50 protein-coding genes and 1 pseudogene (1 of these 51 only partly in view) are annotated in these 57,222 nt (G+C 71.3%); 21 read left to right on the plus strand and 30 right to left on the minus strand.

Annotated elements, in window-relative coordinates; genetic code table 11:
* Positions 1-114: 114 nt before the first annotated feature.
* The 3 genes from pyk to ACFYQA_RS15275 all read right to left on the minus strand — a co-directional run bounded on the left by pyk (position 115) and on the right by ACFYQA_RS15275 (position 4,840).
* Positions 115-1,551, minus strand: coding sequence for a pyruvate kinase (gene pyk, locus ACFYQA_RS15265; RefSeq protein ID WP_388916868.1), 1,437 nt, complete (start codon positions 1,549-1,551; stop codon positions 115-117).
* 215 nt (positions 1,552-1,766) lie between these two features.
* The gene (gene pepN, locus ACFYQA_RS15270; RefSeq protein ID WP_388916871.1) at positions 1,767-4,295 is read right to left on the minus strand and encodes an aminopeptidase N; all 2,529 of its coding nucleotides are present in this window, start codon (positions 4,293-4,295) and stop codon (positions 1,767-1,769) included.
* A 182-nt stretch (positions 4,296-4,477) separates the two neighbouring features.
* Positions 4,478-4,840, minus strand: coding sequence for a chorismate mutase (locus ACFYQA_RS15275; protein ID WP_388916874.1), 363 nt, complete (start codon positions 4,838-4,840; stop codon positions 4,478-4,480).
* Positions 4,841-4,952: 112 nt separating this feature from the next.
* Here ACFYQA_RS15275 and ACFYQA_RS15280 point away from each other — a divergent pair, with 112 nt between their 5' ends.
* From ACFYQA_RS15280 to ACFYQA_RS15290, 3 genes are all read left to right on the plus strand, one after another.
* Positions 4,953-5,867 (plus strand): hypothetical protein, encoded by a 915-nt coding sequence (locus ACFYQA_RS15280; RefSeq protein WP_388916877.1) that lies wholly within the window; start codon positions 4,953-4,955, stop codon positions 5,865-5,867.
* A 110-nt stretch (positions 5,868-5,977) separates the two neighbouring features.
* On the plus strand, positions 5,978-6,907 hold the full coding sequence (locus ACFYQA_RS15285; RefSeq protein WP_388916880.1) for a rhomboid family intramembrane serine protease: 930 nt from the start codon (positions 5,978-5,980) through the stop codon (positions 6,905-6,907).
* On the plus strand, positions 6,904-7,809 hold the full coding sequence (locus ACFYQA_RS15290; protein WP_388916883.1) for a chitosanase: 906 nt from the start codon (positions 6,904-6,906) through the stop codon (positions 7,807-7,809). Before ACFYQA_RS15285 ends, ACFYQA_RS15290 begins: the two co-directional genes overlap by 4 nt.
* A 164-nt stretch (positions 7,810-7,973) precedes the next feature.
* On the opposite strand, the gene ACFYQA_RS15295 is transcribed toward ACFYQA_RS15290, so the two are convergent.
* From ACFYQA_RS15295 to ACFYQA_RS15305, 3 genes are all read right to left on the minus strand, one after another.
* Complete coding sequence (locus ACFYQA_RS15295) at positions 7,974-9,437, minus strand: glutamate synthase subunit beta (protein WP_388916886.1); 1,464 nt, start codon at positions 9,435-9,437, stop codon at positions 7,974-7,976.
* Positions 9,430-14,127, minus strand: a complete 4,698-nt coding sequence (gltB, locus tag ACFYQA_RS15300; RefSeq protein ID WP_388916889.1) for a glutamate synthase large subunit — start codon at positions 14,125-14,127, stop codon at positions 9,430-9,432. Before gltB ends, ACFYQA_RS15295 begins: the two co-directional genes overlap by 8 nt.
* A gap of 469 nt (positions 14,128-14,596) precedes the next feature.
* The gene (locus ACFYQA_RS15305; RefSeq protein WP_386405630.1) at positions 14,597-15,328 is read right to left on the minus strand and encodes a VIT1/CCC1 transporter family protein; all 732 of its coding nucleotides are present in this window, start codon (positions 15,326-15,328) and stop codon (positions 14,597-14,599) included.
* A 308-nt stretch (positions 15,329-15,636) separates the two neighbouring features.
* Between ACFYQA_RS15305 and ACFYQA_RS15310 the strand changes: the two genes are divergently transcribed.
* The 6 genes and pseudogenes from ACFYQA_RS15310 to ACFYQA_RS15335 all read left to right on the plus strand — a co-directional run bounded on the left by ACFYQA_RS15310 (position 15,637) and on the right by ACFYQA_RS15335 (position 22,966).
* Complete coding sequence (locus ACFYQA_RS15310) at positions 15,637-16,662, plus strand: ADP-ribosylglycohydrolase family protein (protein ID WP_388916892.1); 1,026 nt, start codon at positions 15,637-15,639, stop codon at positions 16,660-16,662.
* A 168-nt stretch (positions 16,663-16,830) separates the two neighbouring features.
* Positions 16,831-18,249: pseudogene (locus ACFYQA_RS15315) on the plus strand (ADP-ribosylglycohydrolase family protein); the annotation flags it as partial.
* 7 nt (positions 18,250-18,256) lie between these two features.
* Complete coding sequence (locus ACFYQA_RS15320; protein WP_388916895.1) at positions 18,257-19,438, plus strand: ADP-ribosylglycohydrolase family protein; 1,182 nt, start codon at positions 18,257-18,259, stop codon at positions 19,436-19,438.
* A complete protein-coding gene (locus ACFYQA_RS15325) occupies positions 19,426-20,889 on the plus strand; it encodes an ADP-ribosylglycohydrolase family protein (RefSeq protein WP_388916897.1) in 1,464 nt (487 codons plus the stop codon). Before ACFYQA_RS15320 ends, ACFYQA_RS15325 begins: the two co-directional genes overlap by 13 nt.
* Positions 20,886-22,127, plus strand: coding sequence for a CaiB/BaiF CoA transferase family protein (locus ACFYQA_RS15330; RefSeq protein ID WP_388916900.1), 1,242 nt, complete (start codon positions 20,886-20,888; stop codon positions 22,125-22,127). The genes ACFYQA_RS15325 and ACFYQA_RS15330 overlap by 4 nt, the downstream gene beginning before the upstream one ends.
* Positions 22,124-22,966: an HpcH/HpaI aldolase/citrate lyase family protein gene (locus ACFYQA_RS15335; RefSeq protein WP_388916903.1), complete on the plus strand. Its 843-nt coding sequence runs from the start codon at positions 22,124-22,126 to the stop codon at positions 22,964-22,966. Before ACFYQA_RS15330 ends, ACFYQA_RS15335 begins: the two co-directional genes overlap by 4 nt.
* 100 nt (positions 22,967-23,066) lie before the next feature.
* Here ACFYQA_RS15335 and lgt read toward each other — a convergent pair whose 3' ends face one another.
* From lgt to hisI, 11 genes are all read right to left on the minus strand, one after another.
* Positions 23,067-24,296, minus strand: coding sequence for a prolipoprotein diacylglyceryl transferase (lgt, locus tag ACFYQA_RS15340; RefSeq protein WP_388916906.1), 1,230 nt, complete (start codon positions 24,294-24,296; stop codon positions 23,067-23,069).
* An 81-nt stretch (positions 24,297-24,377) separates the two neighbouring features.
* The gene (locus tag ACFYQA_RS15345; RefSeq protein WP_388916909.1) at positions 24,378-25,157 is read right to left on the minus strand and encodes a DsbA family protein; all 780 of its coding nucleotides are present in this window, start codon (positions 25,155-25,157) and stop codon (positions 24,378-24,380) included.
* Positions 25,158-25,335: 178 nt separating this feature from the next.
* The gene (gene trpA / locus ACFYQA_RS15350; RefSeq protein WP_388916912.1) at positions 25,336-26,154 is read right to left on the minus strand and encodes a tryptophan synthase subunit alpha; all 819 of its coding nucleotides are present in this window, start codon (positions 26,152-26,154) and stop codon (positions 25,336-25,338) included.
* Entirely contained in the window at positions 26,151-27,437 is a 1,287-nt protein-coding gene (gene trpB, locus ACFYQA_RS15355) for a tryptophan synthase subunit beta (protein WP_388916915.1), read from the minus strand. Before trpB ends, trpA begins: the two co-directional genes overlap by 4 nt.
* Positions 27,438-27,570: 133 nt before the next feature.
* A complete protein-coding gene (gene trpM / locus ACFYQA_RS15360; RefSeq protein ID WP_388916918.1) occupies positions 27,571-27,741 on the minus strand; it encodes a tryptophan biosynthesis modulator TrpM in 171 nt (56 codons plus the stop codon).
* 6 nt (positions 27,742-27,747) lie between these two features.
* Complete coding sequence (trpC, locus tag ACFYQA_RS15365; protein ID WP_386405660.1) at positions 27,748-28,557, minus strand: indole-3-glycerol phosphate synthase TrpC; 810 nt, start codon at positions 28,555-28,557, stop codon at positions 27,748-27,750.
* Positions 28,558-28,737: 180 nt separating this feature from the next.
* The gene (locus tag ACFYQA_RS15370) at positions 28,738-29,163 is read right to left on the minus strand and encodes a DUF2752 domain-containing protein (protein WP_388916921.1); all 426 of its coding nucleotides are present in this window, start codon (positions 29,161-29,163) and stop codon (positions 28,738-28,740) included.
* 85 nt (positions 29,164-29,248) lie between these two features.
* Positions 29,249-29,500: an HGxxPAAW family protein gene (locus ACFYQA_RS15375; protein ID WP_388916924.1), complete on the minus strand. Its 252-nt coding sequence runs from the start codon at positions 29,498-29,500 to the stop codon at positions 29,249-29,251.
* A 170-nt stretch (positions 29,501-29,670) separates the two neighbouring features.
* Positions 29,671-30,312 (minus strand): TIGR02234 family membrane protein, encoded by a 642-nt coding sequence (locus ACFYQA_RS15380; RefSeq protein ID WP_388917240.1) that lies wholly within the window; start codon positions 30,310-30,312, stop codon positions 29,671-29,673.
* A gap of 108 nt (positions 30,313-30,420) precedes the next feature.
* A complete protein-coding gene (locus ACFYQA_RS15385; RefSeq protein WP_388916927.1) occupies positions 30,421-31,914 on the minus strand; it encodes an anthranilate synthase component I in 1,494 nt (497 codons plus the stop codon).
* A gap of 11 nt (positions 31,915-31,925) precedes the next feature.
* Positions 31,926-32,336 (minus strand): phosphoribosyl-AMP cyclohydrolase, encoded by a 411-nt coding sequence (gene hisI / locus ACFYQA_RS15390; RefSeq protein ID WP_388916930.1) that lies wholly within the window; start codon positions 32,334-32,336, stop codon positions 31,926-31,928.
* Between the two features lie 553 nt (positions 32,337-32,889).
* Here hisI and ACFYQA_RS15395 point away from each other — a divergent pair.
* Complete coding sequence (locus ACFYQA_RS15395) at positions 32,890-33,525, plus strand: TIGR03085 family metal-binding protein (protein ID WP_388916933.1); 636 nt, start codon at positions 32,890-32,892, stop codon at positions 33,523-33,525.
* 95 nt (positions 33,526-33,620) lie between these two features.
* Entirely contained in the window at positions 33,621-34,019 is a 399-nt protein-coding gene (locus tag ACFYQA_RS15400; protein ID WP_388916936.1) for a VOC family protein, read from the plus strand.
* Positions 34,020-34,081: 62 nt separating this feature from the next.
* On the opposite strand, the gene hisF is transcribed toward ACFYQA_RS15400, so the two are convergent.
* From hisF to hisD, 8 genes are all read right to left on the minus strand, one after another.
* Positions 34,082-34,840 carry an imidazole glycerol phosphate synthase subunit HisF gene (gene hisF, locus ACFYQA_RS15405; RefSeq protein ID WP_388916939.1) on the minus strand — a complete coding sequence of 253 codons (759 nt, stop codon included), beginning with the start codon at positions 34,838-34,840 and terminating at the stop codon, positions 34,082-34,084.
* Between the two features lie 96 nt (positions 34,841-34,936).
* Complete coding sequence (locus ACFYQA_RS15410) at positions 34,937-35,350, minus strand: Rid family hydrolase (RefSeq protein WP_388916942.1); 414 nt, start codon at positions 35,348-35,350, stop codon at positions 34,937-34,939.
* A gap of 16 nt (positions 35,351-35,366) precedes the next feature.
* Positions 35,367-36,089: a bifunctional 1-(5-phosphoribosyl)-5-((5-phosphoribosylamino)methylideneamino)imidazole-4-carboxamide isomerase/phosphoribosylanthranilate isomerase PriA gene (priA, locus tag ACFYQA_RS15415; protein WP_388916945.1), complete on the minus strand. Its 723-nt coding sequence runs from the start codon at positions 36,087-36,089 to the stop codon at positions 35,367-35,369.
* A 4-nt stretch (positions 36,090-36,093) separates the two neighbouring features.
* Positions 36,094-36,735: an imidazole glycerol phosphate synthase subunit HisH gene (gene hisH / locus ACFYQA_RS15420; protein ID WP_388916947.1), complete on the minus strand. Its 642-nt coding sequence runs from the start codon at positions 36,733-36,735 to the stop codon at positions 36,094-36,096.
* Between the two features lie 2 nt (positions 36,736-36,737).
* Complete coding sequence (locus tag ACFYQA_RS15425; protein WP_388916950.1) at positions 36,738-36,896, minus strand: hypothetical protein; 159 nt, start codon at positions 36,894-36,896, stop codon at positions 36,738-36,740.
* A 2-nt stretch (positions 36,897-36,898) separates the two neighbouring features.
* Positions 36,899-37,492: an imidazoleglycerol-phosphate dehydratase HisB gene (gene hisB, locus ACFYQA_RS15430; protein WP_055571490.1), complete on the minus strand. Its 594-nt coding sequence runs from the start codon at positions 37,490-37,492 to the stop codon at positions 36,899-36,901.
* Positions 37,489-38,628, minus strand: a complete 1,140-nt coding sequence (locus ACFYQA_RS15435) for a histidinol-phosphate transaminase (RefSeq protein WP_388917243.1) — start codon at positions 38,626-38,628, stop codon at positions 37,489-37,491. Before ACFYQA_RS15435 ends, hisB begins: the two co-directional genes overlap by 4 nt.
* A gap of 23 nt (positions 38,629-38,651) precedes the next feature.
* Entirely contained in the window at positions 38,652-39,974 is a 1,323-nt protein-coding gene (gene hisD, locus ACFYQA_RS15440; protein WP_388917246.1) for a histidinol dehydrogenase, read from the minus strand.
* A gap of 226 nt (positions 39,975-40,200) precedes the next feature.
* On the opposite strand from hisD, the gene ACFYQA_RS15445 reads away from it, so the two are divergent.
* The 4 genes from ACFYQA_RS15445 to ybaK all read left to right on the plus strand — a co-directional run bounded on the left by ACFYQA_RS15445 (position 40,201) and on the right by ybaK (position 44,326).
* Positions 40,201-41,778, plus strand: coding sequence for an oxidoreductase (locus ACFYQA_RS15445; protein ID WP_388916953.1), 1,578 nt, complete (start codon positions 40,201-40,203; stop codon positions 41,776-41,778).
* A 173-nt stretch (positions 41,779-41,951) separates the two neighbouring features.
* The gene (locus tag ACFYQA_RS15450; RefSeq protein ID WP_388916956.1) at positions 41,952-43,004 is read left to right on the plus strand and encodes a hypothetical protein; all 1,053 of its coding nucleotides are present in this window, start codon (positions 41,952-41,954) and stop codon (positions 43,002-43,004) included.
* Positions 43,005-43,015: 11 nt separating this feature from the next.
* A complete protein-coding gene (locus tag ACFYQA_RS15455) occupies positions 43,016-43,756 on the plus strand; it encodes an LON peptidase substrate-binding domain-containing protein (RefSeq protein WP_388916959.1) in 741 nt (246 codons plus the stop codon).
* Between the two features lie 69 nt (positions 43,757-43,825).
* Positions 43,826-44,326, plus strand: a complete 501-nt coding sequence (gene ybaK, locus ACFYQA_RS15460; protein WP_388916962.1) for a Cys-tRNA(Pro) deacylase — start codon at positions 43,826-43,828, stop codon at positions 44,324-44,326.
* Between the two features lie 565 nt (positions 44,327-44,891).
* On the opposite strand, the gene ACFYQA_RS15465 is transcribed toward ybaK, so the two are convergent.
* From ACFYQA_RS15465 to ACFYQA_RS15480, 4 genes are all read right to left on the minus strand, one after another.
* Entirely contained in the window at positions 44,892-45,659 is a 768-nt protein-coding gene (locus tag ACFYQA_RS15465; protein ID WP_388916965.1) for an AAA family ATPase, read from the minus strand.
* Positions 45,660-45,739: 80 nt separating this feature from the next.
* The gene (locus ACFYQA_RS15470) at positions 45,740-46,561 is read right to left on the minus strand and encodes an ABC transporter permease (protein ID WP_388916968.1); all 822 of its coding nucleotides are present in this window, start codon (positions 46,559-46,561) and stop codon (positions 45,740-45,742) included.
* Positions 46,562-46,662: 101 nt separating this feature from the next.
* Positions 46,663-47,637, minus strand: coding sequence for an ABC transporter ATP-binding protein (locus ACFYQA_RS15475; RefSeq protein ID WP_388917249.1), 975 nt, complete (start codon positions 47,635-47,637; stop codon positions 46,663-46,665).
* Between the two features lie 207 nt (positions 47,638-47,844).
* Positions 47,845-49,056: an NYN domain-containing protein gene (locus ACFYQA_RS15480; protein ID WP_388916971.1), complete on the minus strand. Its 1,212-nt coding sequence runs from the start codon at positions 49,054-49,056 to the stop codon at positions 47,845-47,847.
* Between the two features lie 283 nt (positions 49,057-49,339).
* Between ACFYQA_RS15480 and ACFYQA_RS15485 the strand changes: the two genes are divergently transcribed.
* A complete protein-coding gene (locus ACFYQA_RS15485) occupies positions 49,340-49,504 on the plus strand; it encodes a hypothetical protein (protein WP_386405706.1) in 165 nt (54 codons plus the stop codon).
* 156 nt (positions 49,505-49,660) lie between these two features.
* Here ACFYQA_RS15485 and dnaE read toward each other — a convergent pair whose 3' ends face one another.
* Positions 49,661-53,200 (minus strand): DNA polymerase III subunit alpha, encoded by a 3,540-nt coding sequence (gene dnaE, locus ACFYQA_RS15490; protein WP_388916974.1) that lies wholly within the window; start codon positions 53,198-53,200, stop codon positions 49,661-49,663.
* Between the two features lie 260 nt (positions 53,201-53,460).
* Between dnaE and ACFYQA_RS15495 the strand changes: the two genes are divergently transcribed.
* From ACFYQA_RS15495 to ACFYQA_RS15515, 5 genes are all read left to right on the plus strand, one after another.
* Positions 53,461-54,786 (plus strand): DUF2252 domain-containing protein, encoded by a 1,326-nt coding sequence (locus ACFYQA_RS15495; protein ID WP_388916977.1) that lies wholly within the window; start codon positions 53,461-53,463, stop codon positions 54,784-54,786.
* Between the two features lie 101 nt (positions 54,787-54,887).
* On the plus strand, positions 54,888-55,589 hold the full coding sequence (locus ACFYQA_RS15500; protein WP_388916980.1) for a hypothetical protein: 702 nt from the start codon (positions 54,888-54,890) through the stop codon (positions 55,587-55,589).
* 109 nt (positions 55,590-55,698) lie between these two features.
* Positions 55,699-56,523, plus strand: a complete 825-nt coding sequence (locus ACFYQA_RS15505; RefSeq protein ID WP_388916983.1) for a thioredoxin domain-containing protein — start codon at positions 55,699-55,701, stop codon at positions 56,521-56,523.
* Positions 56,524-56,653: 130 nt separating this feature from the next.
* The gene (locus tag ACFYQA_RS15510; protein ID WP_388916986.1) at positions 56,654-57,046 is read left to right on the plus strand and encodes a hypothetical protein; all 393 of its coding nucleotides are present in this window, start codon (positions 56,654-56,656) and stop codon (positions 57,044-57,046) included.
* Between the two features lie 100 nt (positions 57,047-57,146).
* Positions 57,147-57,222: the 5' end (the start) of an alkaline phosphatase D family protein gene (locus ACFYQA_RS15515; protein ID WP_388916989.1), read on the plus strand. It continues 1,610 nt past the right edge of the window; 76 of the gene's 1,686 nt are visible here — the first part of the coding sequence; the start codon lies at positions 57,147-57,149; the stop codon falls past the right edge of the window.

Consider the following 57,222-nt stretch of genomic DNA (forward strand, 5'->3'; position numbering starts at 1 on the left):
CCCTCAACGCATTCCAGATCACCTTCGAGGGCCGGCTCACCCCGGCCAGCAACTGAACCTCAACAACCAAGATCAGCCGTTAACTTGACACACCCAACCGGGGCCCTGGAGGGGCTACTTGGGGCTGTCGTCCTCGCCGACGTGGTGGACGCGGACGAGGTTGGTCGAGCCGGAGACGCCGGGCGGGGAGCCGGCGGTGATGACGACGATGTCGCCCTTCTTGCAGCGGCCGTAGGCGAGGAGGAGTTCGTCGACCTGGTCGACCATGGCGTCGGTGGAGCCGACGTGGGGACCGAGGAAGGTTTCGACGCCCCAGGTGAGGCTGAGCTGGGAGCGGGTGGCGGGGTCGGGGGTGAAGGCGAGGAGGGGGATGGGTGAGCGGTAGCGGGAGAGGCGGCGGGCGGTGTCGCCGGACTGGGTGAAGGCGATGAGGTGGGTGGCGTTGAGGAAGTCGCCGATTTCGGCGGCGGCTCGGGCGACGGCGCCGCCCTGGGTGCGGGGTTTGTTGGTTTCGGTGAGGGGTGGGAGGCCTTTGGTGAGGATGTCTTCTTCTGCTGCTTCGACGATGCGGGCCATGGTGCGAACGGTGTGGACGGCGTGTTTGCCGACGCTGGTTTCACCGGAGAGCATGACGGCGTCGGTGCCGTCGATGATGGCGTTGGCGACGTCGGAGGCTTCGGCGCGGGTGGGGCGGGCGTTGTCGATCATCGAGTCGAGCATTTGGGTGGCGACGATGACCGGTTTGGCGTTGCGTTTGGCGAGTTTGATGGCGCGCTTTTGAACGATGGGGACTTGTTCGAGTGGCATTTCGACGCCGAGGTCTCCGCGGGCGACCATGATGCCGTCGAAGGCGGCGACGATGTCGTCGATGTTCTGGACGGCTTGGGGTTTTTCGATTTTGGCGATGACGGGGAGGCGGCGGCCTTCTTCCTCCATGATGCGGTGGACGTCTTTGCTGTCGTGTCCGCTGCGTACGAAGGAGAGGGCGATGGTGTCGAAGCCGGTGCGCAGGGCCCAGCGGAGGTCGTCTTCGTCCTTTTTGGAGAGGGCGGGGACGGAGACGGCGATGCCGGGGATGTTGAGGCCTTTGTGGTCGGAGACCATGCCGCCTTCGATGACGGTGGTGTGGACGCGGGGGCCGTCGACGGCGGTGACGTGGAGGGTGACTTTGCCGTCGTCGATGAGGATGCGTTCGCCGGGGGTGACGTCGTCGGCGAGGCCTGCGTGGGTGGTGCCGCAGGTGTGGCGGTCGCCTTGGGTGCCGTCTTCCACGGAGATGGTGAAGGTGTCGCCGCGTTCGAGGAGTACGGGGCCTTCGGTGAAGTGGCCGAGTCTGATTTTCGGACCTTGTAGGTCGGCGAGGAGGCCGACGCTGCGTCCGGTTTCGTCGGCGGCTTTGCGGACCCGGTGGTAGCGCTCCTCGTGTTCGGCGTGGCTGCCGTGGCTGAGGTTGAATCGGGCGATGTCCATTCCGGCGTCGACCAGGTCTTTGATCTGGTCGTATGTGTCGGTGGCGGGCCCCAGCGTGCAGACGATTTTTGCTCGGCGCATGGTGTGAGCCTAGGGCTTACCGACGGGTAGGCATTAGGTCACATGTGACCATTCGGTGGACTGGGTATGAATGCTTATTAACAAGTGTTGAATTGTGCGGCGGGGCGCTCCGATGAGCACACCGGATCGCCGGCTACGGCTTATGTACCGGGGCGCCGCGTGGTGGTGCGGCGCCCCTGGTTGTGTGGTGTGTCCGCCGGTTCGTTCCTGCCGGTTTATGCCTGCTGCTGTATGCGTAGTGCGCGGGCCAGGTCGTCGAGCTGGTCGACGAGTTTGCGGCGCAGGGCGGGGGTGGGGTCGGCCTTGCGGAGGCATTTCTGGCCGAGGCGGAGGGTTTCGGGGTCGATGGCGTGGGCGGGGAAGGCCCAGTGGCCGGCGGCTTCGGCGATGGCGGGGCCGCGGCGGGCGGCGAGGGTGATGGCGTCCTTGTAGTAGCGGGCGACGTAGGGGTGTACGAGGTCGGCCTGTTCGGGTTGCCAGAAGCCTTGGGCCGTGGCGGTGAACAGGTAGTTCGACAGGTCGTCGGTGTGGAACATGGCGTCCCAGGCGCGGGCCTTGGCGTCTTTGTGGGGCAGGGCGGCGCGGCAGCGGGCGGCGCCTTCCTGGCCGGTGGCGCTGGGGTCGTCGGCGAGTTCGGCGGCGATGGTGGTTTCGTCGATGGCGTCGAGGACGGCGAGGCGGGTGAGGATGCGCCAGCGCAGTTCGGGGTCGAGTTCGGGGCCGCCGGGGACGGTGTCTTCGGTGAGCCAGGCGGCGATGGTGTCGGGGTGGGCGGCGGTGTCGATGCGGTGGCGTACGGCGATGAGGCGCAGGCCGGGGTTGTCGCCGTCCTCGGTGCGGCGGATGAGGTCGCGGCACAGGTCGGTGAGGGTGGCGAGGGCGGCGGGCCGCTCGTCGGGGGTGACGTAGCGGTTGGTGACGTGGGTGGTGGCGAAGGCGAGGACGCCCCCGGCGAGGGCGAGGTCGGTTTCGTGGGGGAGGTGGGTGCGGGCGATGTCGAGGTAGGTGGTGGGGGGGAGTTCGCCGTCGCGGACGGCGTCGCGCAGGGCGTTCCAGACGACGGCGCGGGTGAGGGGGTCGGGGAGTCCGGAGAGGCGGGTGCGGAGGGTGTGGGCGGACTCGTCGTCGAAGCGGATTTTGGCGTAGGTGAGGTCGCCGTCGTTGAGGACGAGGAGGGCGGGGCGGGGGCCGGGGGTGCTGAGGGTGGTGGTGCCGGTGGTGGAGAGGTCGGCTTCGAGGGGTGTGCGGGGGGTGAGGCCGTGGGGGGTGTGGAGGTCGTGGTCGTAGAGGCCGAGGGTGATGCGGTGGGGGCGGCCGGTGGTGTCGCTGGTGGGGGGTGGGTTGTGGATGGTGAGGTGCCAGTGGCCGTTGTCGGTGTGGAGTTCGGGGGTGAGGGTGTCGACGCCGGTGGTGCGCAGCCAGGCGTTGGCCCAGGCGTGGACGTCGCGGTCGGTGGCGGAGGCGAGGGAGTCGATGAAGTCGGTGAGGGTGGCGTTGGCGAATTTGTGCCGGTCGATGTGGGTGTTGATGCCGGCGAGGAAGTCGTCTTCGCCGAGCCAGGCGACGAGCTGGCGCAGGGCGGAGGCGCCCTTGGCGTAGGAGATGCCGTCGAAGTTGAGGAGGGCGGAGGCGGTGTCCTGGACGTCTTCGGGGGCGACGGGGTGGGTGGAGGGGCGTTGGTCGGCGTCGTAGCCCCAGGGTTTGCGGGTGATGCCGAAGTCGGTCCAGGTGTCGGTGAAGCGGGTGGCTTCGGCGGTGGTCTGGTAGCCCATGTATTCGGCGAAGGATTCGTTGAGCCAGATGTCGTCCCACCATGTGAGGGTGACGAGGTCGCCGAACCACATGTGGGCCATTTCGTGGGCGATGACCATGGCGCGGGTCTGCCGTTGGGTGTCGGTGACGGCGGACCGGAAGACGAATTCGTCGCGGAAGGTGACGAGGCCGGGGTTTTCCATGGCGCCGGCGTTGAATTCGGGGACGAATGCCTGGTCGTAGGAGTCGAAGGGGTAGGGCTGGGTGAATTTTTCGTGGTAGCGGTCGAAGCAGGCGCGGGTGACGTCGAGGAGTTCGTCGGCGTCGGCGTCGAGGTGGGGGGCGAGGGAGCGGCGGCAGTGGATGCCGAAGGGGAGGCCGCGGTGTTCGGTGCGTACGGAGTGCCAGGGTCCGGCGGCGACGGCGACGAGGTAGGTGGAGATGAGGGGGGTGGTGGCTGCTTTCCAGCGGCCGTCGCCGAGGTGTTCGGTGATGCCGTTGGCGAGGACGGTCCAGGTGCGGGGGGCGGTGACGGTGAGGTCGAAGGCGGCCTTGAGGTCGGGCTGGTCGAAGGCCGCGAAGACGCGTTGGACGTCGTCGAGGAAGAGTTGGGTGTAGGTGTAGGTTTCGCCGTCGGCGGGGTCGGTGAAGCGGTGCATGCCTTCGCCGGTGCGGGAGTAGTGCATGGCGGCGTCGATGTGGAGTTCGTGTTCGCCGGGGGTGAGGTCCTTGAGCGGCAGTCGGTTGCCGTTGAGGGTCTTGGGGTCCAGTGGGTGTCCGTCGAGGGTGACGGAGCGCAGCTCGGCGGGCTTGATCTCGACGAAGGTGTCCGTGTCGTCCTGGTCCGCGAGGACGGTGAAGCGGATCAGGGTGCGGGAGTCGAAGGTGTCGTCACCGGTGGTGAGGTCGAGTTCGATCGCGTAGCGGTGGACGTCGAGGAGCTGTGCTCGGTTCTGCGCTTCGTCGCGCGTGAGTACGGACATGCGGGCCATGCTGCCTGATGCCGCTGGTGGGGCACAGAGGCGGATCGGTACATGGCTTATGTCCGGTCGGGTGCGGGCTCCCGGGTGTGCGCCCCTGTGTGGGGTGTGCGTGCTGTCGTGTGGGGGTGGTGTCGGCGGGGCGTGGTGCCGGTCGTGGGTGTCCGCGCCCCGCCGGAGGGTGCGGGGGGGGGTCAGTCCGTGGTGGGTGTGGGGGTGCCGGTGGGGCTCTCGGTGGTGCCGTCGGCGATGTGTTCGTGGTGGCGGATCACTTCGGCGATGATGAAGTTCAGGAACTTCTCGGCGAAGGCCGGGTCGAGTCTGGCGTTCTCGGCGAGGGTGCGCAGCCGGGTGATCTGGCGGGCTTCGCGGGCCGGGTCGGCGGGGGGCAGCCGGTGTTCGGCTTTGAGGCGGCCGACCTGCTGGGTGCATTTGAAGCGTTCGGCGAGCATGTGGACGACGGCCGCGTCGATGTTGTCGATGCTGCCGCGCAGCCTGGCGAGTTCCTCGCGGACCGCGGGGTCGACGTCACCGGTACCGGTGCTGCTGGTGGTCATGGGAAGTCAGCCTACGGGGCGGTGGCGGGGTGCCGGGTGTCCGCGGTCGGGGGCAGGTTCCGGGGTGGGCTCGTACAGTGGAACCGGTTGTGGGGCGTCTTGGGGGTGAGGCGTGGCGAGCGATGGGGCGGTGGAGCGGGGCTTCCCGCATCTGGAGACGGTGCGGTCGGCTGTGACCGCGCTGTACCGGCGTTTGTCGTACGACACGGTGCAGGCGTTCTCGGTGAGTGTGGCGCCTGTCGATGTGGCGTTCTGCGATACGGATGATCTTCATCTGGGGGCGCAGCGGGTGGCGCGGGAGATGGTCCGGCACTACCGGTTGCCGGATGCGCGGTTGATCGTCAGTTTTCGCGATATGAAGTATGCGGCGCATGTCGAGCTGGCGGCGGGTCCTGAGTACTTCGTGGAGCTGAACGATCGGTTCCGTACGCATCGGCGGGACGTAGGGGCGGCGCTGGCTCACGAGGTGATGCATGTCTATCTGCATCGTCTGGGGCTGTCGTTTCCCGGTACGCGTGACAACGAGTTGCTGACCGATACGGCGGCGACGTATCTGGGGGCGGGGTGGCTGCTGCTGGACGCGTTCCGTCAGGACGAGGTGTCGTCGCAGAAGCTGGGGTATCTCACGCCGGAGGAGTTCGGCTATGTGCTGGCGAAGCGGTCGCTGGTGTTCGGTGAGGACCCGTCGGTGTGGTTCACCAGCGAGCAGGCTCACAGCGCGTATGTGAGCGGGATGGAGTTGGCCCGGCTCGACGGGCGGCAGCCGCCGCTGGCGGCGGCCGGCTGGACGGGGCGCCGGCGGTACGCGCGGGAGCGTCGGCACGCTCAGGGGCAGCGCGGGGTCCTCTCTTTCCCGTCGGCCCGGACGGATGTGCCGTACAGCTTCACGCGGGGTGGTGGCTGTGAGGAGCCGCTGCGGGTGTCGTTCCCGTGTCCTACGTGTCATCAGCGGATCAGGGTTCCGGTGCGGGGGCGGGTGCGGGCGCGGTGCGCGTTGTGCCGGACGGTGCTGGAGTGCGACACGTAGGGGGTGCGGCACTTCCACCCCGCCTCATCAGCCCTCCCCCACCATTCGCTATTTTGTTCGCCGCGGCCCTCACCGGCTCGTTCGTCCTGTCCCTCGCAAGGAGCCGGCTCGTGGATTCCGAGGCCACCGTCACCACCTGTTACCGCCATCCCAAGGTGGAGTGCCATGTCCGCTGTGTGCGCTGCGACCGGTACATCTGTCCGGACTGCATGCGGGAGGCGGCCGTGGGCCACCAGTGCCCCGACTGCGTGAAGGAGGGCATGCGGTCGATGCGGCAGGCCCGCACCGTGGTCGGCGGTCGCGTCTCGGCGGTGCCGGTGGTGACATACGTACTGATCGCCGTCAGCGTGCTGGTGTATCTGGCGGAGCTGGCGCTGCCGGAGATCGTGGACCGGTTCGCGATGCTGGGCGCGGGGCTGGTCGGGCCGGACGGCGGTCACTACGTGTGGGTCGAGGGCGCGTACTTCGGGGAGTTCCGCCAGGAAGGTCTGGTGAACGGGGAGTGGTACCGGCTGCTGACCGGTGCCTTCCTGCATCTTCCGCCCACCGAGGGCACGTTCGGGATTCTGCACATCGTGATGAACATGGTGGCGCTGTGGAACCTGGGCCGGGCCGTCGAGCCGATGCTGGGCCGTGTCCACTATCTCGCCCTGTACCTGCTGTCGGCGCTGGGCGGCTCGGTGCTGGTGCTGCTGCTGGCGCCGCAGGACGCGGTGGTCGGCGCGTCCGGGGCGATCTTCGGGCTGGGTGCCGCGTACTACGTGATGGCCCGTCGGATCGGTGCCGACATGCGTGCGGTCAACCGGTTCATGGCCGGGCTGCTGCTGTGGCTGGTGATCTCCGCGGTGGTGACGTCCTGGGAGGGGCATCTGGGCGGGCTGCTGGCGGGCGGTGCGGTGGCGGTGGCGTTCGCGTACGTGCCCAGGGGCAGGCGCCGGACGTTGCTGCAGGCGGGGGCTTGCCTGGCGCTGCTCGCGCTGCTCGTCGTCCTGGCGGTGGCCAAGGTGTCGGAACTGACCGGTGGAGGAGTTTTCCGGTGAAACGTTCAGCCCTGCTGCTCGCGGCCGTGCCCGTGGTGGCGACGGCCGTGTACATGCTGATGCCCGCGGGGTCCGACGGCGCGGCCGCCGGCGACGGACCGTCCGTGTCCGCCTCACCGAACGCGCGTGAGCAGACCGAGGAGCGCGCCGAGTCGGAGGCGGCCGAGGACGACGCGCTGGTGGCGAGCCGGCCGCCGGGCCTGGCCGACCCGGCGAAGAAGGAGCTCGCCCAGCAGATCCTGGCGAGCGCCGAGAATGCGACGCTGCGCTGGCGCGAGACCTACGGCTCCATCGAGGACGCGGGGGACGGCGACGGCTACACGGCCGGCATCGTCGGCTTCACCACCGGCACCCACGACCTGCTCACCCTCGTCGAACGCTATACGCGCAAGCACCCGGAGAACGGTCTGGCGGGGTATCTGCCGGCGCTGCGCGAGGTCGACGGCACGGACTCGCACGAGGGTCTGGACCCGGGCTTTCCGGCCGCCTGGCAGGCCGAGGCGAGGACACCGGAGTTCCGTGCGGCGCAGGAGGCCGAGCGCGACCGGGTCTACTTCGATCCGGCGGTGCGCGTGGCCAAGCTCGACGGCCTCGGCGCGTTCGGCCAGTTCGTGTACTACGACGCGATGGTCCGGCGTGGTCCCGACACCGGCCCCGATGGCTTCTACGGCCTGCGGGAGCAGGCCGTGCGCAAGGCGAGGACGCCGGGTCAGGGTGGCGGTGAGAAGGAGTTCCTGGAGGCGTTCCTCGACGTGCGCCGCGCGGCCGTGCTCGCGAAGAAGCCGGATGCCGACACGTCCCGGATCGACACCGTCCAGCGCCGGTTCCTGCGGGAGGGGAACCTGGAGCTGGCCACGCCGCTGACGTGGCAGGTGCACGGGGAGGCCTTCCGTATTCCCTGAGGGTGTGAGCGTATGCGGCAGCGCCTGCCCGATTCGTCCGGTCGGGGACTGGCGGGCAGGCGCCACCTGTTGTTCCGTACGCCGTTGTACGGGACCTCTGTGGGGGACCGGTCAGGTCCCGTTGTGCGCGGCCCGGACCGCGTGGTGCTTTCCGGGGCGTCCGGTCACACCATCAGTGAGCGGTCGGTCGGGCGGATCGGTGCGGGCAGGTCGCTCGCGCCGGTGAGGTGGCGGTCGCAGCCGCGTGCCGCGGAGCGGCCCTCGGCGATCGCCCACACGATGAGCGACTGGCCGCGCCCGGCGTCTCCGGCGACGAAGACGCCCGGCACGCTGGTGTGGAAGTCGGCGTCACGGGCGATGTTACCGCGTGCGTCGAGTTCCAGGCCGAACTGCTCGACCAGGCCGTTGTCGCGGTCGGTGCCGGTGAAGCCCATGGCGAGGGTGACCAGCTGGGCCGGGATCCTGTGCTCGGTGCCGGGCTTCTGGGTGAGCCTGCCGTCGACGAACTCGACCTCGGTCAGGTGCAGCCACTGCACGGTGCCGTCCTCGTCGCCCTCGAAGTGGGTGGTGGAGACGGAGTAGACCCGCTCGCCGCCCTCCTCGTGCGCGGAGGTGACCTTGTAGAGCATGGGGAAGGTCGGCCACGGCTGGGAGAGGGCGTCCCGGTCCTCGTTCGGGCGGGGCATGATCTCGAGCTGGGTGACGGAGGCGGCGCCCTGCCGGTGGGCGGTGCCCACGCAGTCGGCGCCGGTGTCGCCGCCGCCGATCACGACGACGTGCTTGCCCTCGGCCGAGATGGGCGGGGCGACGTAGTCGCCCTCCTGCACCTTGTTGGCCAGCGGCAGGTACTCCATGGCCTGGTGGATGCCGGTGAGTTCGCGGCCCGGCACGGGCAGGTCGCGCGCGGTCGTCGCGCCGACGGCGAGGACGACGGCGTCGTACCGCTTGCGCAGCGCGGTGGCCGGCATGTCCCGGCCGATCTCGATGCCGGTGCGGAACTTGGTGCCCTCCGCGCGCATCTGCTCGATACGGCGGTTGATGTGCCGCTTCTCCATTTTGAACTCGGGGATGCCGTACCGCAGGAGGCCGCCGATGCGGTCGGCCCGTTCGTAGACGGCGACCGTGTGGCCGGCGCGGGTCAGCTGCTGGGCGGCGGCGAGGCCGGCCGGGCCGGAGCCGACGACGGCTACGGTCTTGCCGGACAGGCGTTCGGGGATCTGCGGGGCGACGTCGCCGGTCGCCCACGCCTTGTCGATGATGGAGACCTCGACGTTCTTGATGGTGACCGGCGGCTGGTTGATGCCGAGCACGCATGCCGATTCGCACGGTGCGGGGCACAGGCGGCCGGTGAACTCCGGGAAGTTGTTGGTGGCGTGCAGGCGCTCGCTCGCCGCCGACCAGTCCTCGCGGTAGGCGTAGTCGTTCCACTCGGGGATGAGGTTGCCCAGCGGGCAGCCGTTGTGGCAGAACGGGATGCCGCAGTCCATGCACCGGCCGGCCTGCTTGCTGATGATCGGCAGCAGCGAGCCGGGGACGTGGACCTCGTTCCAGTCCTTGACGCGTTCGGTGACCGGGCGGGAGGTGGCGACCTCGCGGCCGTGGTTCAGAAAGCCCTTCGGATCAGCCATGGGTCGCCGCCTCCATCATCTTCCGGTGGGTGTCGGACTCGGAGAGCCCGGCTCGCTCGGCGGCTTCCTTGGCGGCGAGCACTGCCTGGTACGTGCTGGGGGTGATCTTGCTGAAGCGGGCGGCGCCTCCGTCGGGGCTGTCCCACTCGGCCAGCAGCTTGGCGGCGACGGTGGAGCCCGTCTCCTCCTGGTGACGGCGCACCACGTCGTGCAGCCAGGCGCGGTCGGTGTCGTCGAGCTCGTGGACGGCGCCCAGGTGGCCGGGGTTGACGTTGTCCGGGTCGAGGTCGATGACGTAGGCGGTGCCGCCGGACATGCCGGCCGCGAAGTTGCGGCCGGTCTCGCCGAGGACGACCGCGTGACCGCCGGTCATGTACTCGCAGCCGTGGTCGCCGACGCCCTCGGAGACGACCAGCGCACCGGAGTTGCGGACGCAGAACCGTTCGCCGACCTTGCCGCGCAGGAACATCTCGCCGCCGGTGGCACCGTAGGCGAGGGTGTTGCCCGCGATGACGCTGTACTCGGCGAGGTGGTCGGCGCCCCGGTCGGGGCGGACGACGATCCGGCCGCCGGAGAGGCCCTTGCCGACGTAGTCGTTGGCGTCGCCCTCCAGGCGCAGCGTGATGCCGCGCGGGACGAAGGCGCCGAAGGACTGGCCGGCGGAGCCGGTGAAGGTGATGTCGACGGTGTCGTCGGGCAGGCCCGCGCCGCCGAACTTCTTGGTCACCTCGTGGCCGAGCATGGTGCCGACCGTGCGGTTGATGTTGCGGATGGCGACCTGGGCGCGTACGGGCTGGGCCTCGATGGCGCCGTCGGCGGCGAGTGCGTCGGCGGCGAGCCTGATCAGCTCGTTGTCGAGGGCCTTCGCCAGGCCGTGGTCCTGGGGGACGGTGTGGTGGCGGACGGCGCCCTCGGGCAGCTCGGGCACGTGGAAGAGGGGGGCCAGTTCGAGGCCCTGCGCCTTCCAGTGGTCCACCGCGCGGGTGACGTCGAGGACCTCGGCGTGGCCGACGGCCTCCTCGATGGAGCGGAAGCCGAGTTCGGCGAGGAGTTCGCGGACCTCTTCGGCGATGAACCGGAAGAAGTTGACGACGTGCTCGGCCTTGCCGGCGAACCGGTCGCGCAGGACCGGGTTCTGGGTGGCGATGCCGACCGGGCAGGTGTCCAGGTGGCAGACGCGCATCATGACGCAGCCGGAGACGACCAGCGGGGCGGTGGCGAAGCCGAACTCCTCGGCTCCGAGGAGGGCGGCGATGACGACGTCGCGGCCGGTCTTGAGCTGGCCGTCGGTCTGGACGACGATCCGGTCGCGCAGGCCGTTGAGCAGCAGGGTCTGCTGGGTCTCGGCGAGGCCGAGCTCCCAGGGTCCGCCGGCGTGCTTGAGCGAGGTCAGCGGGGAGGCGCCGGTGCCGCCGTCGTGGCCGGAGATGAGGACGACGTCGGCGTGGGCCTTGGAGACGCCCGCGGCGACGGTGCCGACGCCGACCTCGGAGACCAGCTTGACGTGAATGCGCGCCTCGGGGTTGGCGTTCTTCAGGTCGTGGATGAGCTGGGCGAGGTCCTCGATGGAGTAGATGTCGTGGTGCGGCGGCGGGGAGATGAGGCCCACGCCGGGCGTCGAGTGGCGCGTCCTGGCGATCCACGGGTAGACCTTGGGGCCGGGCAGCTGGCCGCCCTCGCCGGGCTTGGCGCCCTGGGCCATCTTGATCTGGATGTCGTCCGCGTTGACCAGGTATTCGGAGGTCACACCGAAGCGGCCGGAGGCGACCTGCTTGATGGCGGAGCGGCGGGCCGGGTCGTACAGGCGCTCCGGGTCCTCGCCGCCCTCACCGGTGTTCGACTTGCCGCCGAGCTGGTTCATGGCGACGGCGAGGGTCTCGTGCGCCTCCTGGGAGATGGAGCCGTACGACATGGCGCCGGTGGAGAAGCGCTTGACGATCGCGGAGACCGGCTCGACCTCGTCGAGGGGGACGGGCGCCCGGCCGGAGGTGAGGCCGAAGAGCCCGCGGAGCGTCATCAGGCGCTCGGACTGCTCGTTGACGCGGCCGGTGTACTGCTTGAAGACGTCGTAGCGGCCGGAGCGCGTGGAGTGCTGGAGGCGGAAGACCGTCTCGGGGTCGAACAGGTGCGGTTCGCCCTCTCGGCGCCACTGGTACTCGCCGCCGATGTCGAGCGCGCGGTGTGCGGGGGCGATGCCGGTGGCGGGGTAGGCCTTGGCGTGGCGGGCGGCGACCTCCTTGGCGACGACGTCGAGGCCGACGCCACCGATCTTGGTGGCGGTGCCGTGGAAGTACTTCTCGACGAAGGCCGCGTCGAGGCCGACGGCCTCGAAGACCTGGGCGCCGCGGTAGGAGGCGACGGTGGAGATGCCCATCTTGGACATGACCTTCAGGACGCCCTTGCCGAGGGCGTGGATCAGGTTGCGGATGGCCTTCTCGGACTCGGTGCCGGGCAGGAAGGTGCCCGCGCGGACGAGGTCCTCGACGGACTCCATCGCCAGGTAGGGGTTGACGGCGGCGGCACCGAACCCGATGAGGAGGGCCACGTGGTGGACCTCGCGGACGTCTCCGGCCTCGACGAGGAGGCCCACCCGGGTGCGCTGCTTGGTGCGGATGAGGTGGTGGTGGACGGCCGCGGTGAGCAGCAGCGACGGGATCGGCGCGTGTTCGGCGTCGGAGTGCCGGTCGGACAGGACGATCAGGCGGGCGCCGTTGCCGAGGGCGGCGTCGGCCTCGGCGCAGATCTCCTCGATGCGGGCGGCGAGGCTGTCGCCGCCGCCGGAGACCCGGTAGAGGCCGGAGAGGGTGGCGGCCTTGAAGCCGGGCAGGTCGCCGTCGGCGTTGACGTGGATGAGCTTGGCCAGCTCGTCGTTGTCGATGACGGGGAAGGGCAGGACGACGGTGCGGCAGGACGCGGCGCTCGGTTCGAGCAGGTTGCCCTGGGGGCCGAGCGCGCTGCGCAGGGAGGTGACGAGCTCTTCACGGATCGCGTCCAGCGGCGGGTTGGTGACCTGCGCGAACAGCTGGGTGAAGTAGTCGAAGAGGAGCCGGGGGCGTTCCGACAGGGCGGCGATCGGCGAGTCGGTGCCCATGGAGCCGATCGGCTCGGTTCCGGACTTGGCCATCGGGGCAAGCAGGACGCGCAGTTCCTCCTCGGTGTAGCCGAAGGTCTGCTGGCGGCGGGTGACCGAGGCGTGGGTGTGGACGATGTGCTCGCGCTCGGGCAGGTCGGACAGCTCGATCTCGCCGGCTTCCAGCCACTGGGCGTAGGGGTGCTCGGCGGCGAGCTGGGCCTTGATCTCGTCGTCCTCGATGATGCGGTGCTCGGCGGTGTCGACGAGGAACATGCGGCCGGGCTGCAGGCGGCCCTTGCGGACGACCTTGGCGGGGTCGATGTCGAGGACGCCGACCTCGGAGCCGAGGACGACGAGGCCGTCGTCGGTGACCCAGTAGCGGCCGGGGCGCAGGCCGTTGCGGTCGAGTACGGCGCCGACCTGGGTGCCATCGGTGAAGGTGACGCAGGCGGGGCCGTCCCAGGGTTCCATCATCGTGGAGTGGTACTGGTAGAAGGCGCGGCGTGCGGGGTCCATCGAGCCGTGGTTCTCCCACGCCTCGGGGATCATCATGAGCACCGAGTGCGGCAGGGAGCGCCCGCCGAGGTGCAGCAGTTCGAGGACCTCGTCGAAGGACGCCGAGTCGGAGGCGTCGGGGGTGCAGACGGGAAAGATCCGCTCGAGGCCGGTGGAGCCACTGTGCCCACGGTCGGCGGAGCCACTGTGCCCACGGTCGGCGGAGCCACTGTGCCCACGGTCGGCGGAGCCACTGTGCCCACGGTCGGCGGAGCCGAACAGATCGGAGGCCAGCTGGGACTCGCGGGCGCGCATCCAGTTGCGGTTGCCCTTGACGGTGTTGATCTCACCGTTGTGGGCGACGAAGCGGTAGGGATGCGCGAGGGGCCACGACGGGAAGGTGTTCGTGGAGAACCGGGAGTGCACCAGCGCGAGCGCGGAGCCGAAGCGGCGGTCGGACAGGTCCGGGAAGAAGGGCTCGAGCTGACCGGTGGTGAGCATGCCCTTGTAGACGATGGTCCGCGCGGACAGCGACGGGAAGTAGACGCCCGCCTCGCGCTCGGCGCGCTTGCGCAGCACGAAGGCCGTACGGTCGAGGCCGATGCCCTGGGACGTGTGGTCCGTGACGAAGATCTGGCGGAAGGCCGGCATCGTGGAGCGGGCGGTGGCGCCGAGCAGGTCGGGCGCGACGGGCACCTCGCGCCAGCCGAGGACGGTCAGGCCCTCGGCGGCGGCGATCTCCTCGATGCGGGCGACGGCCTCGTCGGTGGCGTCCACGGGGAGGAAGGCGGTGCCGACGGCGTAGGCGCCGGCCTTGGGCAGTTCGAATCCGGCCACCTCGCGGAAGAAGGCGTCCGGGACCTGGGAGAGGATGCCCGCGCCGTCACCGGAGTCCGGCTCGGAGCCGGTGGCACCGCGGTGTTCCAGGTTGCGCAGGACGGTGAGTGCCTGCTCGACCAGGGTGTGGGACGCCTCGCCGGTGAGGGTGGCGACGAATCCGACGCCGCAGGCGTCGTGCTCGTCGCGGGGGTCGTACATGCCCTGCGGAGCAGGGCGAGCATCCATGAAGGACCAGTTCTGGCCATGCGCGGGATGCTGGGACGGCTGGCGCGTCATACGCATCGGCTCTTCCCGTCGTCGTCATGTGGCATGTGCAAAGTGCCGAGGGACGACGCTGGCCCTCTGCGTGACTGCAAAATTTCGTGCAGATTACACGATGGCCCGGTTCCCGGTAAGCGGGATTTTCCGTTCCATCATGTGGACACCATGCAGGTCGCTTCGGGGATTCCGCGCCTGACGGGGAGAAGCTGGGGGACCGTGGCGGGCAGATCGATGTCCGCCGGTCCGAGGGCGGGGCCGGGCGTCTTCGCCCACTCCCGCGGCTGCGTCGTGAGCTACGTTGCCCACGGCGCTTTCGGCTCATGCCCCGTCGTCACGCGGTCGAAACCAACGATTAACAGCTACTTGTGCGATCCCTCGCGCGGAAGCGGAGCCGGGGCGTCGGTACTGCTCGTCCGCGCCGGGCGCCGGGCCGGTGCCCCGGTCCGGGGCAGCCGTGCGGGGCCGTCCGAGCCGGGTCATCCGAGTCGGGTCATCCGATGGCCGTTCCGAACCAGGTGCCCAGAGCGTACGTCACACCGGCCGCCGCGCCACCGAGGGCGAGCTGTCGCAGGCCGCTGTACCACCAGGTCCGCGCGGTCACCTTGGCGACCAGCGCGCCACACAGGAAGAGCCCCAGCAGCGCCAGCAGCACGGCGGGCCACAGAGTGCTCGCGCCGAGCAGGTACGGCAGTACGGGGAGCAGCGCGCCGAGCGCGAAGGCGCCGAAGCTCGAGACCGCGGCCACGGTGGGCGAGGGGAGGTCGCCGGGGTCGATCCCCAGTTCCTCGCGGGCGTGGATCTCCAGCGCCTGTTCGGGGTCCCGCGACAGCTGCCGGGCCACCTCGGCGGCGAGCTCCGGCTCGACACCCCGGGCCTCGTAGAGGGCGGCGAGTTCGGCCTCCTCATCCTTGGGGTGCTTGCGCAGCTCGCGTCGCTCGACGTCCAGTTCGGCCTCGACGAGCTCGCGCTGGGAGGCGACGGAGGTGTACTCGCCGGCGGCCATGGAGAAGGCGCCGGCCGCCAGGCCGGCGAGGCCCGTGATGACGATGGTCTGCTGTCCGACCGAGCCGCCGGCCACGCCGGTCATCAGCGCGAGGTTGGAGACCAGGCCGTCCATCGCGCCGAACACGGCCGGTCGTAGCCAGCCGCCGTTGACATCGCGGTGCGTGTGGTTGTCGCGGTGCGCCTCGTGCAGCGTCGCCTCGGTCTCGATGATCGCCATGCCGTCCCCCAGGGAGTTCGCGAAAGCGCCTGCAAAGCCGACGTCTCCGACGGCTGCCGCAGAGCCTTTTTAGACAAATTCTACTTTTGAACAACACCCAATTTACGCTTTCCCATTCCCTCCCGCCAGCAAGGAAAGGCTGGGCTAACCTGCGGTTTCGTCAATTTCGCCGCTCACCTGCCGGAGGGCCCGCACAGATGTCGACCGGGTGACACCGGGGCCTGTGAGGCTGTACCGGACCTCACATCGGGGACAGTTCCGCAAAGGGCTTCGCGCCTCTCGGGGCGCCCCTGAGAGGAGAGCCTCGTATGGCATCGACCGCCTGCATCCCCTCGCCCCCGACGCCCGGGGACTCCCTCGGGCTCCGCGAACGGGCACGCGGCGCGCTGCTCGGCCTGGCCGTCGGCGACGCGCTGGGTGCCCCGGCTGAGAACTTGAAACCCTCCGAGATCCGCGCCCGGTGGGGCCGCATCACGGGATACGTGGCGGAGCACCCCGCGGGCACGGACGACACCGAGTACGCGATCCTGTCCGGCCTGCTGCTGGCCCGGCACGGGTCGGCGCTCACCCCGGCGCAGGTCGGGGCGGCCTGGCACGAATGGATCGCGGACCGCGCCGAGGGGCGGTTCCGGGGTGCCGGATTCAGCGAGCGCGGCACCCTGGAGAACCTCCGCCGGGGACTGGCCGCCCCCGTCTCCGCCCAGCACCGTCACGCCTGGAGCGACGGACTGGCGATGCGGGCGGCGCCGCACGGTGTCTTCGCGGCCGGCCGTCCCGCCGAGGCGGCCAGGCTGGCGGCGATCGACGGCTCGGTCAGTCACGACGGCGAGGGCATCTACGGAGGCCAGGCGGTCGCGGCAGGCGTGGCGGCGGCGATGGCCGGGGCACCGGTGGTCACCGTCGTGGCCACCGCGCTGGCCCTGGTGCCGGAAGACTCCTGGACCGCCCGTTCCCTGCGCCGTGCCGTCACCGTGGCCCACCGGGGCGAACGCGCGGTCCGCTCCGCGGTCGTGATCGGCGGCTACCCCTGGACCGACCTGGCCCCCGAGGCCGTCGCCCTCGCCTTCGGCGCATACGCGGCGGCGGACGGGGACTTCGAACAGACGGTGCTGACGGCCGTCAACATGGGCCGCGACGCGGACACCACCGCGGCGGTGGCGGGCGCCCTCGCGGGCGCGACCCGGGGCGCCGCCGCGATCCCACAGGCCTGGGCGGCAGCGATCGGACCGGCCCGCGGCAGCTGCCTCCCCGCGATGGCGGGCCATCACGTCCTGGACATCGCGGACCTGCTCACCCCGACACCGGCCGACAACACCGCGGAGGCCCCGTCATGACCCTCTCCCCACCGGCGACAGCACCCCCATCCACACCACGGGACCAGCCGCCGGAACAGCCCCCGCCCGGCCCCCCCCCCGCGGCGGGGGGGCGCGCCGGCGGGGGGGGGGGGGGGGGGGGGGGGGGGGGGGGGGGGGGGGGGGGGGGGGGGGGGGCTACGCGCCCCCACCCCCCCCCCCCCCCCGCCCCCCGCCCCCCCCCCCCCCCCCCCCCCCCCCCCCCCCCCCCCCCCCCCCCCCCCGCCAAGACCGCCCTCGCCCGACCACGCACCCCGCCCGCCCGACACGACCGAGCCCCACCCTCCTGAAGCCGCTCCCGGGGCCGCCGACGGTACGACAGCCCCACCGGGGCCACCCGCACCCGACCCCGAAACCCGCCCGGGTGGTACGGGTGGGGAACACCGGGCCGAAGGCGAAGCCGAGGCCTCCGCAACCCACCGGACCCGCATCACACCCCTCACCCCGCCGCCGCAGGCACCCCGTATCGAGGGCCTCCTCCTGGGCCTCGCCGCCGGAGACGCCGCCGGCTGGCCCGCGGCACGCCACCGCGCCGCCCGGATGCCCGAGTGGACCCGGCGCCTCACCCGGGAACTGGACACCTTCGCCGAGCAGAACGCGACCACCACCCTTCCCGTGCCCATCGCCCTCAACCAGCCCCCGGGACCCCTGCGTCTGGGCCCCTCCGACGACGCCGAGTGGGCGGTGTTCACCGCCGAGGCGGTCCTGCGGGCCGGCGACGACGGCGCGCTCGGCGACCTGAGCCGCGAACGCCGTACCCGGGCCGCCATCGACCTCACCTGGAACGCCATGGCCGGCGAAGTCGCCGCGGCCGCGGAACGCGCGCCCGAGATCGAGTCGGCCGTTCTGCCCCTGCGCGCCCGTATCTCCGTACGGGCCGGGCTCGGCAACCTCGCCACCGGCCTGCGTCCGCCCGCCACCGGCCACGACAACCCGCACTACTTCGACGACGCGGCCTGCGTACGGGCCTGTGTCCTGGCCGTGGCCCACCCCGGCGACCCCGAAGGCGCCGCCGCGCTCGCCGAGTTCGACGCCCGCTACACCCAGGACGGCGACGGGGTTCACGGCGCCCGCGCGATGGCCGCCGCCGTCGCCCTCGCGCTGGCCGGCGCGGACGTCGGGGCATGCGTGGCGGCCGCGGTGGCCGAGTTGCCCGAGGAGACGGAGATCGGCCGCAACGCCCGGCACGCGCTGCGGCTCGCCGCGGACGCCGACGGCGCCTTCGCCCTCGTACCGCCCCTGGAGCACCAGATCGTCGACCACGTCTACAGCTACGGCATCGCCGCTGCCGAGACCGTCCCCGTGGCCCTCGCGCTGGCCACCGCCTCGCACGGCCGGATGGTGGAGGCGGTGCCCGCGGCGGCCTGTCTCTCCCGGGTCGCGGACTCCGCCCCCGCCCTCGTCGGCGCGCTGACCGGCGCGCTCGGCGGCAGCACGGCGATCCCGGAGTCCTGGCGGGAGAGCTGCCGCATCCTTTCCGGCTGCACGCTCCCCCGGCTCACCGGCACCGACCTGGTGGAACTCGCCGGGCTCCTGGAAGCCGCACAACCGCCTCCCCCCGGAGGATGATTCGGGCATGACGCTCAAAGAGCAGGAAAAGCGGGTTCAGGGTGCCTCCCTGGACGAGCGGTTCACCGGCGCGCTGGTGGGAGCCGCCGTCGGCGACGCGCTCGGCGGCCCCGTCGAGGGGTACTCCCCCGAGCAGATCGTCGAGCGCCACGGCGGCCGTGTCCACGGCGTCGTCGGCCCCTGGAACGGTGACGCCTGGCGCACCGCCCGTCCGATCGCCCCGTACCACAAGGGCGACGGCCACGTCACCGACGACACCCTCATGACGCACGCCCTGATCCGGGTGTACTCGCGGGTCCGGGACCATCTGGACGCCCACGCCGTCGCCGACCACCTGGTCCCGGACCTGATGATGCACCCGCGCTGGATCCCGGAGCTGGAGGCGGAGGCGCTCCTGCTGCAGCGGCTCTTCCTCGCGGAGAAGTGGCTGGTGGCCCGCATCCACTACGGCCACGTCGATCCGCGCGAGGCGGGCGTCGGCAACATCGTCAACTGTGGTGCCGCGATGTACATGGCCCCGGTCGGCCTGGTCAACGCGGCCCACCCGGCGGGCGCCTACGCCGAGGCGCTGGACGTCGCGGGAGCCCACCAGTCGTCGTACGGCCGGGAGGCGGCCGGCGTTCTCGCCGCGGCGGTGGCGGCGGCGTGCGCGCCGGGAGCGACAGCGGACTCGGTCGTCACCGCCTGTCTGTCCCTGGCGAAGGACGGCACGCGGACGGCGATCGAGCGGGTCTGCGAAGTGGCGTCCCGCCATACGGAGTTCGAGTCCGCGTTGCGCCCGCTGCGGGAGGCGGTGGCCCCGTACGACACCGTGGGTCCCGACTACCGCGCTCCGTCGCTGGGTGCCCGCCGTCCCTCAAGGCTGCACGCGATCGAGGAACTCCCGGTGGCGCTGGGCATGGTGGTGGTGGCCGGCGGCGACTTCCGGCACGCGGTGCTGGGCGCGGTGAACTACGGCCGGGACTGCGACTCCATCGCCACGATGGCCGGCGCCGTGACGGGCGCCCTCGGTTCGCCGGTTCCCGAGGACTGGGCGAAGACCGTGACGGAGGCCAGCCGTCTCGACCTCCTGGAACCCGCGGCCACGCTGACGGAGGTGGCCCGCGAGGTCTTCGCACGCGACGTGTCCCGACGCCGCGCGCACGAAAGGGCGTTCGCCGAGCTGGGAGGTCCGGAATGCTCCGACTGACCTGGGTCCAGCCGGAGGACCTGATCGGGCACGAACTGCGCCAGGCCGCCCAGGACGGCCGGTCTGCCACGGCCGTCGCCGCCGTCGCGGCCCGGTGGCGCGCGGCGGGCGGCCCCGAGGCCCCGCCCCGCGCGGGTGCCTCCCCGCGGCCGGCGTCCCGCTACCTCCGGCTGCTGGCCGGGGACCTCCTGGACGAACTCGCCGACCTGCCCAGCGGCCTCGCGGACGATGAACCGACGGACCTCTGCGCCATCAAGTCCCTCTGTCCCGAATGGCCTTCACCCGTCGACGCCGTTCCCCCCGCCTCCGACCGTCCTGACGCGGACCGTCCTGACGCGGACCGCCGCCGGACCGACCGTCCCGACACCGACCGCCTCGAAACCGAGCGTCTAGAAGCCGCCTGGCTCGGCCGTGCCGTCGGCTGCCTGCTCGGCAAGCCGGTGGAGAAGCTCCCCCTCGACGGCATCCGCCAACTCGCCCGGGCCACCGGGAACTGGCCTCTGAACGGTTACTTCACCGCCCTCGGAGTCCCCGGGGAATTGTCCGCGCGGTACCCCTGGAACCGTCGCTCGGCGGCCACCTCGCTCGCCGAGAACATCGACGGGATGCCCGAGGACGACGACCTCGACTACCCTCTCCTCAACCTGCTGTTGCTCCGGCGGTACGGCAAGGATTTCACCACCACGGACGTGGCCCGGCTCTGGCTGGACGAACTCCCGGCGGGCCGTGCCTTCACCGCCGAACGCGTCGCCTACCGCAACCTCCTCGACGGCGTGGAGCCTCCGCGCACCGCACGCCACCGCAACCCGTTCCGCGAGTGGATCGGCGCCTTGATCCGCGCCGACGTGCACGGCTGGACCAATCCCGGCGATCCGGCGGGCGCCGCCGAACAGGCCCACCGCGACGCCACCCTCACGCACACCGCGGGCGGTGTCCACGCCGCGATGTTCGGCGCCGCCGTCATCGCCACCGCCGCAGGCGCAGACGCAGACGCAGGTGGCGACCGCCCGGACGTCCACGCCTGCCTGCGCGCCGGCCTCACCGTCGTACCGCCCCGCTCCCGGCTCGCCCGCGCCGTGCGCGAGGCCGTCCGGCTGGCACACGAGCACCATGACTTCGCCATCGTCGTCGACCGGCTCCACGCCCTGCACGCCGGTACCCACTGGGTGCACGCCGTCCCCAATACCGCCCTGATCGCCGCCGCCCTCACCCACGCGGACGGCGACTTCGCCGGCGCCGTCTGCCGTACCGTGTCCGGCGGCTGGGACACGGACTCGAACGGCGCGACGGCCGGCGGCATCACCGCCCTGCTCGCCGGTTCCCCCGCCGCCCTCCCCGAGCGCTGGACGGCCCCGCTGAAGAACCGGCTGGCCACCTCCGTCGGCGACTTCAACGGCGTCGGCTTCGACACCCTGGCCCGTCTGACCCGTCTGGAGGCCTCCCGCCCATGACCCGGCCCGTCACGCCCACCGCACCCTCCCCCGGCCCCTCCGCTCTCCCGCCCCCGCCCCCTCTGACCGGCCTGCGGGTCCTGGACCTCGCCACCCTCTTCGCCGGGCCCCTCGCCGCGACGCTGCTCGGCGACTTCGGCGCGGAGGTCGTCAAGGTCGAACACCCGAGGAAGCCCGATCCCTCCCGCGGCCACGGCCCGTCGAAGAATGGCGTGGGGCTGTGGTGGAAGATGCTCGGCCGCAACAAACGGACCATCACCCTCGACCTGTCCACCCGCGGCGGCCGGGCCACCCTGCTGCGCCTCGCCAAGACCGCCGACGTGATCATCGAGAACTTCCGGCCCGGCACCCTGGAGAAGTGGGACCTGGGCTGGTCCGAACTGTCCGCCGCCAACCCCCGTCTCGTCCTGGCCCGGGTCACCGGCTTCGGCCAGTTCGGCCCGTACGCGCACCGGCCCGGCTTCGGCACACTCGCCGAGGCCATGAGCGGTTTCGCCGCCATCACCGGCGAGCCGGATGCGCCCCCGACGCTGCCGCCGTTCGGCCTGGCCGACTCCATCGCGGGCCTGACCACGGCGTACGCGGTGCTGACCGCGCTCGCCGGGCGGGAGAGCACCGGCGAGGGCCAGGTCGTCGACATGGCCCTCATCGAACCGATCCTCACCGCGCTCGGACCCCAGCCGACCTGGTACGACCAGCTCGGCCACGTCCAGCCGCGCACCGGCAACCGCTCCCAGAACAACGCCCCGCGCGGCACCTACCTCACCGCCGACGGCACCTGGGTCGCCGTCTCCACCTCGGCCCAGTCGGTCGCCGAGCGGGTGATGCGGCTGGTGGGGAGGCCCGAGCTGATCGACGAACCGTGGTTCGCCACCGGCGCCGGCCGCGCGGGGCACGCGGACGTCCTGGACGAGGCGGTGGGCGGCTGGATCGCCTGCCGCACCCGCAGCGACGTGCTCGCCGCCTTCGAGAAGGCCGAGGCCGCGGTGGCACCCGTCCAGGACGTACGGGACGTGATGACCGACCCGCAGTACCAGGCCCTGAACACGATCACCACGGTCGACGACCCCGAGCTGGGCCCGCTGCGCATGCAGAACGTTCTCTTCCGCCTCTCGCACACCCCCGGCGCGATCCGCTGGGCGGGCCGCCCACACGGCGCCGACACCCACGAGGTGCTGACCGAACTGGGCCTCACCCCGGCCGAGCTGACGGCCCTGCGCGCGGAAGGCGCGCTGTGACGGTGGCATCCCCGCTGACCTGGCTGTACGCACCGGGCGACCGGCCGCGGGTGGTGGCGAAGGCGCTCGTCTCCGGGGCCGACGTGGTGGTGATCGACCTGGAGGACGCCGTCGCCCCCGACCGCAAGGCGTACGCCCGAGCCGCCTGTGCCGAGCTGTTGTGCGACCCGCAGCCGGTCCCGGTCCACGTCCGCGTCAATGCCCTGACCGGCCCCTGGGGCGAGGCCGACCTCGCCGCCGTCGCCCCGGCCGGGGGCCTGGCGGGCCTGGCCGGTCTGCGGCTGCCCAAGGTGTCCTCGCCCGCCGACATCGTCCGGGTCGCGCGGCAGGCCGTGTCCGCCCACGGCGGCCCGCTCGGTCTGTACGCGCTGCTGGAGACGGCCCTCGGTATCGAGCGGGCGCACGACGTGGCCACCGCCCACCCGGCCCTGCGCGGTATCTCGATCGGCGAGGAGGACCTGCGAACCGACCTGGGCGTACGCGACGACGCGGGCCTCGACTGGTCCCGCTCCCGCGTGGTCGTCGCCGCGCGGGCGGCGGGTCTGGTCCCGCCCACCCAGTCCGTCCACCCGGACATCCGCGACCTGGACGGTCTCCGCGCCTCCTGCGCCCGTGGCCGTGCCCTGGGTTTCCTGGGCCGCGCCGCCATCCATCCGCGTCAACTGCCGGTCATCGAGCGCGCCTATCTGCCCACCCAGGAGGAGATCGAGAGGGCGGAGACGGTCGTCAAGGCGGCGGCCGGCGAGCAGGGCGCCCAGGCACTTCCCGACGGCCGCTTCGTCGACGCGGCGGTGGTGACGGCCGCCCAGCGGGTCCTGTCCCTGGCCCGCCGCACCTGAGGCCCCGCACACACACCCGTGGGGCGCCCGGAGTTCCCGGGCGCCCCACGGCGTCGTTCACGTACAACGGGCCGCCGGTCAGCGGCGGGCCGGCAGACCGTCAGCTCTTCTTCGCCGACCCGGCCTCGTCCTTGGCCCGTACGTCCTCGGAATCCGCAGCCCCGGAGTCCACGTCCCCGGAGTCCGCAGTCGCGGAATCCTCGTCCCCGGAATCCTCCTGGGCCTTATCCGCCTTGGCGTCCTCGGCCTTCGCGTCACCCGGATCGGTGGCGTCCTTGTCCGCCGCCGCGTCGTTCTCCTTCGGGCTCGCGTCGGCCTTCGACTCGGCGTCCGGCTTCTTCGGCCCGGCTGCTTTCTTCGTCTCCCGGGAGTCCGCCTTGCCGTCCCTGCCGTCCTTGCCCGCGGTCTCCGGCTCGGCCGGCTCGGTCTCGGAACCGCTCCCGGCATCGTCCGGGGTGTCGTCACCCCCGGCGGAACCGCCTGTCGCACCACCTGCCGCGCCACCGGCGGCAGCCGCGCCCGGTTCCACCACGGTCTCGCGTCCCGGGCGCAGCTTCGCCGACACCACGAAGTACACGACCGCGAGCACGAACACGATCATCGCGGTCCAGTTGTTCAGCCGCAGGCCCAGGATCTCGCGGGCCTCGTCGACGCGCATGTACTCGATCCAGAACCGGCCCGCGCAGTATGCGGCGACGTACAGCGCGAACGCCCGTCCGTGCCCGAGCTTGAAGCGGCGGTCCGCCCAGATGACCAGCAGGGCGACGCCCACGCACCACAAAAACTCGTACAGGAATGTCGGGTGGTAGTACCCCGGTACCCGGCCGCCCTCCGTGGACGTGATGTGCAGGGCCCACGGGAGGTCCGTCTCCCGCCCGTACAGTTCCTGGTTGAACCAGTTGCCCCAGCGTCCGATCGCCTGCGCCAGCACCAGACCGGGGGCCAGGGCATCGGCGTACGGCGGAAGGGCGATGCCCCGACGCCGGCAGCCGATCCAGGCACCCACAGCGCCCAGGGCGACGGCGCCCCAGATGCCGAGGCCGCCCTCCCAGATCTTGAAGGCGTCGACCCAGTTCCGGCCCTCACCGAAGTAGAGCTGGTAATCGGTGATCACGTGGTAGAGGCGACCGCCGACCAGACCGAACGGAACGGCCCAGAACGCGATGTCCCAGGCGGTTCCCTTCTGGCCGCCGCGCGCCACCCACCGGCGGTCGACGATCCAGAGGGCGACGAAGAGGCCGGCGAGGATACTGAAGGCATAGCCGCGGAGCGGAACGGGGCCGAGGTACAGCACCCCGCTCGACGGGCTGGGAATGTAGGCAAGTTCCATGGCAGGGTCGACGCTACCGCGCCGGACCGGTCCCACGGTGGGCGGCCCGGCTACGGGTCCATAACGGGAAGGCTCGCCCTCCTACCGCCGGTTGGCCTCCTCCACCATTTTCTTGAGCTTCGCCGGGGTCATCGTCCGGTCCTGGTAGATGTTCTTGTCGCCGAGCAGGACGGTCGGTGTGCCGGAGAAGCGGCCCTTCTGGAAGGCCTCGTCGGACTTCGCGACCCAGCTGTTGTGCGTGCCGTCCTTCACGCAGCTGCGGAAGGCTGGAGTGTCGAGGCCCTCGATCTTGCCGGCCAGTTCGATGAGCTTGGCGTTGTCGGCGAAGGCGTCGTCCGTCTCCGGGGGCTGGTTGTCGAACAGCACGTCGTGGTATTCGGCGAACTTGCCGGTGTCCTGGGCACAGGCGGCCGCGTTGGCGGAGTTGCGGGAGCCGGTGCCGCCCATGTTCCCGTCGATCAGCGTGACGAGGTGGTACTCGATCTTCAACTGGCCGGACTCGGTCAGCTCATGGAGGGTCGGCCGGTACGCCAGCTCGAAGGACTTGCAGGCGGGGCAGCGGAAGTCCTCCCACACGGTGAGGGTGGATTTGGCGCTCTCCTTGCCGACCGGGACGGCGAGGCCGTCCTTGCCGAGCGCCCCCGAGGGCGCCACCACCGGGCCCGCCTCCTTACTACTGCCTTCGTCCTTGCCCGCGTTGGCGGCGACGACGCCGATCACCGCCGCGAGCGCCAGGACACAGACCACGCTCGCACCCACGATCAGGGTGCGGCGCCGCCTGTCCGTCGCCTTCTGCTTCTCACGCTCGACCGCCAGCCGCTCACGGGCGGTGCGTTTTCCCTCACGGTTCTTCTCGCTCACACCCCGCAGAACGAACCGGGGAGGCGCAACGCGCCTCCCCGGCCCCAGATCCACCCGTACGAGGGACTCGTATGACCAGTTGCGGAGCGTCTGCCGATGACGGGGCGCCGGCGCTGCCGTCCCGGATCCGGGCCGTCCCGGATCCGGCCGCACCCGCCGTCACCGGCCCCGCACGCCGTCAGGATCCGCCGCGTACGCCCTCGGCCAGCTCGCCCGCGAGCGCCCGCACGGCCTGGAGGCCCGCGGCCGGGTCGGGGGCGTCCAGCAGCCGCTTGACGAAGGCCGATCCGACGATCACACCGTCGGCGAAGCGGGCGACCTCGGCGGCCTGGACGGCGTCGGAGACACCGATCCCGACGCACACCGGCAGATCGGCGCGGCTGGCCCGGGCCCGTGCCACGAGGTTCTCGGCCTGTGCGCCGACCGATTCGCGGGTACCGGTGACGCCCATGAGGGAGGCGGCGTAGACGAAACCGCTGCCCGCCGCGGTGATCTCGGCGAGCCGCTCGTCCTTGCTGCTGGGCGCGACGACGAAGACGGTGGCCAGACCGTGCTTGTCGGCGTGCTCCCGCCACAGCGCCGACTCCTGGACGGGCAGGTCGGGCAGGATGCAGCCGGCGCCGCCCGCCTCGGCGAGTTCGGCGGCGAACCGCTCGACGCCGTAGCGGTCGACGGGGTTCCAGTACGTCATGACGAGGATCGGCTTCCCGGTGGCCCGGTGGGCCTCCCGGACCGTGCGCAGCACGTCGGCGATCCGTACGCCACCGCGCAGGGCGATGTCGTCGGCGGTCTGGATGACGGGCCCGTCGAGGACGGGGTCGCTGTGCGGCAGGCCCACCTCCACGACGTCGGCACCGCCGTCGATGACGGCCTTCACGGCGTCGATGCCTCCGTCGACGGTCGGGAAACCGGCCGGGAGGTAGGCGATCAGCGCGGCGCGGCCCTCGGACTTCGCTGCGGCGAGGGTGTCGTTCAGCAGCTTCACGTTCCCGCTCACTTGGCGTCCCCCTCGATCTCGGCGGTGTCGGTGTCCGCGTCGGCGGCGACGGTCCTGTCGGTGTCGTACAGGCCGAAGTAGCGGGCGGCGGTGTCCATGTCCTTGTCGCCCCGGCCGGACAGGTTGACGACGATCAGTCCGTCCTTGCCCAGTTCCCTGCCGACCTCCAGGGCGCCGGCCAGCGCGTGGGCGCTCTCGATGGCCGGGATGATGCCCTCGGTGCGCGACAGCAGCCGCAGGGCCTGCATGGCGGCGTCGTCGGTGACCGCGCGGTACTCGCCGCGGCCGGAGTCCTTGAGGTAGGCGTGCTCGGGGCCGATGCCCGGGTAGTCGAGCCCTGCCGAGATGGAGTACGGCTCGGTGATCTGGCCCTCGTCGTCCTGGAGGACGTAGGAACGCGAGCCGTGCAGGATGCCGGGCTCGCCCACGGTGAGGGTGGCCGCGTGCTCGCCGCTGTCGATGCCGTGTCCGGCGGGTTCGCAGCCGACGAGGCGGACCGAGGCGTCCGGGATGAAGGCGTGGAAGAGGCCGATGGCGTTGGAGCCGCCGCCGACGCAGGCGATCGCGGCGTCGGGCAGCCGTCCGACCCGCTCCAGCAGCTGGCGGCGGGTCTCGACGCCGATGACGCGGTGGAAGTCGCGGACCATGCCGGGGAAGGGGTGGGGTCCGGCGACGGTGCCGAAGAGGTAGTGCGTGCGGTCGACGTTGGCGACCCAGTCGCGGAACGCCTCGTTGATGGCGTCCTTGAGGGTGCGGCTGCCGGACTTCACGGCGATGACCTCGGCGCCGAGCATGCGCATCCGGGCCACGTTGAGGGCCTGGCGCTCGGTGTCGACCTCGCCCATGTAGATGGTGCAGTCGAGGCCGAACAGGGCGCAGGCGGTGGCCGTGGCGACTCCGTGCTGGCCGGCGCCGGTCTCGGCGATGACACGGGTCTTGCCCATGCGCCGGGTGAGCAGGGCCTGGCCGAGCACGTTGTTGATCTTGTGGGAGCCGGTGTGGTTGAGGTCCTCGCGCTTGAGGAAGACCCGGGCACCGCCGGCGTGCTCGGCGAACCGGGGCACCTCGGTGAGGGCGCTCGGGCGGCCGGTGTAGTGGACCATCAGGTCGTCGAGTTCGCGGGCGAACTCGGGGTCGGCCTTGGCCTTGTCGTACTCGACGGCGACCTCGTCGACGGCGGCGACGAGCGCCTCCGGGATGAACTTGCCGCCGAACGCGCCGAAGTAGCCCTCGGTGCTGGGCACCCGGCCCTCGGGATCGGGGAAGAAGAACTGGCTGGGCATGCGGAAACCTCACGATGAGTGTGTGGACACGTTTCGCCGTGGGGGGCAGGGCTCGCCGGCCGGCTTCAGACCGTGTGCGGCTGGTTTCGCCGACGCGGCCGGGTGGCGCGCCGGTACTGCCCCGCGCCCCTTGTCAGGGGCGGTGCCATCGCAGTCCGTTGACCTGGCCGGGCTCGTCACCGATGTGGTAGCGCACCCTGCGGCCGAGCACGCGGCGCGCGGGGGCCCGGCAGCCGCGCGGGCGGCAGCCGCGGGCGAGGCGCGCGTACGGATCCCTGGCCATCAGGGTGATCGGGAGGGTCATCGGGCGTCAGCCGCGTCCGTGGCGCAGTGCCGGGTGCTCGCCGGCCGCCACCAGGTCGGCGACCGCGGTCTTCGGGTCGCGTCCGGTGACCAGGGACTCGCCGACCAGGACGGCGTCGGCGCCGGCGTTGGCGTAGGCGATGAGGTCGTGCGGGCCGCGGACACCGGACTCGGCGATCTTGACCAGGTGGTCCGGGATCTCGGGGGCGACGCGTTCGAAGGTGCCCCGGTCGACCTTGAGGGTCTTGAGGTTGCGCGCGTTGACCCCGATGACCTTGGCGCCGGCGTCGACCGCGCGCTCGACCTCGTCCTCGTCGTGCACCTCGACGAGCGGGGTGAGCCCGATGGAGACGGCGCGCTCGATCAGCGACTCCAGGGCCGGCTGTTCGAGGGCGGCGACGATGAGCAGCGCGAGGTCGGCGCCGTGCGCCCGCGCCTCCCAGAGCTGGTACGAGGTGACGATGAAGTCCTTGCGCAGGACGGGGATGTCCACCCGCGCGCGGACCGCCTCCAGGTCGGCGAGGGAGCCGCCGAAGCGTCGCTGTTCGGTGAGGACGGAGATGACGGCCGCGCCGCCCGCCTCGTAGTCGGCGGCGAGTCCGGCCGGATCGGCGATCGCGGCGAGCGCGCCCTTGGACGGGCTGGAGCGCTTGACCTCGCAGATCACCTTGACGCCTTCACCGCGCAGGGCGGCCGCGCCGTCCTTGGCCGCGGGAGCCTTCGCCACGCGCTCCTTGAGCTCGTCGAGGCCGACTCGTGCCTGGCGCTCCGCGAGGTCGGCACGGACTCCGTCGATGATCTCGTCGAGCACACTCACGCGAGGGGCCCCCTTCCAGACGGTCCGTCTTCAGTGCGTTCGTTTCCGTCCCTGGCGTTCTCCGTCCTCGCGGGCGGGTCGCCGGACGAAACCGGTGGTTACTGCGATGGTATCCGCAGCAGGGGGTATGCCTCACATCCGGTTGACGCCGGTCCCACTACCTGGACGTTCGCTCTTTGATCAAGGATGTAGCCGGCCACCGAACGGTAGGTTCCGGACAACCGTGAAGACCAGCACGAACGCTCCCAGTGACCACAGGAGTACCGGTCGGGGGTCGATCCGCAGGGGTTTTCCGCGCGCCGCGCGGACCACCCATACGGTCCAGAGGACGGCGAAGGCCGCGTAACCGAGGACGGCAGGCGCATTGGCCTGGAGAGCGGCCAGGAGATCGCCGTGGGCGACGGCGTGGGCGCTGCGCAGTCCGCCGCAGCCGGGGCAGTACAGGCCGGTGAGGCGCAGCAGCGGGCAGGCGGGGTAGTGGCCGGGCTCGTTGGGGTCCACCGCCCCGACGTAGACGAAGGCTCCGGCGACGGCGGCGAGCGTTCCTGCGGGGAGGACGAGTCGGGCGGCGATGCCGCGGGGCGCACTGTGGCTGACGGCGTTCACAGGGTGATTGTGCCCCGCGCTCACGCGTCAGGGGCGGTTCCGGCACCCGTGTGCCGGCCGCCCCTGTCCGGAGGGTTCCCGGTGATCAGTTTTCGGCGCGGGCCGGCTCACGGCCTGCGGCCGGCGGGTTGAGGGGGTGGAAGTGCGGCTTCTGGCCCATGCCCATCTTGCTCATGATTCCGCCGACGACACCGCCGAGCAGCACGATGCCCATGCCGACCCAGAAGCCCACCGGCGAGCTCACCACCATGAACATGCTCGCGACGCAGAAACCGATGAACGAGATGATGACACCGGTCCAGGCGGCCGGGGTGTGACCGTGGCTGCTGCCCGCCATTGCTTGCTCCTCAGTGCTGTGTACGTGTCTGAGCAGGACGCTCGGATCAATTGTCCCGCACACGCGCGCGTGCCGTGCTGCGGGGGTGCTCCTCCGCGCGGTGAACGCCCGTGGCCGGCTGCCCGGCGGAGGGGACGGCTGCCCGGCGGAGGGGACGGCTGCCCGGTGGTTCAGGCTCCGGTCGGGTCCTCGCCGCGGTCGAGGGCCTTCCACAGTTCCTCCGGCCGGTCGGGGTCGCCGGCGGCGGCCGTGCGGCGTGGCCGCGGGGCGCCGCCGCGCTCGTAGCGCCCGGACATCGCGGGCCACAGCCTGCCGTAGCGCAGGGCGAGCGCGCCGGCCAGCAGGAGCAGCAGGCCGCCCACGGCCGCGACGTAGGGCCAGGCGGTGTGGCTGAGGGCTTCCACGGTGGCCGACGTGTCGCCGGAGACCTCGGCGGCCTTGTCGTCGAGCGCGGAGCTGTCGGAGGCGCCGAGCAGGGTGGCCGCGACGGTGCCCGCCCCGGACAGGGCGAGCAGCGCGGCGACGGCGAACCGGCCGGTCCGGCGGACGGCGAAGACGGCGACGAGCGCGGCCAGGCCCACCACGGCGAGGGCGGCGGGGACGCCGGTGACGTCGCTGCCGTTCGCGGTCAGGGGGAAGGAGCCGCCGGCCACGGTCGCGGTGCCCTGGGACCACTGCTGTCGGGTGGCGAGCAGGGTTACGGCCGCGCCCAGGGCGCCGCACAGCAGGGCGACGGCGAGGCTGAGGCGGCCGGTCCGGGCGGAGCCGGCGGCCTCGGAACGGGGGTGAGGTACGGCAGTCACGTACTCCACTATCGCGTGAACCACGCGCGAACGGTCACCCGGGGCTCGTGCCGGTCGCATCTCACACGGCCCCGGAAGCGTCCCGCACGGTCCCGGGCGGGTGTCACACCGTGCGTGTCACCTCGCGCCCAGCCGGTTCGCCGTGTGGACGGCGCGCAGCACGGCGGCCGCCTTGTTGCGGCACTCGGTGTCTTCGGCGACCGGGTCGGAGTCGGCGACGATTCCGGCGCCCGCCTGGACGTATGCGGTGCCGTCGCGCAGCAGCGCGGTGCGGATGGCGATGGCGGTGTCGGAGTCACCGGCGAAGTCCAGGTAGCCCACGCAGCCGCCGTACAGTCCGCGCCGGGACGGCTCGAGTTCGTCGATGATCTGCATGGCACGGGGCTTGGGTGCGCCGGAGAGGGTGCCGGCCGGGAAGCAGGCGGTGAGCACGTCGAAGGCGGAGTGGCCGGGCGCGACCCGGCCGGTGACCGTCGAGACGATGTGCATGACGTGCGAGTACCGCTCGACGGACATGAAGTCGACGACCTCGACGGAGCCGGGCTCGCAGACCCGCCCGAGGTCGTTGCGGCCCAGGTCGACGAGCATGAGGTGCTCGGCGCGCTCCTTGGGGTCGGCGAGCAGTTCCTCGGCGAGGGCCTGGTCCCGCTGTGGGGTGGTGCCGCGCGGCCGGGTACCGGCGATGGGGTGGACCATCGCCTGTCCGTCGTCGACCTTCACGAGTGCTTCGGGGGACGAACCGACGACGTCGAAGTCCTCGAAGCGGAACAGGTACATGTAGGGCGACGGGTTGGTGGCCCGCAGCACCCGGTAGACGTCCAGGGCGCTCGCCGTGACCGGGGTCTCGAACCGCTGGGAGGGGACGACCTGGAAGGCCTCTCCCGCGCGGATGCGTTCCTTGATGTCCTCGACGGCGGCCCGGAAGTCGGGGCCGCCCCACAGGACGGTGTGCTCGGGGAGTTCGGAGGGCGGGAGGACGGCCGGGGGCTGGGCCACCGCGCGGGAGAGGTCGGCCTCCATGGCGTCCAGGCGGGCCACGGCGTCGGCGTGGGCCTCGTCGACGCCGGCCTCCAGGTCGTTGTGGTTGATCGCGTTGGCGATCAACCAGACGGAGCCCTCCCAGTGGTCCATCACGGCGAGGTCGCTGGTGAGCAGCATGGTCAGCTCGGGCAGGCGCAGATCGTCCCGCTCACCGGGGCCGATCTTCTCGAGCCGGCGCACGATGTCGTAGCCGAGGTAGCCGACCATGCCTCCGGTGAAGGGCGGCAGGCCGAGGTCGTGGGCGAGGTCGCGCGGGGTGTGCAGGGCCTCGAGTGTGGCGCGCAGCGTGGCGAGCGGGTCGCCGTCGGCGGGTACGCCGACGGGCGGGGTGCCCTGCCAGTGCGTCTGTCCGCCCTGCTCGGTGAGGGTGGCGGCGCTGCGGACGCCGACGAAGGAGTAGCGGGACCAGGACCGCCCGTTCTCCGCGGACTCGAGGAGGAAGGTGCCGGGGCGCTCCGCGGCGAGCTTGCGGTAGAGCGCGACCGGGGTGTCGCCGTCGGCGAGCAGTTTACGGGTGACCGGGATGACCCGGCGGTCGGTGGCGAGTTTGCGGAACGTCTCGAGGTCCATGGCGGCAGACCTTACTGACCGGAAGCGTGCGCGCCGCTTGCGGCTCGGTCCGCGGGGGTGTCCGTGAGCAGGACGTCGGCGTCGAAGCAGGTGCGGGCGCCGGTGTGGCAGGCGGCGCCGATCTGGTCGACCTTGACGAGGAGGGTGTCGGCGTCGCAGTCCAGGGCGACGGACTTCACATGCTGGACGTGCCCGGAGGTGTCCCCCTTGACCCAGTACTCCTGACGGCTGCGCGACCAGTAGGTGCAGCGGCCGGTGGTCAGGGTGCGATGCAGCGCCTCGTCGTCCATCCAGCCCAGCATCAGCACCTCGTGGGTGTCGTGCTGCTGGGCGATGGCGGGCAGGAGGCCGTCGGGGCTGTGCTTGAGCCGCGCGGCGATCTCCGGGTCGAGTCGGCCGGGCCGGGACGTGCTGCTGGTCATGGAACCCATTGTGCCGTGCGGGAGGGCGGCTCCCGGGCCGCGTCCACGGGTTGGAAGGGTCGTCAGCTGCTTGCCGGGGAGCGTGCACCAGGGCGGTGTAACTCGATCGTGTGAGGGTCGGCTTCCGGGCTTGCGGTGCCGCGGGCCGTCCGGGTTAGCGTGATCGTGCGATCTGGACGCCGGGTACGGCGCCGGTGAGCGGGGCCCCTGCTCCATCGGAGTGATGGTTCAGGGCCTCCCCGTCGCCTCCGGCCGTACCCGTGTGGCCGGATCGCGCAGGAAACCGGCCTCCCGGGCCCGGACCACGCACAGGATGCGTGTCACCGCCCCGGGGTCGAGTACGCCGGAGACCTGGGGGCACCTCCCACGCCCTTGAGGCAGTGGGGGAGCGCCCAGGACCGTTCGGGGCGTGCGGGCCCGGGCAGACTCACCCCTGCTCAGTCCAGAGGAACGGTGCGAGGACGAGAGGCGGGGCGGCGTGAAAGCGCCTCGTTGGGGGGTGGTGGTCGGGTGACGGGTGGGCGGACCGGGCGGGTCACCGTAGGCTGGCTGCATGTCGACCCATGCCAAGCGTGAACGACTTCTCCTGGCCGACCTGCTGGAGACCGCGGGCCCTGAGGCTCCCACTCTGTGCGAGGGCTGGCGCACCCGCGACCTCGCCGCCCATGTGGTGGTGCGCGAGCGCCGTCCGGATGCTGCCGGCGGGATGGTGGTCAAGCAGCTCGCACAGCGTCTGGAGCGGGTGATGGCGGAGTTCACCGCCAAGCCGTACGAGGAGCTGATCCAGCTGATCCGTACCGGGCCGCCGCGCTTCTCGCCCTTCAACCTCAAGCAGATCGACGAGTTGTCGAACGTCGTCGAGTTCTACGTCCACGCGGAGGACGTGCGCCGCGCGCAGTCCGACTGGACGCCGCGTGAACTCGACCCGGTGTTCCAGGACACCCTGTGGTCACGGCTCGAGTCCACCGCCCGGATGATGGGCCGCGGTGCCGCCACGGGCCTGGTGCTGCGCCGCCCGGACGGCCGGACGGTGGTGGCCCGCCGCGGCGCGCCGGTGGTCACGGTGACCGGCGAGGCGTCGGAGCTGCTGCTGTTCCTCTACGGGCGGCGTGAGGTGGCCAAGGTCGATCTGGAGGGCGACGCGGACGCGATCGAGAAACTGAACGCGTCCAAGCAGCTCGGTATCTGAATCCGAACGATCTCGGGGACCGTCCAAGTACGGTCATGGGTACCGGGGCCGGTCACCGGCCCCGGAAAGACTGCAAGATCGGAAAAAGAATCTCCATGATCAAGGTCGCCATGACCAGCGTGTACGTCGACGACGTGGCGAAGGCGCACGCTTTCTACACCGGTGTCCTCGGCTTCGAGACCCGCACCCGGACGGATCTGGGCGGTGGCACCCTGTTCGTCACGGTCGGGGCGGGCGAGGGGGCGCAGCGGGATCTGGAGCTGCTGCTGGAGCCGGGGCAGGGTCCCATCGCGGAACCGTACCGCAGGGCGGTGCGCGAGGCGGGGCTGCCCGCCATCGTGTTCTCGGTGACGGACCTCCGCGCGGAGTACGAGCGGCTGCGCGGCGAGGGCGTGAACTTCGTCCAGGAGCCGCAGGATCAGGGCCCGGTGCTCACTGCCGTCCTGGACGACACGGTCGGCAATCTGGTCCAGCTCACCCAGCCGAAGGACTGAGCGAGCCGGCCGGGCCCCGTACGCCGGCCGGGCACGACGGCCGGGCCGGCGCACGGTGGGCTTCACCGCACCGGGTGGCCCGCTTCTCGCAGGGTCTGCTTGACCTGGCCGATGCGCAGGTCCCCGAAGTGGAAGACCGATGCGGCGAGGACCGCGTCGGCGCCGGCGGCGACCGCGGGCGGGAAGTCGGCGAGCCGGCCCGCGCCGCCCGAGGCGATCACCGGGACGGTGACGTGCTTGCGGACGGCGGCGATCATGTCCAGGTCGTAGCCGTCCTTGGTGCCGTCCGCGTCCATGGAGTTGAGCAGGATCTCGCCCGCGCCCAGTTCTGCGGCCCGGTGGGCCCACTCGACGGCGTCGATGCCGGTGCCCCGGCGGCCGCCGTGCGTGGTGACCTCGAAGGATTCGCCGGACTCGGTGCGACGGGCGTCGACCGACAGGACGAGTACCTGGCGGCCGAAGCGCTCGGCGATCTCCCGGATGAGGTCCGGGCGGGCGATCGCGGCGGTGTTGACGCCGACCTTGTCGGCGCCCGCCCGCAGCAGTTTGTCCACGTCCTCGGTGGTGCGGACGCCGCCGCCCACGGTCAGGGGGATGAACACCTGTTCGGCGGTGCGGCGCACCACGTCGTAGGTCGTCTCGCGGTTGCCCGACGAGGCGGTGATGTCCAGGAACGTCAGCTCGTCGGCGCCCTCGGTGTCGTACACCTTGGCCATCTCGACGGGGTCGCCCGCGTCACGCAGGTTCTGGAAGTTGACGCCCTTGACGACCCGGCCGTTGTCCACGTCCAGGCAGGGGATGACTCGGACCGCCAGGGTCATGAATCGTGCTCCTCTAGTGTCTGTTCGGTGTCCGCTGATTGATCTCGGTGTCCGCTGGCCGGTCCCGGTGGCCGGTCCCGGTGGCCGCCGACGGCCTCAGTACCGGCCGGCCGGCCCGGTGGCGCCGAATGCCTCGACTTCCACCGCCACCAGTACGCGCGAGTCCATGAAGCCCTCCACCACCAGGAGGGTCGTGACCGGGCGTACCGTCTCGAACAGCTCTCTGTGGGCGCGACCCGCCGCGTCGATGTCCCGCGAGTGCGCGAGGTAGACGCGCGTGCGGATCACGGAGTCGACTCCGAGCCCGAACTCGGCGATCGCCTCCAGGGCGCTGCCGAAGGCGGCCTTCGCCTGTTCGTACGGGTCGCCCTCCCCGTACAGGACGTCGCCCTTGAACGCGGTCGTGCCGGCCACCAGGACGCGGTCGCCCGCCGCCACGGCGCGTGCGGACCCGAAGGACTCCTCCCAGGGGCTGTCGCCCCGCACGCGCCGTACGGCTTCGGAGGTCATCGCACTGTGTCCTTTTTCAAGATGTAGCTTCCAGGGCCTCTTCCAGAGTGAACGCCTTCGCGTACAGGGCCTTCCCGACGATGGAGCCCTCGACGCCGAGCGGGACGAGCTCGGCGATGGCCCGCAGGTCGTCGAGCGACGACACGCCGCCGGAGGCGACCACGGGGCGGTCGGTGGCGGCGCAGACGTTCTTCAGCAGCTCCAGGTTGGGGCCCTGGAGGGTGCCGTCCTTGGCGATGTCGGTGACGACGTACCGTGCGCAGCCCTCCTTGTCGAGGCGCGCGAGCGTCTCGTAGAGGTCGCCGCCGTCGCGGGTCCAGCCGCGGCCGCGGAGGGTGGTGCCGCGGACGTCGAGTCCGACCGCGATCTTGTCGCCGTGCTCGGTGATGACCTTGGCGACCCATTGGGGGGTCTCCAGGGCGGCCGTGCCGAGGTTGACGCGCGTGCAGCCGGTGGCCAGGGCCGCGGCGAGCGTGTCGTCGTCACGGATGCCGCCGGACAGCTCCACCTTGATGTCCATGGCGCCTGCGACCTCGGCGATCAGCGCGCGGTTGTCACCGGTGCCGAACGCGGCGTCCAGATCGACCAGGTGCAGCCACTCGGCGCCCGAGCGCTGCCAGGCGAGCGCGGCTTCCAGCGGGGAGCCGTAGGAGGTCTCGGTGCCGGACTCACCGTGCACCAGGCGGACGGCCTGGCCGTCGCGGACGTCGACGGCGGGGAGGAGTTCGAGCTTGGCCATGTCGCTACAGGGTTCCGATCCAGTTGGTGAGGAGCTGGGCTCCGGCGTCGCCGGACTTCTCGGGGTGGAACTGCGTCGCCCACAGGGGGCCGTTCTCCACGGCGGCGACGAACGGCTTGCCGTGGGTGGACCAGGTGACCTTGGGTGCCCGCATCACCGGGTTGTCCACCTGGAGGGACCAGTCGTGGACGGCGTAGGAGTGCACGAAGTAGAAGCGGGCGTCCGCGTCCAGGCCGGCGAAGAGTTCGGTGCCGGTCGCCGTGTCCACGGTGTTCCAGCCCATGTGGGGCACGATGTCGGCCTGCAGTGGCTCCACCGAGCCGGGCCATTCGTCCATGCCCTCGGTCTCGACGCCGTGCTCGACGCCGCGGGCGAACAGGATCTGCATGCCGACGCAGATACCCATGACGGGCCGGCCGCCGGACAGCCGGCGGTCGATGATCCAGTCCCCGCGCGCCTCCCTGAGGCCCTTCATGCAGGCCGCGAAGGCGCCGACGCCGGGGACCAGCAGCCCGTCGGCGTTCATGGCGGTGTCGAAGTCGCGGGTTATCTCCACGTCGGCGCCCGCGCGGGCGAGGGCGCGCTCGGCGGAGCGGACGTTGCCGAAGCCGTAGTCGAAGACCACGACCCGCTTGGTGGTGCTCACGGTCACACCTCCAGCCGGAGGACACCCGCGGCCAGGCACATCGCGGCGCCGATGGCGAGCACCGCGATCACCCCCCTGGGCAGCTTCTGCTTGCTGAACGAGACGACGCCGCCGACGAGGAACAGACCGACGACGATCAGCACGGTGGACAGGCCGTTCATGCCTACAGGGCGCCCTTCGTGGAGGGCAGGATGCCCGCCGCGCGGGGGTCGCGCTCGGACGCGTACCGCAGGGCCCGGGCCAGCGCCTTGAACTGGCACTCGACGATGTGGTGCGCGTTGCGCCCGTACGGCACGTGCACGTGCAGCGCGACCTGGGCCTGGGCGACGAAGGACTCCAGGATGTGCCGGGTCATCGTGGTGTCGTACTCGCCGATCATCGGCGCCATCTTCTCGGGCTCGGTGTGCACGAGGTAGGGGCGGCCGGACAGGTCGACGGTGACCTGGGCGAGGGACTCGTCCAGCGGGACCGTGCAGTTGCCGAAGCGGTAGATGCCCACCTTGTCGCCGAGGGCCTGCTTGAAGGCGGCGCCGAGGGCGAGGGCGGTGTCCTCGATGGTGTGGTGGGAGTCGATGTGCAGGTCGCCCTCGGTCTTCACCGTCAGGTCGAACAGACCGTGCCGGCCGATCTGGTCGAGCATGTGGTCGTAGAAGCCGACCCCGGTGGAGATCTCCGTCTTGCCGGTGCCGTCGAGGTCGATCTCGACGAGAACCGATGTCTCCTTCGTCGTCCGCTGGACGCGTCCTACGCGGCTCATGCGCTCTGCTCCTTCGGGGGTGTGGGGGTGGCCCCCACGTAGCTGACCAGTTCACCGACCGCGTCGAGGAACGCGTCGTTCTCGGCCGGGGTGCCCGCGGAGACCCGCAGCCATCCCGGTACGCCGTTGTCCCGCACCAGGACGCCCTGGTCGAGGATCTTCTGCCAGACCACGTGGGAGTCCGCGAACGTGCCGAACTGGACGAAGTTCGCGTCGGACTCGGTGACGTCGTAGCCGAGGGCGCGCAGTTCGGTGACCAGCCGGTCCCGTTCCCGCTTCAGCTGTTCGACGTACTTCAGCAGCGTGTCCGTGTGTTCCAGGGCGGCCAGCGCGGTCGCCTGGGTGATGGCGGACAGGTGGTAGGGCAGGCGGACGAGCTGCACTGCGTCCACGACGGCCGGATGTGCGGCGAGGTAGCCGAGGCGCAGTCCTGCCGCGCCGAACGCCTTCGACATGGTGCGGGAGACGACGAGGTTCGGGCGGCCCTCGATCAGCGGCAGCAGGGAGTCGCCGTGGCTGAACTCGATGTACGCCTCGTCCACGACCACCATCGACGGCCCGGCCGCCTGCGCGGCCTCGTACAGGGCGAGAACGGTCTCGGCGGGGACCGCGGTGCCGGTGGGGTTGTTGGGGGTGGTGACGAAGACGACGTCCGGGCGGTGCTCGGCGATCGCCTTCTCGGCGGCGGGCAGGTCGATGGCGAAGTCCTCGCCCCGGGGGCCGGAGACCCAGCCGGTGCCGGTGCCGCGCGCGATGAGTCCGTGCATCGAGTACGACGGCTCGAAGCCGATGGCCGTGCGGCCGGGCCCGCCGAAGGTCTGCAGCAGTTGCTGGATGACCTCGTTGGAGCCGTTGGCGGCCCAGACGTTCTCGAGGCCGACGGGGTGGCCGCCGGTCTTCGTCAGGTACGCGGCCAGCCGGGTGCGCAACTCGACCGCGTCCCGGTCGGGGTAGCGGTTGAGGTGGCGGGCGGCCTGGCGGACCCGCTCGGCGATCCGCTCGACCAGTGGTTCGGGCAGCGGGTAGGGGTTCTCGTTGGTGTTCAGCCGTACGGGGACGTCCAGCTGGGGCGCGCCGTAGGGGGACTTGCCGCGCAGCTCGTCGCGTACGGGGAGGTCGTCGATGGTGACGTTCACGGGGTCGGTGGTGTTGATGGCGTTCACTTGCTCTCGGGTACCTTCCAGCCGAACCTCGCCTTGATCGCCGCGCCGTGCGCGGGCAGGTCCTCCGCCTCGGCGAGCGTGACCACGTGGTGGGCGACGTCGGCCAGCGCGTCCTCGGTGTAGTCGACGATGTGGATGCCGCGCAGGAAGGACTGGACGGACAGGCCCGAGGAGTGGCAGGCGCAGCCGCCGGTGGGCAGGACGTGGTTGGAGCCGGCGGCGTAGTCGCCCAGGGAGACCGGGGACCAGGGGCCGACGAAGATCGCGCCGGCGTTGCGCACCCGGTCGGCGAGCGTGGCGGCGTCGGCGGTCTGGATCTCCAGGTGCTCGGCGCCGTAGGCGTCGACCACGCGCAGGCCCTCGTCGAGACCGTCGACCAGGACGATCGCGGACTGCCGGCCGGCGAGTGCGGGGGCGATGCGGTCCTCGACGTGCCGGGAGGCGGCGACCTGGGGGGCCAGCTCCTTCTCCACGGCGTCCGCGAGAGTGGCGGAGTCGGTGACCAGGACGGCGGCGGCCAGCGGGTCGTGCTCGGCCTGGCTGATCAGGTCGGAGGCGACGTGCACCGGGTCGGCCGTGTCGTCGGCGAGGATCGCGATCTCGGTCGGCCCCGCTTCGGCGTCGATGCCGATGCGGCCGGTGAAGTAGCGCTTGGCGGCGGCGACCCAGATGTTGCCGGGGCCGGTGACCATGGTGGCGGGCGGACAGGACTCGGTGCCGTACGCGAACATGGCGACGGCGGTGGCGCCGCCCGCGGCGTACACCTCGTCGACGCCGAGCAGGGCGCACGCGGCGAGGATCGTCGGGTGCGGCAGCCCGCCGAACTCCTTCTGCGCCGGGGAGGCCAGGGCGATCGACTCGACGCCGGCCTCCTGGGCCGGGACCACGTTCATGATCACGGAGGACGGGTACACGGACCGCCCGCCGGGCGCGTACAGGCCCACGCGGTCGACCGGCACCCATTTCTCCGTGACGGTGCCGCCGGGGACGACCTGGGTGACGTGGGTCTCGCGGCGCTGGGCGCGGTGCACGAGCCTGGTGCGGCGGATGGACTCCTCCAGGGCCGCGCGCACGGCCGGGTCCAGCTGTTCCAGCGCGTCGGTGAGCGCCCGCGCCGGGACCCGGACGGATTCCAGACGCACGCCGTCGAACCGTTCGGCGAAGTCGATCAGCGCCGCGTCGCCCCGATGATGCACGTCCTCGCAGATGGGCCGCACCTTCTCCAGGGCGGCCGCTACGTCGAAGTCGGCTCGGGGCAGCAGGTCGCGCAGGGCGGGGCCCTCGGGGAGGGCGTCGCCGCGCAGATCGATTCGGGCCAGGAAGGAATGTTGCAGCACGTGCTCAATTCTCTCAGACCCGCACCGGACGCCGTGCGGGCGTTCCAATGGCTGATACGCGATCCATTCGGTAACCCATAGTACACACCGGGAAGATCCTTCTTACTTTATGTGTTCGAAAGGTCACTCGATGGGCATGAAGCGTTGTACACGTACGAGTTGTACGAAGTGACGAACTCACGAGTACCTGGGGAAGGAGGGGAGGACAGTGGCCGAGGGGGAGGCACGACGCTCCGGTGAGGTGCCGGCCGATCTGACGGCGACGGAGGCCGGCATGTGGCAGGCCTTCCGCAACGGCAGCGTGTACGACCTGAGCAGCGGGGACTCCGTCGTCGACGATCCGCACGGAGGGCATCCGTGGGGCCCCGAGCGGACCGTCCGGGCGCGGACCGTGTGCCGGCTCCTGCTGGACGGTCCGCCCGCACTGGCCGGCCGGGTCTCCTCTCTGAAGCTGGTCGGGGTGCTGATCAGCGGCGCGCTGGACCTCGCGGGCGGCACGGTGGTGCCGTACGTGGAGATGCGCGACTGCCGTTTCGAGCGGGACGTGCTGCTGCCTGAGGCCCGATTCACGACGGTACGGCTGGTGGACTGCTCGGTGCCGCGGCTGGAGGCGGCCCGGTTGCAGACCGAGGGCGATCTGCACCTGCCGCGCTGCCGGTTCCTGGGGGGCATACGGCTGACCGACGCCCGGATCGGCACGGATCTGCTGCTCAACCAGGCGGTCGTGCACCGCGACCGCAGCGGCCGGTCGATAGCCGCGGACGGTATGACGGTCGGCCAGGACCTCCAGGCCGAGCTGCTGGAGTCGCACGGCGAACTGAGCTTGCGCGGCGCGACGATAGGCGTCTCGGTGAGTCTGCGCGGGGCCCGGCTGGTCAACCCGTCCTCCCGGCTCGCGTTGAACGCGCCGCAGCTGACCGTCGAGCGGTCGCTGTATCTGACGCCCGCGGGGATCGGCACCCAGGCGCGGAGCGGGATGACACCGGCGCGCGGGACGCGGATTCAGCGGTTCGAGTGCCAGGGCGGGGTGCGGCTGGACGACGGGCGGTTCGGGGACGCGGTCGACTTCGAGCGGGCCCGGTTCACCCTGACCGATGATCAGGAGCTGTCGCTGCGCCGGGTGCAGACGCCGGAGCTGCGCTTCCTCGGGGAGCGGCCGGCCCGCGGGCGGGTGGCGCTGTCGGGAGCGCGGGTGGTCAACCTGATGGACCGGGCGGACAGCTGGCCGGGGCCGGGCCGGCTGCACATGGGCGGCTTCGCCTACGAGAACCTCGTGCCGCGCGGGCCGTTCCCGCTGGCGGAGCGGCTGGAGTGGGTGGCCGCGGCGAGCGCCGAGTATGCCCCGGAGCCGTATGAGCGGCTGGCCGCCGTGCTGCGGGCGGGCGGCGAGGAGGAGGACGCCCGCGAGGTGCTGCTCGCCAAGCAGCGCCGGCGCCGTGAGAGCCTCCCTCTGGCGGCCAAGCTGTGGGGCTACGCGCAGGACTGGACGGTCGCCTACGGCTACCGGCCGGGGCGGGCCGCGGTGTGGATGGCGGTGCTGTGGGCGGGCGGTTCGCTGGCATTCACACGCGCGTACCATCCACCGATCAAGAGCGGCGAGCATCCGGCGTGGGACCCGGCCCTCTTCGTCCTGGACCTGCTGCTGCCGGTGATCGATCTGGGCCAGGTGGGGTTCTGGCAACTGCGTGGTGGCTGGCAGTGGCTCGCGGTCGCCTTCATCCTGCTCGGCTGGATCCTCGCCACGACGGTGGCGGCGGGCGCGACCCGGGCCCTGCGCCGCGGCTGACCGGCCCGACCCGGCGCCCGGCCCACACCTGGCCAGCGCCCGGCCGGCGGTGACCGGCGCCTTCCCGGTCCCGGAGGGCCCGCCTCCTTCTTTACTCGGCCTTGAACGAATGGCGTACAACCTTCCGTGACTTCCGTGAAGGGTCTGGCGCCGCTGTGACCTGCGGTCTTTCAATGGTCGACACCATGGCTCTGCTGCACGCGTTCACCCGTGTTTCCCGGGTGCGAGGAAAGTCGTCGGGCACCGTCCAGCCCGGCGTCCTCGTGCTGCCCGCGGACGCCGAGGTATTGCTCGACGTCCCCGACGAGGTGCTGGGCCCGGTCCTGGTCGGGGCCGCGGCCGGCGACCCCGCGCCCGCCGTCGGCCTGCTCGCCGCCACCCGGCACCGCGGGGCGTGGGAGCACCGCGACCGGTATGTGCGCCAGTTGGCCGTCTTCGCCCGCTCGCGCCCCGAGTGGCTGGACACCTGGCGCGTCCACGACCCGCACAACCCCGACGGACTGCTCGTGGACGCCCAGCGGGCGGTGCACCGCGCATGGGACTCACCGGCCCGTGTCGAACTGCTGCGCGAGGTGAGCCCGCTGATCACGGCCGCCGCGCGGGCCGACCACCACGACCCGGTCCCGTGGCGGCTCGCCCTGGACCACGCCCGCGGCGCCCGGGCCGGGCACCGGTACTTCCAGGAGTTGTGGGAGGCCGCGGTCCGCCGCGCCCCGCACCACTACGGCTGCCACGTGGCGGCCCTGCGCTACCTGTCGTCCTCCTGGCACGGCGCACACCTCGAGTGCTTCGACTTCGCCGACCAGGCCGCGCAGGACGCGCCGGACGGCTCGCTCACGCAGTCCCTGCCGCTGCGGGCTGCCTTCGCGTACCTCACCGACGGCGGCGGCCCCGAGGTACCGCGCGAGCGGCTCGACGCGGCGGCCGACCGCGCTCTGGCCCTGTCCGCCCGGCTTCCGGCGGCCCACCCCCGGCCGGCCGGCCTGCGCAACCTTCTGGCGTACGTCCTGCTGCGCCTGGAGCGCCGGCCGGAGGCCCTGGAGCAGCTGCGGCTCACCGGCCCGTACGCCACCTCCACGCCCTGGGAGCGGGAGGCGGAGGATCCCCTCGGCCGGTTCCTGGAGGTGCGCCGGGACCTGTACGAGGCGGTGTCCGCCGGCCCCGCCACGGGCTCCCGGCATCCACGGAGTGAACGGGGCCGCCGGGCCCGGTCCGGCGACCATTAGGCTTTTACGTCGTGACCACCGCCCGGCTCCCGCTCTTTCCCCTGAACTCGGTGCTGTTCCCCGGGCTCGTGCTTCCGTTGAACATCTTCGAGGAGCGCTATCGCGCCATGATGCGCGAGCTTCTGAAGACACCGGAGGACGAGCCGCGCCGGTTCGCCGTCGTGACGATCCGCGACGGCCACGAGGTCGCCCCGAGCGCCCCCGGCATCCCGGACCCGACGGCCGTACCCGAGCTGGGCCCCGCGGCGGGCTTCGGCCCCGACCCGCTCCGGTCCTTCCACAAGGTGGGTTGTGTGGCCGACGCGGCGACGATCCGGGAGCGGGCCGACGGCACCTTCGAGGTGCTTGCGACGGGGACGACGCGGGCACGGCTGCTGTCGGTCGATGCCTCCGGGCCGTTCCTGACGGCCGAGCTGGAGCCGGTGCTCGAGGCGCCCGGCGAGGAGGCGGGGGCGCTCGCCGAGGGAGTGCTGCGGGCGTTCCGCCAGTACCAGAAGCGGCTGGCGGGGGCGCGTGAGCGGTCGCTGGCGACCGGCGCGGACCTGCCGGACGAGCCGGGGGTCGTGTCCTATCTGGTCGCCGCCGCGATGATGCTCGACACGCCGACGAAGCAGCGTCTGCTCCAGGCGCCGGACACGGCGTCCCGGCTCCGCGACGAGCTGGAACTCCTTCGCACGGAGACGGCCATCATCCGCAACCTGCCGTCGCTGCCGGCGGCGGAGCTGACCCGCGGACCGACGTACCTCAACTGACGTACGACCGTACGCTTCCCGGAGCGGGACGGGAACGAGACCGAGCGCGGGGACAGAAACGGGGCCGGGATGGCGAAGAAACCGAAGAAGCAGCAGTCGGGCGGGACGCCCGCGACGGTGGCACTCACCGCGGCCGAGGTGCCGTTCACCGTCCACTCCTACGACCACGACCCCTCCCACCCGTCCTACGGCGAGGAGGCGGCCGAGGCGATGGGCGTCTCCCCCGACCGGGTCTTCAAGACGCTGGTGGCGGACGTCGACGGCGCGCTGACGGTGGCGGTGGTCCCGGTGGCGGGGCAGCTGGACCTGAAGGGCCTGGCGGCGGCGGTCGGCGGCAAACGGGCCTCGATGGCCGACCCCGCCCTGGTGGAACGCACCACGGGCTACGTCCGGGGCGGTATCTCGCCCCTCGGCCAGCGCAAGCGGCTGCGTACGGTGCTGGACGAATCGGTCGGCCTGCACGAGACGGTCTGCGTCTCGGCCGGCCGTCGCGGTCTGGAGGTCGAGCTCTCCCCCGCCGACCTGGCCGAGCTGACCTCGGCGGTACTCGCCCCGATCGGGCGTACCTGACCGTTTCTCCGGACCGGGCAGGAGTGGGTCTGCTCGGCCGCACGCCCCGAGCGGTCCTGGGCGCTCCCCCACTGCCTCAAGGGCGTGGGAGGTACCCCCAGACCCCCTGGCGTACTCGGCCCCGGGGCGGCGACACGCATCCCGTACGTGGGGTCCGGGCCCGGGAGGCCGGTTCCCTGCGCGACCCGGCCACATGAGGACGGCCAGGGCGACGGGGAGGCCCTGGACCATCACTCCGGTGAAACAGGGTCCCCGCTCGCCGACGCCGTGCCCGGCGTCCCGGACCGCACGATCACGTCACCCCGGACGGGGTCCACGACACCGCGAGCCCGGACACCGCGAGCCGCCCCTCACACGGCCGAGCCGAACCGCCCTCGCGCACACTCCCGGCAAGCAGTTGACGCCCCTCGACAAACCCCGCTTCTTCGGTTAATCAGAAGAGGCATGTCGAAGAGAACACGCAAACGCAAGTGGCGCACCAGGAAGGGCCGCGCGAACCATGGCAGGCGCCCGGCCTGACACCGCAACCGGGCCGGAGCTGTAGGGCCTGCCCGCCGGGGAGGCCCTACAGCTTCGGGAATCCGTCGTGCGGCGGCTGCGGGACGTACGGGTCGACCGGCGGGTAGAGGTAGGAGCCAGGGTCGGGGTCGGGGTCACGGGGGCCGAACAGCGCGGTCAGGCCCAGGTGGACGACCAGCCCGGCGAACGGCCAGGCCAGCAGCGCTCCTTTGGCGCTCAGCTTCAGCGGCGCGTCGAACGTCACGCCCTTGCCGACGTCCCTCGCCTGGGCGATGACGTCCTGGGCGGGCCCGAGCCACACCCCGAGCCGCCACGCCAGCAGTGATCCGAGCAACCCGCCGACCCCGAGCGCCACCACCAGCGGCACACCCCCGCGCCGCCGCACGAGGAACACGGCGAGCGCGCTCACCGCACCGAACGCCAGCGCGAGCAGCGCGAACGTCCCGTCCACGCCGATGGCCTGCTCGCCCTCGGTGTCCTTGAGGTAGACGACCCAGTTGTCGCCCGCGACGTCGCCCACCAGCGGAACCCGCGGCGCCAGCCACCACCACAGCACCCCGAGCAGTACCCCGCCGAGCGCCACCGCCACCACGGTCACGGCGGCCTCACGCAGTTCCGTCTTCATCCCGGGGCCGTCCTGTTCGTACCAGCCGTACCCTGCCCGGTCACCGTGCCCGGTGGACCCGGCGTCCGGGACTTCCGTGGCCGGCCCGTCGGCGGAGGCGGCGGCCACCTGCCCGGCGGACGGTGACTGCCACCCGCCGTGCGGGGAGTGTTCATGTGGAGGCGGTGGTGGTGTCAGAGGTGCGCTCACCCTGACATCGTGCCAGGCCCGGCTGTGCGGCGTGACACGGACAGGTCACCGACACGTCACCGAACGGGGCGCCGTACGGGTCAGCGGACGGCTGCCCTGCGGTACGCCCAGGTCGCCACGGCCAGCGAGAGCACGCCGACCACCCCGCACACCGCGAGGTCGCCGAGGACCAGTGCCCAGTCGGGATGCGGCGCGAAGGTCCGCGCGAGGGCCTCGACACCGTACGTCGACGGCAGCAGGTCCCGGACGACGCGTACCGCCTCCGGCATCCGTTCCGCCGGCAGCACGCCCAGCAGCAGCGCGGCCGACATGCCGAGCTGGCCGAGCAGCGTGGCGAACTCGGGCCGCGGCGCGAGCAGCCCCAGGGCTGCCCCCAGCCCGGCGAGCGCGGCACCCGACAGCGGGATCACGGCGGCCAGCACCCACAGATGCGTCAGCGGCAGTCCGAACAGTACGCATCCGAAGGCCGCCGTCACCACCGTCCCCGGCACGGTGAAGGAGGCGTAGGCGCCGGCCGCGCCCAGCACCACCGCGGCCGGCGGGACGGGCAGCGTCGCGTAGTGGTCGAGTCCGCCGCTGGCCCGCAGCTGTCCGAAGTACTGCGCGAGCAGGTTGAGCGCGACGAAGGCGACGACCAGGACGGCCGATCCGGCCACCACCGCCCGTGCCTCCGAGCCGCCGTCCACGACCCCGCGCATCAGGACCATGATCCCGACGGACTGGAAGGTCGCCACGAACAGCAGCGGGATCCGCGCCACCCGAGCCCGGGAGAGCTGCGCCCGGTACACGGCCGCCAGCGACGGCCACAGCCGCGCCCGGGGGCCGAGCACGGCCGGCTGCGGCGCGGTCTCCTCCGCGGCCAGGACGGCGCCCGGCAGGACATCGGCGGGTACGACACTCACGTCGCGCTGCTCCCCTTCGCTCGGAGGCTCGCCCGGATCCACTCCGGCAGTCGTCCTGTTCCGTACGGATGCGGCGCCCGGCGCATTCAGGGGCCCGCCGTTCATGCCTTCACCAGCCCCTGCCGTACGGCACCGCCCAGCGCCAGGTACACGTCCTCCAGAGTGGGCGTGGTGAGCGTGAAGTCGTCCAGGGCGGCGAAGGCGGCGCCGCCGGTGACGGTGGCCACGACAGCACGGGCCTCCTCCGGCCCCAGCCGCAGTGTCCAGCGACGGCCGGACTCGACGGCGCGGTCCTGGAGCGCGGCCACCTCCGGTACGTGCAGGGGGGCCGTCTCGCGCCACACCAGGTCGACCCGGACCTCACCCGCGACCTGTTCCTTCAGTCCGGACGGGCTGTCACAGGCGATCACCCGGCCCCGGTCGAGCACGGCGACCCGGTCGAGCACGGTCTCGGCCTCGATGACGTTGTGGGTGACCAGCAGCACGGTGGCGCCCTGCTCGGCCCGGCGTCGGTCGACGGCGGACCACACCGCGCGCCGCGCGATCGGGTCCATGCCGACGGTGGGTTCGTCGAGCACCAGCAGGGGCCGCTCGCCGACCAGCGAGGCGGCGAAACAGGCCAGCCGGCGCTGGCCGCCGGACAGCTTCTTCAGGGGGCGCGCGGCGATCGGGGTGAGCCCGAGTTCGTCGAGGACGTCGTCCCGCTCCGCGCACGCCCGCTCCGCGTCGAGGCCGCGCAGCCGCGCGGTGGTCTCGACGGCGAGCGACACGGTCAGCTCGTCGAGGGCGGTGGACTCCTGCCCGAGGTAGGCGAGGATCCGTGCGGCCCGCTCGGGGTGGCGCACGATGTCGTGGCCTAGGATGTGGACGCTGCCGCGGTCGGGCCGCATCAGTCCGGTGAGCTGGCGTACGAGCGTGGACTTGCCGGCACCGTTCGGCCCGAGCAGTCCGAAGATCTCACCACGCCGGACGTCGAGCGCGACGTCGTCGGTGGCCCGGACCTCGGGGGTCGCCGGCACTCCGCGGCGTCCGCGGGCCGCCGGGTAGGTCTTGGTCAGCCCGCGCACCACGCACACGATGTCACTGTCGTGCCGGAATGCCTGTACCGCGCGCGTACTCACAAGAACGAGACTACGGGGTCCGCGCCCCCGCTCCACTTCCGGGTCGGCCGACCGCCCCGATCCCCCGGTGGAACGACGAGCCCTCGCAAGGCGCCGGTCCGTCCCGGCGCGGGGCCGTACGGGGCGGCACCGCACGGCCAGTGCCCGGCCCCGGCGTCGGGGTCAGTCCCCGACCGGGGCACGGTCCGTCCCCGTACGCGCGTCCAGCTCGCGCCAGAAGCCCGCACGGATGGCGTACCGGTCGCGTTCGTCGATCTGGTCGTCCTTGTGGGCGAGCAGGCCGAAGCGGGCGGCGTAGCGCAGCAGCTCGCCGTCGACGCGGTGCGGGATGCGGGGGTACATGCCGGACAGCTTCTGGAGGCCGCCCTGGTCCCCCAGCCGCTCCACCCAGCGGCGGGCGAAGACCTGTCCCACCTCGAAGGGGTCCCCGCCGACCGTGGTGATGTCCTCCTCACGGTCGGCCCACCGCTGCTCCGCCGTGGTCAGCTGGGCCAGCGTCGGCATGGAGGCTGCCTCGGGGGGCTCGGCGACGGGCCGGTCGGCCCAGCCCTTGTCGGAGGACCAGCGCAGGGTGGCGGACTGCGGCGGGTGGGGGTGCGGGGTGCCGGGAGCGCGCAGGGCCGCCAGGTCCTTGGGCGTGGGTACACCCTTGGTGGCGGGCGCCCGCTCGCCGGTGCCGTTGTGTCCGGCGGCGGCCGGGTGCGGCGGCTCCTGGGCGGCCGGCTCCTCCCCCTGGGCGGGCGCGGACTCCGGCAGCGGGGCGGCGAGGATCGCGGCGATCTCGGAGCGGGCCGCGGGGGGCGGCGCGCACACGCCGGAATGGTCCTCCTTGGCGCGCACCGCCTTGGTGATCCAGGCACGGTCCAGCACCCGGCGTTCGTCGGCCTCGGCGACCAGGTCCTCGGACTGGTTGTAGTCGCCGTCGGCGGCCTGGACGGCCCACAGGTGGACGGCGACACCGTGCTCCTTGGCCGCCATCATGCCGGGCATCAGGTCGCCGTCGCCGGTGACCAGGACGATGTCGGAACAGGCGCGGTTGCGGGCCAGCTCGGTCAACTCGGCGTGCATTGCGGCGTCGACGCCCTTCTGCGCCCACCGGCCGTCGCTGCGGGTGAGCGCGCCCAGCCGGACGGTGACCCTGGGCATGACCCGCAGCCGGCGGTGCTCGGGCTGCGGCACCCGGTCCGGGGCGCCGTCGAACCAGTAGATGCGCAACAGGGGCCGGCCCGTGTCGGACTCGGCCCGGTCGCGCAATCCCTGGATGAGGGCGGCGTGATCGACGGTGATCCGGGACCGCGAGGGCTCCCCGGCGAGGAGACTGGCGGCGGCCCCCAGCAGATACCCGGCGTCCACCAGGACAATGCAGCGGTCCACGCGATCCACCCTCTTTCCGGGAGGTTTGCTTCGGGCTTGCTTCGAGTCTGCCCGACCACGCCGGGGTTAACGGCCCGAACTCGATCTTCGGCGTGGCGTTTCCACACTTCCTTCGCCGAGCCACCCTGTCACACACGGTAATTGTCCGACATGCGATGACTCTTCCGCCATGTGAGTCTGGTCCCGGTCCTGGCCCCAGGGTCCCTCGTTCGGATCAGGCCGGGCCCCGCGAGTCCGGCGGGATCCGAACGAGGGGCCCTACATCCCCACAGGAGGCATCACCATGGCCAAGAACAAGAACCGTGAACGGAAGCAGCCGCAGACCGGACGCGCCCAGCAGACGGCGCAGCATCCCTCGGCGGAGCCGCAGACCGAGCAGCACGGCCCGCAGATCACGCCCGGAGATGTCGCCCGCAAGGGCAGGGAGAAGCGCTTCGGCCACAACTGACGCCCGCGCGGTGGACTTTTGAGCCACGCGCACGGCATGTGCAGAGGGGTGTGCCCGTCACCGGGCGCACCCCTCTGGCCGTCGGTCCCGTCGGCCTCGGCCATCTCACCGGTCGCCCGGTCACCCGGGCCACGGCCCACGGCCCGCCGGACAGGCCTAGCCCGCCAGGCAGGACGGGCCGAGGAGGACCTTGAGGTCGCCGAACAGGGCGGGGTCCGGCTTCACCCGGTGCCGGTCCAGGCGCAGCACCGTCGTCTTCGTCGGCCCCTGGAGCTTGATACGGACCTCGCTGTCGCCCTTGTGGTGGCCGAGGATCTCGCCGAGGCGGCTGACCATCGGCGGGGTGACCCTGGTCGCCGGAATGGTGAGCACGACGGGCGCGTTGGTGCCCGCGTTGGACAGGTCCGGGACCTGGAGCTCCATGGCGACCAGCCGCGGCACGTCCTCGCGCTTGTCGAGCCGGCCCTTGACGAACACCACGGCGTCCTCGACGAGTTGGGTCGAGACGAGCTGGTAGGTCGCGGGGAAGAACATGCACTCGATGGACCCGGCGAGGTCTTCCACGGTGGCGATCGCCCAGGCGTTGCCCTGCTTGGTCATCTTGCGCTGGAGGCCGGAGATGATGCCGCCGATGGTGACCACCGCGCCGTCGCCGAAGTCGCCGCCGGTGAGCTGGGAGATGCCCGCGTCGGCCTTGTCGGACAGGACGTGCTCCAGCCCGAACAGCGGGTGGTCGGAGACGTACAGTCCGAGCATCTCCCGCTCCTGCGCGAGCAGGTAGGTCTTGTCCCACTCGTCGTCGGTGAAGGTGACGTCGAGGCCGAAGCCGGGCTCGCTGGTCTCCTCCTCGCCCATGCCGCCGAAGAGGTCGAACTGTCCCTCGGCCTCCTTGCGCTTGACCGCGACCACGTTGTCGATCATCGGCTCGTACTGGGCGGTGAGGCCCTTGCGGGTGTGCCCCATGGAGTCGAAGGCGCCCGCCTTGATCAGAGACTCGGTGGTCCGCTTGTTGCAGACGACCGCCTCGACCTTGTCGAGGTAGTCCGGGAAGGAGTCGTACTTCCCCTTGGCCTTGCGGCTCTTGATGATCGACTCGACGACGTTGGTGCCGACGTTGCGGACCGCGGACAGGCCGAAGAGGATCACGTCGTCGCCCTGCGCGGCGAAGTTCGACTCCGACTCGTTGACGTTCGGCGGGAGCACCTTGATGCCCATGCGGCGGCACTCGTTGAGGTAGACGGCCGACTTGTCCTTGTCGTCCTTGACCGAGGTGAGCAGCGCGGCCATGTACTCGGCCGGGTAGTTCGCCTTGAGGTAGCCGGTCCAGTACGACACCAGTCCGTACGCGGCGGAGTGGGCCTTGTTGAACGCGTAGCCGGCGAAGGGGACCAGCACGTCCCACAGGGCCTGGATCGCTTCGTCGCTGTAGCCGTTGCTGCGGGCGCCCTCCTGGAAGAGGACGAAGTTCTTCGCCAGTTCGTCGGGCTTCTTCTTGCCCATCACGCGGCGGAGGATGTCGGCCTCGCCGAGCGAGTAGCCCGCGATGATCTGGGCGGCCTTCTGCACCTGCTCCTGGTAGACGATCAGGCCGTAGGTGACCGACAGCACCTCCTGGAGCGGCTCCTCCAGTTCCTTGTGGATCGGCGTGATCTCCTGGCGGTTGTTCTTGCGCTCCGCGTAGTTGATGTGCGAGTTCATGCCCATCGGGCCCGGCCGGTAGAGGGCCGAGACGGCGGAGATGTCCTCGAAGTTGTCGGGCTGCATCTGGCGGAGCAGCGAGCGCATCGGGCCGCCGTCGAACTGGAAGACGCCGAGGGTGTCACCGCGGCAGAGCAGTTCGAAGGTCTTGGGGTCGTCCAGCGGGAGGGCGAGCATCTCCAGGTCGATGCCCTTGTTGGCCTTCACCATCTTGATGGCGTCGTCCATGATCGTGAGGTTGCGCAGGCCCAGGAAGTCCATCTTCAGGAGGCCGAGCGACTCGCACTGGGGGTAGTCCCACTGTGTGATGGTCACGCCGTCGGTGTGCCGTGTCCAGAGCGGGGCGTGGTCGACGATGGGTTCGCTGGACATGATCACGCCGGCCGCGTGCACGCCCATCTGCCGCACGAGGCCCTCGACGCCCTTGGCGGTGTCGATGACCTTCTTCACGTCCGGCTCGTTCTCGTACATCGCGCGGATCTCGCCGGCCTCGTTGTAGCGCGGGTGCGAGGGGTTGGTGATGCCGTCGAGGTCGATGCCCTTGCCGAGGACGTCGGCGGGCATGGCCTTGGTGAGCCGGTCGCCCATGGCGTACGGGTAGCCCAGCACGCGCGCGGAGTCCTTGATGGCGTTCTTCGCCTTGATCTTGCCGTAGGTGCCGATCATGGCGACCTTGTCGGCGCCGTACTTCTCCGTCACGTACCGGATCACCTCGACGCGCCTGCGCTCGTCGAAGTCGATGTCGACGTCGGGCATGGAGACGCGCTCGGGGTTGAGGAACCGCTCGAAGATCAGTCCGTGCGGGATCGGGTCGAGGTCGGTGATCCCCATGGCGTAGGCGACGATGGAGCCGGCCGCGGAGCCGCGGCCGGGGCCGACCGCGATGCCCTGCTTCTTGGCCCACATGATGAAGTCGGCGACGACGAGGAAGTACCCGGGGAAGCCCATCGAGATGATGGTGTCCATCTCGTACTCGACCTGCTTCATGCGGTCGTCCGGGATGCCGCCCGGGAAGCGGCGGTGCATGCCGCGGATGGTTTCCTCACGGAACCAGCTGACCTCGGTGTACCCCTCGGGGATGTCGAACTTGGGCATGAGGTCGCGCTTCTCGAACATGCCCGTGGTGTCGACCATGTCGGCGATCAGCCTGGTGTTGGCGCAGCCCTGCTGCCAGGCGTCGGAGGAGTCGATGGCGTACATCTCGTCGGTGGACTTGAGGTAGTAGCCGGTGCCGTCGAAGCGGAAGCGGTCGGGGTCGGAGAGGTTCTTGCCGGTCTGGATGCACAGCAGCGCGTCGTGGGCGGTCGCCTCGTGCGCGTACGTGTAGTGCGAGTCGTTGGTCACCAGGGGCGGGATGCCGAGTTTCTTCCCGATCTCCAGCAGCCCGTCACGGACCCGGCGCTCGATCTCGATGCCGTGGTCCATCAGCTCCAGGAAGTACCGCTCCTTGCCGAAGATGTCCTGGTAGTCGGAGGCAGCCTTCAGCGCCTCGTCGAAGTGGCCGAGGCGCAGCCGGGTCTGGACCTCGCCGGAGGGGCAGCCGGTGGAGGCGACCAGCCCGGTGGACCACTTGGAGATGGTCTCCTTGTCCATCCGGGGCCACTTCTGCAGCCAGCCCTCCGCGTACGCGTCGGAGGAGAGCTTGAAGAGGTTGTGCAGGCCCGTGCTGTCGACCGCCCAGATGGTCTTGTGGGTGTAACCGCCCGAACCGGAGACGTCGTCCCGCTTCTGGTGCGGCTGACCCCATTGGATCTTGCGCTTGGTGCGCCGCGACTCGGGCGCGACATAGGCCTCGATCCCGATGATCGGGGTGACTCCGGCCTTCTGCGCGGTGTGGAAGAAGTCGTATGCGCCGTGCAGGTTGCCGTGGTCGGACATGGCGATGTGGCTCATGCCCATCTCGTTGCAGGCGTTGAACATGTCCTTCAGCCGCGCGGCACCGTCCAGCAGCGAGTACTGGGTGTGGACGTGCAGGTGCGTGAACGGCGTCTTCGACACGGTTCGGCCTCCGAGGATGAATGCTGCGGCGCGGAGCGCCCCGTCCAGGAGGGTGGTCGGGTGGCGGGTGGACACTCGGCGACGGGCAGGCGGACAGTCTGGTGGTCAGCGTCGAAGTCTATGCCCCGGCACTGACGCTCGAGGCTCCGCCGGACGTACCTTCGGGCGAGCGGCGCGGGCACTCAGGTGACGTGCCGCACGTTGACTCGGGGGACGGCTCAGCCGTCCCCCGAATATCCCGTACCAGGAGGCACTCAGCGATGTCGGTCCCGCAGCTCAATGACGAGCACCGCGGCGAGGAGATTCTCGCCGTTCTCGACACCGCCTTCGGCGAACTCCTGGCCGCCGACCCGGCCGCCTTCCGCGTGAAGTTCCGGAAGATGGCGGCCTCGGCGTTCGCGTTCTACCGGGGCACGGCGTGTCTCTTCTACCACGATCTGGACGCCGAGAAGCGCGGCGGCCCGTACCTGGACGACCGGACGTCCCGGGTGTGGATCCACGGCGATCTGCACGCGGAGAACTTCGGCACGTACATGGACTCCAACGGCCGCCTGGTCTTCAACGTCAACGACTTCGACGAGGCCTACGTCGGCCCCTTCACCTGGGACCTCAAGCGCTTCGCCGCCTCCATGGCGCTGATCGGTTACGCGAAGGCGCTCAGCGACGAGCAGATCACCGAGCTGGTGCGGATCTACACGGCCGCGTACCGGGAGCGGATCCACGCGCTGGCGACCGGCGCGAAGAGCGACGAGGTGCCGCCGTTCACCTTGGACACCGCGCAGGGCCCGCTGCTCGACGCGCTGCGCGACGCCCGCTCGCTGACCCGGTTCGGGCTGCTGGACTCGATGACCGCCATCCGTGACTTCGAGCGCCGCTTCGCCTCCGGTGGCGGCGCGGTCGAACTCGACGCCGCCACCCGCTACAAGGTCCTCGCCGCTTTCGACGGCTACCTGGAGACGCTGCCGGACGCCTCGCTGGCCCGTCCGGACTCCTACCGGGTGAAGGACGTCGTGGGCCGCCGGGGCGTGGGCATCGGCTCGGCCGGGCTGCCGTCGTACAACATCCTGCTGGAGGGGCACAGCGACGCCCTGGAGAACGATGTGGTGATCTACATCAAGCAGGCGCAGACGCCGGCCGTCTCCCGGCACATCACCGACCCGTCGATCCGGGACTACTTCCAGCACGAGGGCCACCGCACGGTGATCTCCCAGCGCGCCCTGCAGGCGCACGCCGACCCGTGGCTGGGCTGGACCGAGCTGGACGGCGCGGGGCAGCTGGTCGCGGAGGTATCGCCGTACGCGGTGGACCTGGACTGGGGCGACATCGACGAGCCGGAGGAGATCGCGCAGGTCGTCGCCGACCTCGGCCGGGCCACGGCCACGATGCACGCGGCGGCGGACGACACGTCCGGCGAGTCCCTGGTGCCGTTCTCCACCGAGCGCGCCATCGACGCGGCGATCGCGGCCGACGAGGAGGGCCTGGAACCCCTGCTGGTCGACTTCGCGCACAGCTACGGCGCCCGTGCGCGCGGCGACCACCAGATCTTCCTGGACCTGTTCCGCAACGGCAGGATCCCGGGACTGTGACCTTCCGCCCGCCCGGGAATCCCCGGGCGGGCGGGAAAATCCTGTCGACCGGAACCCTTTAGGGATCCCTTACCGGAGCGCATGACAGACTCGGCCCCACCATGGACATATCCGGAACCCCGTTCAGAGCCGTGCGCGCGGTGCTGTTCACGACCGTGGTCGTGACCCTCAGTACCGCGTCGCACGTGCTGCTGTCCGGGGCTCCCCTGCCCTTGAGCACGGTGACGGTGATCGCCGTCGCCGTGTTCGTCCTGGCGTACGCCCTCGCGGGCCGGCAGCGCTCCTTCGGGCGGATCGCCGCCCTGCTGGTCCCGCTGGAGCTGGCCGCCGACACCGTCTTCACCACCGGCCAGCACGTCTGTTACGGCCGGATGGGCGGCCCGGTCGCGGGCCCGTTGCGCTCGGTCGGCTTCGACGTGCTGTGCGGTCAGGGCAGCGGCGTGGGCGCCTCGCTGACGCAGGTGACCGGCACCGCGGTCCACGGCGGCGACCGGTTCACCGGGCTGCTCGCCCAGGCCGACCCGGCCACCGCGTGGCTGCTGCTCGGCGCGCACATCGGCGTCGGTCTGCTCGCCGCCGCCTGGCTGCACCGCGGCGAGCGGGCGCTGGCCCAGCTGCTGGGCGCGGTGACGGCCACCACCTTCCGGCCGCTGCTGCTGGCGGTCGCCGCGGTGACCGTGCGCCGCGCCCCGAAGGTCCGCCGGCCGGCCCTCCCGGACCACCGGACCACCACGGCCGTGAACCGGTTCTTCGTGCGCTCCCTGGGACGGCGTGGACCGCCGTGCTCCCCCGCCCTCGCCTGAGACGGCTCAGCCCTCGGCGTCGGCGGCATGTCCGAGCACCCGCAATCCCCCCTTCCCCATACATACCCCCGCACACATCCTGTGCGCGTCCCCAGTGGAGAGCATCACCATGAGCAAGCGGAACACCCAGGCGGCGAAGACGGCGGCCCGTGAGCGTCTGCGCGTCGAGCGCGAGCGCGAGGCCAAGAAGGCCAAGATCAAGCGTCAGCTGGTCGTCGCCGGTTCGGTCGTCGGCGTCCTGGCGATAGCCGCCGGCATCGGCTACGCGGTCATGCAAGCCAACAAGCCCAGCGCATGGGAGGCCGCGGCGGACGCGAAGCTCGTCAAGCCTGCCAACTCCAGCGGCGAGAACGGCACGACCGTCGTTATCGGCAAGGCCGACGCGAAGAAGACCCTGAAGCTGTACGAGGACCCGCGCTGCCCGGCCTGCGCCGCCTTCGAGCAGCAGATCGGCGCGACGATACACGAGGACGTGAAGGCCGGTAAGTACAAGATTCAGTACGTCGGCGCCACCTTCATCGACAACAACGTCCCCGGCGAGGGCTCCCGAAACGCCTTGAGTGCACTGGGTGCCGCTCTGAACGTGAGCCCCGAGGCGTTCTTGGACTACAAGACGGCCCTCTACTCGGAGAAGTACTACCCCGAGGAGACGGACGACAAGTTCAAGGATGACGAATACCTGATCAAGGTGGCGAACAGCGTCGACGCGCTGAAGGGCAAAACGGCGTTCCAGAAGGACGTGAGGAACGGTACCTACGACAAGTGGGCGCTGCTCATGAGCGACAAGTTCAACGAGGACGGGAAGAAGTACGACTTCGGGGGAACTCCGAGCCTGATCATGGACGACAAGAAGGTCACCGGAAGCAACGGCCAGAGCGCCCCCATGACCGCCGCGGAGTACACGACGGCGATCGACGCGGCGCTCAAGGGCTGATCTCTCCGCGCGACGTGACACTGCCCCAGGGGGTGGGCGGCCCGAGTATCGCGCCGCCCACCCTTGTGAGCCGATGATCGACCTCATAAGATCATCGGCGAACCTGACCAGTTCATGAAGGGGAGCCACTATGTCACGCGTCAAAGCCACGATGTATGCAATCGCTGCAGCAGGCGCCGCCGTTGTCCTCACGGCGAGCCCTGCGAGCGCCGGCACCAACGTCTCCGTCCACACCTCGGATCCCTGGCATTCCGGCACGGCGGGCTTCCAGGCAGACGGTGAAACGGTGACGGTCTGCGACAACCGCGCCGACGGAATGCGGGCAACCGCGATCTTCACCTACACGGGGGCGAACTCCAGCGAACGGGTGAAGATCTCGGACACCAACGGTTCCGGGAACAGTTGCGCCACCCAGGACTTCAGTATCCCCGAGGGAAACCGCGTGCTTCTGGAGGTTTGCGTCCAGAACGGCGCCAACGGCACCCTCCAGCACTGCTCCGGCAGCAAGGAAGGCAGGGCCTGAGCCCGTGAGAAGCCCGGTCGACTGACCGCGCACCGAAGAGCGGGCGAACTTTTGCGAGTTCGCTCGCTCTTGCATGTACCTGTCAGTAACCTGATCGACTGTGACCACTCGACACAGATCGTCCGAGAGTGCCGCCTCCGCCACTGCGGACGCCAACTCCCTTTCTCCACGCCGCC

Source organism: Streptomyces sp. NPDC005774, assembly GCF_042871645.1.
In the GTDB taxonomy this organism is placed as follows: domain Bacteria; phylum Actinomycetota; class Actinomycetes; order Streptomycetales; family Streptomycetaceae; genus Streptomyces; species Streptomyces pratens.

Bases quoted from the DNA above. Each gene is read 5' to 3' on its own strand.
- hisF (WP_388916939.1), bottom strand. From the start codon at position 34,840: ATGACCCTGGCGGTCCGAGTCATCCCCTGCCTGGACGTGGACAACGGC.
- ACFYQA_RS15395 (WP_388916933.1), top strand. From the start codon at position 32,890: ATGTCGACCCATGCCAAGCGTGAACGACTTCTCCTGGCCGACCTGCTG.
- ACFYQA_RS15295 (WP_388916886.1), bottom strand. From the start codon at position 9,437: ATGGCTGATCCGAAGGGCTTTCTGAACCACGGCCGCGAGGTCGCCACC.
- ACFYQA_RS15305 (WP_386405630.1), bottom strand. From the start codon at position 15,328: ATGGCGATCATCGAGACCGAGGCGACGCTGCACGAGGCGCACCGCGAC.
- ACFYQA_RS15275 (WP_388916874.1), bottom strand. From the start codon at position 4,840: ATGACCACCAGCAGCACCGGTACCGGTGACGTCGACCCCGCGGTCCGC.
- pyk (WP_388916868.1), bottom strand. From the start codon at position 1,551: ATGCGCCGAGCAAAAATCGTCTGCACGCTGGGGCCCGCCACCGACACA.
- ACFYQA_RS15385 (WP_388916927.1), bottom strand. From the start codon at position 31,914: ATGGACCTCGAGACGTTCCGCAAACTCGCCACCGACCGCCGGGTCATC.
- ACFYQA_RS15310 (WP_388916892.1), top strand. From the start codon at position 15,637: ATGGCATCGACCGCCTGCATCCCCTCGCCCCCGACGCCCGGGGACTCC.
- ybaK (WP_388916962.1), top strand. From the start codon at position 43,826: ATGGCGAAGAAACCGAAGAAGCAGCAGTCGGGCGGGACGCCCGCGACG.
- hisI (WP_388916930.1), bottom strand. From the start codon at position 32,336: ATGACCAGCAGCACGTCCCGGCCCGGCCGACTCGACCCGGAGATCGCC.
- ACFYQA_RS15485 (WP_386405706.1), top strand. From the start codon at position 49,340: ATGGCCAAGAACAAGAACCGTGAACGGAAGCAGCCGCAGACCGGACGC.
- ACFYQA_RS15330 (WP_388916900.1), top strand. From the start codon at position 20,886: ATGACCCGGCCCGTCACGCCCACCGCACCCTCCCCCGGCCCCTCCGCT.
- ACFYQA_RS15495 (WP_388916977.1), top strand. From the start codon at position 53,461: ATGTCGGTCCCGCAGCTCAATGACGAGCACCGCGGCGAGGAGATTCTC.
- ACFYQA_RS15375 (WP_388916924.1), bottom strand. From the start codon at position 29,500: ATGGCGGGCAGCAGCCACGGTCACACCCCGGCCGCCTGGACCGGTGTC.
- ACFYQA_RS15500 (WP_388916980.1), top strand. From the start codon at position 54,888: ATGGACATATCCGGAACCCCGTTCAGAGCCGTGCGCGCGGTGCTGTTC.
- gltB (WP_388916889.1), bottom strand. From the start codon at position 14,127: ATGCGTATGACGCGCCAGCCGTCCCAGCATCCCGCGCATGGCCAGAAC.
- pepN (WP_388916871.1), bottom strand. From the start codon at position 4,295: ATGGCCCGCATGTCCGTACTCACGCGCGACGAAGCGCAGAACCGAGCA.
- ACFYQA_RS15425 (WP_388916950.1), bottom strand. From the start codon at position 36,896: ATGAACGGCCTGTCCACCGTGCTGATCGTCGTCGGTCTGTTCCTCGTC.
- ACFYQA_RS15410 (WP_388916942.1), bottom strand. From the start codon at position 35,350: ATGACCTCCGAAGCCGTACGGCGCGTGCGGGGCGACAGCCCCTGGGAG.
- ACFYQA_RS15400 (WP_388916936.1), top strand. From the start codon at position 33,621: ATGATCAAGGTCGCCATGACCAGCGTGTACGTCGACGACGTGGCGAAG.
- trpM (WP_388916918.1), bottom strand. From the start codon at position 27,741: ATGACCCTCCCGATCACCCTGATGGCCAGGGATCCGTACGCGCGCCTC.
- hisB (WP_055571490.1), bottom strand. From the start codon at position 37,492: ATGAGCCGCGTAGGACGCGTCCAGCGGACGACGAAGGAGACATCGGTT.
- ACFYQA_RS15325 (WP_388916897.1), top strand. From the start codon at position 19,426: ATGCTCCGACTGACCTGGGTCCAGCCGGAGGACCTGATCGGGCACGAA.
- trpB (WP_388916915.1), bottom strand. From the start codon at position 27,437: ATGCCCAGCCAGTTCTTCTTCCCCGATCCCGAGGGCCGGGTGCCCAGC.
- ACFYQA_RS15450 (WP_388916956.1), top strand. From the start codon at position 41,952: ATGGTCGACACCATGGCTCTGCTGCACGCGTTCACCCGTGTTTCCCGG.
- ACFYQA_RS15505 (WP_388916983.1), top strand. From the start codon at position 55,699: ATGAGCAAGCGGAACACCCAGGCGGCGAAGACGGCGGCCCGTGAGCGT.
- priA (WP_388916945.1), bottom strand. From the start codon at position 36,089: ATGGCCAAGCTCGAACTCCTCCCCGCCGTCGACGTCCGCGACGGCCAG.
- ACFYQA_RS15320 (WP_388916895.1), top strand. From the start codon at position 18,257: ATGACGCTCAAAGAGCAGGAAAAGCGGGTTCAGGGTGCCTCCCTGGAC.
- lgt (WP_388916906.1), bottom strand. From the start codon at position 24,296: ATGGAACTTGCCTACATTCCCAGCCCGTCGAGCGGGGTGCTGTACCTC.
- ACFYQA_RS15510 (WP_388916986.1), top strand. From the start codon at position 56,654: ATGTCACGCGTCAAAGCCACGATGTATGCAATCGCTGCAGCAGGCGCC.